Source organism: Oceanipulchritudo coccoides, assembly GCF_010500615.1.
GTDB lineage: Bacteria > Verrucomicrobiota > Verrucomicrobiia > Opitutales > Oceanipulchritudinaceae > Oceanipulchritudo > Oceanipulchritudo coccoides.
In genome coordinates this window covers 57887-109989 of sequence record NZ_JAAGNX010000002.1, presented here as the reverse complement: position 1 = coordinate 109989, position 52103 = coordinate 57887, and the positions used below count along the sequence as shown (strand labels likewise).

41 protein-coding genes and 1 pseudogene (2 of these 42 running past the window's edge) are annotated in these 52103 nt (G+C 54.8%); 17 read left to right on the top strand and 25 right to left on the bottom strand.

The window, feature by feature from the left end; genetic code table 11:
- The 3 genes from G0Q06_RS06135 to G0Q06_RS06125 form a co-directional block, all read left to right on the top strand.
- Window positions 1-365, top strand: the 3' portion of a protein-coding gene (locus G0Q06_RS06135) for a DNA recombination protein RmuC (protein ID WP_163963549.1). The gene continues 907 nt to the left of window position 1, outside the view; only the last 365 of its 1272 coding nucleotides appear in the window; its start codon lies beyond the left edge, outside the window; it ends in the stop codon at window positions 363-365.
- A gap of 137 nt (window positions 366-502) precedes the next feature.
- Window positions 503-1099 (top strand): MarC family protein, encoded by a 597-nt coding sequence (locus G0Q06_RS06130; RefSeq protein WP_163963547.1) that lies wholly within the window; start codon window positions 503-505, stop codon window positions 1097-1099.
- Between the two features lie 3 nt (window positions 1100-1102).
- A complete protein-coding gene (locus G0Q06_RS06125) occupies window positions 1103-1831 on the top strand; it encodes an SOS response-associated peptidase (RefSeq protein WP_163963545.1) in 729 nt (242 codons plus the stop codon).
- Window positions 1832-1845: 14 nt separating this feature from the next.
- Here the strand turns inward: G0Q06_RS06125 and G0Q06_RS06120 are convergent, their stop codons facing one another.
- Window positions 1846-2391 (bottom strand): AraC family transcriptional regulator, encoded by a 546-nt coding sequence (locus G0Q06_RS06120; RefSeq protein WP_338045114.1) that lies wholly within the window; start codon window positions 2389-2391, stop codon window positions 1846-1848.
- Between G0Q06_RS06120 and G0Q06_RS06115 the strand changes: the two genes are divergently transcribed.
- The 3 genes from G0Q06_RS06115 (at window position 2356) to G0Q06_RS06105 (ending at window position 5100) form a co-directional block, all read left to right on the top strand.
- On the top strand, window positions 2356-2889 hold the full coding sequence (locus G0Q06_RS06115) for an MFS transporter (RefSeq protein ID WP_163963541.1): 534 nt from the start codon (window positions 2356-2358) through the stop codon (window positions 2887-2889). The genes G0Q06_RS06120 and G0Q06_RS06115 overlap by 36 nt on opposite strands.
- 87 nt (window positions 2890-2976) lie before the next feature.
- Window positions 2977-4566: a sulfatase family protein gene (locus G0Q06_RS06110; protein ID WP_163963539.1), complete on the top strand. Its 1590-nt coding sequence runs from the start codon at window positions 2977-2979 to the stop codon at window positions 4564-4566.
- A gap of 45 nt (window positions 4567-4611) precedes the next feature.
- The gene (locus G0Q06_RS06105; RefSeq protein ID WP_163963537.1) at window positions 4612-5100 is read left to right on the top strand and encodes a hypothetical protein; all 489 of its coding nucleotides are present in this window, start codon (window positions 4612-4614) and stop codon (window positions 5098-5100) included.
- Between the two features lie 108 nt (window positions 5101-5208).
- On the opposite strand, the gene G0Q06_RS06100 is transcribed toward G0Q06_RS06105, so the two are convergent.
- From G0Q06_RS06100 to G0Q06_RS06090, 3 genes are all read right to left on the bottom strand, one after another.
- Entirely contained in the window at window positions 5209-6876 is a 1668-nt protein-coding gene (locus G0Q06_RS06100) for a DUF5107 domain-containing protein (RefSeq protein ID WP_163963535.1), read from the bottom strand.
- Between the two features lie 74 nt (window positions 6877-6950).
- Window positions 6951-8336: a DUF1501 domain-containing protein gene (locus G0Q06_RS06095; protein WP_163963533.1), complete on the bottom strand. Its 1386-nt coding sequence runs from the start codon at window positions 8334-8336 to the stop codon at window positions 6951-6953.
- Window positions 8337-8351: 15 nt separating this feature from the next.
- Window positions 8352-10475: a DUF1800 domain-containing protein gene (locus G0Q06_RS06090; protein WP_163963532.1), complete on the bottom strand. Its 2124-nt coding sequence runs from the start codon at window positions 10473-10475 to the stop codon at window positions 8352-8354.
- Window positions 10476-10701: 226 nt separating this feature from the next.
- Between G0Q06_RS06090 and G0Q06_RS06085 the strand changes: the two genes are divergently transcribed.
- The gene (locus G0Q06_RS06085) at window positions 10702-13509 is read left to right on the top strand and encodes a DUF7035 domain-containing protein (protein ID WP_163963530.1); all 2808 of its coding nucleotides are present in this window, start codon (window positions 10702-10704) and stop codon (window positions 13507-13509) included.
- On the opposite strand, the gene rsmA is transcribed toward G0Q06_RS06085, so the two are convergent.
- Together rsmA and G0Q06_RS06075 are read right to left on the bottom strand one after the other, a co-directional pair.
- Window positions 13502-14329: a 16S rRNA (adenine(1518)-N(6)/adenine(1519)-N(6))-dimethyltransferase RsmA gene (rsmA, locus tag G0Q06_RS06080; RefSeq protein ID WP_163963528.1), complete on the bottom strand. Its 828-nt coding sequence runs from the start codon at window positions 14327-14329 to the stop codon at window positions 13502-13504. The two genes, G0Q06_RS06085 and rsmA, sit on opposite strands and share 8 nt — an antisense overlap.
- Window positions 14330-14379: 50 nt before the next feature.
- Window positions 14380-15174 (bottom strand): indole-3-glycerol phosphate synthase TrpC, encoded by a 795-nt coding sequence (locus G0Q06_RS06075; protein WP_163963526.1) that lies wholly within the window; start codon window positions 15172-15174, stop codon window positions 14380-14382.
- A 95-nt stretch (window positions 15175-15269) separates the two neighbouring features.
- On the opposite strand from G0Q06_RS06075, the gene mazG reads away from it, so the two are divergent.
- From mazG to G0Q06_RS06060, 3 genes are read left to right on the top strand one after another with little or no spacing between them, the layout of a single operon-like run.
- The gene (gene mazG, locus G0Q06_RS06070; protein ID WP_163963524.1) at window positions 15270-15902 is read left to right on the top strand and encodes a nucleoside triphosphate pyrophosphohydrolase; all 633 of its coding nucleotides are present in this window, start codon (window positions 15270-15272) and stop codon (window positions 15900-15902) included.
- On the top strand, window positions 15871-16629 hold the full coding sequence (locus G0Q06_RS06065; protein WP_163963522.1) for a YgjP-like metallopeptidase domain-containing protein: 759 nt from the start codon (window positions 15871-15873) through the stop codon (window positions 16627-16629). Before mazG ends, G0Q06_RS06065 begins: the two co-directional genes overlap by 32 nt.
- The gene (locus G0Q06_RS06060; protein WP_163963520.1) at window positions 16626-20372 is read left to right on the top strand and encodes a hydantoinase B/oxoprolinase family protein; all 3747 of its coding nucleotides are present in this window, start codon (window positions 16626-16628) and stop codon (window positions 20370-20372) included. Before G0Q06_RS06065 ends, G0Q06_RS06060 begins: the two co-directional genes overlap by 4 nt.
- A 1-nt stretch (window position 20373) precedes the next feature.
- Here G0Q06_RS06060 and proC read toward each other — a convergent pair whose 3' ends face one another.
- From proC to G0Q06_RS06035, 5 genes are all read right to left on the bottom strand, one after another.
- Window positions 20374-21180 carry a pyrroline-5-carboxylate reductase gene (gene proC / locus G0Q06_RS06055; RefSeq protein WP_163963518.1) on the bottom strand — a complete coding sequence of 269 codons (807 nt, stop codon included), beginning with the start codon at window positions 21178-21180 and terminating at the stop codon, window positions 20374-20376.
- Window positions 21170-22312 carry a response regulator gene (locus tag G0Q06_RS06050; RefSeq protein ID WP_163963516.1) on the bottom strand — a complete coding sequence of 381 codons (1143 nt, stop codon included), beginning with the start codon at window positions 22310-22312 and terminating at the stop codon, window positions 21170-21172. Before G0Q06_RS06050 ends, proC begins: the two co-directional genes overlap by 11 nt.
- 5 nt (window positions 22313-22317) lie before the next feature.
- A complete protein-coding gene (gene folD, locus G0Q06_RS06045) occupies window positions 22318-23199 on the bottom strand; it encodes a bifunctional methylenetetrahydrofolate dehydrogenase/methenyltetrahydrofolate cyclohydrolase FolD (RefSeq protein ID WP_163963514.1) in 882 nt (293 codons plus the stop codon).
- 19 nt (window positions 23200-23218) lie between these two features.
- Window positions 23219-24103: an RAD23 family protein gene (locus G0Q06_RS06040; protein ID WP_163963512.1), complete on the bottom strand. Its 885-nt coding sequence runs from the start codon at window positions 24101-24103 to the stop codon at window positions 23219-23221.
- 67 nt (window positions 24104-24170) lie between these two features.
- Window positions 24171-24929: a pseudouridine synthase gene (locus G0Q06_RS06035; protein WP_163963511.1), complete on the bottom strand. Its 759-nt coding sequence runs from the start codon at window positions 24927-24929 to the stop codon at window positions 24171-24173.
- Between the two features lie 106 nt (window positions 24930-25035).
- Between G0Q06_RS06035 and G0Q06_RS06030 the strand changes: the two genes are divergently transcribed.
- Window positions 25036-25794 (top strand): FecR family protein, encoded by a 759-nt coding sequence (locus G0Q06_RS06030; RefSeq protein ID WP_163963509.1) that lies wholly within the window; start codon window positions 25036-25038, stop codon window positions 25792-25794.
- 9 nt (window positions 25795-25803) lie between these two features.
- On the opposite strand, the gene gcvPB is transcribed toward G0Q06_RS06030, so the two are convergent.
- Entirely contained in the window at window positions 25804-28803 is a 3000-nt protein-coding gene (gene gcvPB, locus G0Q06_RS06025; RefSeq protein WP_163963507.1) for an aminomethyl-transferring glycine dehydrogenase subunit GcvPB, read from the bottom strand.
- Window positions 28804-28921: 118 nt separating this feature from the next.
- Between gcvPB and nth the strand changes: the two genes are divergently transcribed.
- The 6 genes and pseudogenes from nth to G0Q06_RS14900 all read left to right on the top strand — a co-directional run.
- On the top strand, window positions 28922-29584 hold the full coding sequence (gene nth, locus G0Q06_RS06020) for an endonuclease III (RefSeq protein WP_163963505.1): 663 nt from the start codon (window positions 28922-28924) through the stop codon (window positions 29582-29584).
- Between the two features lie 68 nt (window positions 29585-29652).
- Window positions 29653-30711, top strand: a complete 1059-nt coding sequence (locus G0Q06_RS06015; protein WP_163963503.1) for a type II secretion system F family protein — start codon at window positions 29653-29655, stop codon at window positions 30709-30711.
- A gap of 62 nt (window positions 30712-30773) precedes the next feature.
- Window positions 30774-31289, top strand: a complete 516-nt coding sequence (locus tag G0Q06_RS06010; protein WP_163963500.1) for an asparaginase domain-containing protein — start codon at window positions 30774-30776, stop codon at window positions 31287-31289.
- Window positions 31290-31324: 35 nt separating this feature from the next.
- The gene (locus G0Q06_RS06005; protein WP_163963498.1) at window positions 31325-31864 is read left to right on the top strand and encodes an FmdB family zinc ribbon protein; all 540 of its coding nucleotides are present in this window, start codon (window positions 31325-31327) and stop codon (window positions 31862-31864) included.
- An 87-nt stretch (window positions 31865-31951) separates the two neighbouring features.
- Window positions 31952-32296 (top strand): hypothetical protein, encoded by a 345-nt coding sequence (locus G0Q06_RS06000; protein ID WP_163963496.1) that lies wholly within the window; start codon window positions 31952-31954, stop codon window positions 32294-32296.
- Window positions 32277-33404: pseudogene (locus G0Q06_RS14900) on the top strand (PA domain-containing protein); the annotation flags it as partial. The gene G0Q06_RS06000 and the pseudogene G0Q06_RS14900, both read left to right, overlap by 20 nt.
- A gap of 681 nt (window positions 33405-34085) precedes the next feature.
- Here G0Q06_RS14900 and G0Q06_RS05990 read toward each other — a convergent pair.
- From G0Q06_RS05990 to G0Q06_RS05930, 13 genes are all read right to left on the bottom strand, one after another.
- Window positions 34086-35321, bottom strand: coding sequence for an ABC transporter permease (locus tag G0Q06_RS05990; RefSeq protein ID WP_163963493.1), 1236 nt, complete (start codon window positions 35319-35321; stop codon window positions 34086-34088).
- A gap of 15 nt (window positions 35322-35336) precedes the next feature.
- On the bottom strand, window positions 35337-36602 hold the full coding sequence (locus G0Q06_RS05985) for an ABC transporter permease (protein WP_238710367.1): 1266 nt from the start codon (window positions 36600-36602) through the stop codon (window positions 35337-35339).
- A gap of 5 nt (window positions 36603-36607) precedes the next feature.
- Window positions 36608-37309 carry an ABC transporter ATP-binding protein gene (locus G0Q06_RS05980; protein ID WP_163963491.1) on the bottom strand — a complete coding sequence of 234 codons (702 nt, stop codon included), beginning with the start codon at window positions 37307-37309 and terminating at the stop codon, window positions 36608-36610.
- Window positions 37310-37332: 23 nt separating this feature from the next.
- On the bottom strand, window positions 37333-38625 hold the full coding sequence (locus tag G0Q06_RS05975) for an efflux RND transporter periplasmic adaptor subunit (RefSeq protein ID WP_163963489.1): 1293 nt from the start codon (window positions 38623-38625) through the stop codon (window positions 37333-37335).
- Between the two features lie 19 nt (window positions 38626-38644).
- On the bottom strand, window positions 38645-40165 hold the full coding sequence (locus tag G0Q06_RS05970) for a TolC family protein (RefSeq protein WP_163963487.1): 1521 nt from the start codon (window positions 40163-40165) through the stop codon (window positions 38645-38647).
- 81 nt (window positions 40166-40246) lie between these two features.
- Window positions 40247-40411 carry a hypothetical protein gene (locus G0Q06_RS05965; protein ID WP_163963485.1) on the bottom strand — a complete coding sequence of 55 codons (165 nt, stop codon included), beginning with the start codon at window positions 40409-40411 and terminating at the stop codon, window positions 40247-40249.
- A gap of 102 nt (window positions 40412-40513) precedes the next feature.
- Window positions 40514-41977: a TolC family protein gene (locus G0Q06_RS05960; RefSeq protein ID WP_163963483.1), complete on the bottom strand. Its 1464-nt coding sequence runs from the start codon at window positions 41975-41977 to the stop codon at window positions 40514-40516.
- The gene (locus G0Q06_RS05955; protein ID WP_163963481.1) at window positions 41970-44438 is read right to left on the bottom strand and encodes an ABC transporter permease; all 2469 of its coding nucleotides are present in this window, start codon (window positions 44436-44438) and stop codon (window positions 41970-41972) included. The genes G0Q06_RS05960 and G0Q06_RS05955 overlap by 8 nt, the downstream gene beginning before the upstream one ends.
- A gap of 19 nt (window positions 44439-44457) precedes the next feature.
- The gene (locus G0Q06_RS05950) at window positions 44458-46932 is read right to left on the bottom strand and encodes an ABC transporter permease (RefSeq protein ID WP_163963479.1); all 2475 of its coding nucleotides are present in this window, start codon (window positions 46930-46932) and stop codon (window positions 44458-44460) included.
- A gap of 34 nt (window positions 46933-46966) precedes the next feature.
- On the bottom strand, window positions 46967-49402 hold the full coding sequence (locus tag G0Q06_RS05945) for an ABC transporter permease (protein ID WP_163963477.1): 2436 nt from the start codon (window positions 49400-49402) through the stop codon (window positions 46967-46969).
- Between the two features lie 18 nt (window positions 49403-49420).
- Complete coding sequence (locus G0Q06_RS05940) at window positions 49421-50143, bottom strand: ABC transporter ATP-binding protein (RefSeq protein ID WP_163963475.1); 723 nt, start codon at window positions 50141-50143, stop codon at window positions 49421-49423.
- Window positions 50144-50170: 27 nt separating this feature from the next.
- On the bottom strand, window positions 50171-51424 hold the full coding sequence (locus G0Q06_RS05935; RefSeq protein WP_163963473.1) for an HlyD family secretion protein: 1254 nt from the start codon (window positions 51422-51424) through the stop codon (window positions 50171-50173).
- Window positions 51425-51615: 191 nt separating this feature from the next.
- Window positions 51616-52103 carry the end of a sensor histidine kinase gene (locus G0Q06_RS05930; protein ID WP_163963471.1) on the bottom strand. The gene runs 850 nt beyond the window's last position, so only the last 488 of its 1338 coding nucleotides appear in the window; the start codon falls outside the window, past its right edge — the gene reads right to left on this strand; it ends in the stop codon at window positions 51616-51618.

Genomic DNA, 52103 nt, shown 5'->3' with positions numbered 1-52103 from the left:
ATCCGGATCTGCTCCAGTACGGAACAAGTGAGAACGTCCTTTTAGCCACGCCGACGACCTTGATCGCCCTTTTGAAGGCGGCGGCCTACGGCTGGCGCCAGGAGGCGATCGCGGATGAGGCCAAGCAAATCAGTGCGCTTGGACGTGAGCTTTACGAGCGCTTGACGACCCAGACTGAGCACTATGTGGATGTCGGGAAGGCCCTGAAGCGGGCTGTCGATTCCTATAATAAAAGTATTCGTTCGATGGAGACGCGGGTACTGGTCACCGCCCGCAAATTTGAGTCACTGGCCGAGGACAGTAAAAAGAAGCTGCCGGAACTGGAACAGCTTGAGGACACGCCCATCGAGCCGGAGGGTGATTGATGCTGCGAACAATTTCGTACGAAGACAAAAATAGACAAAGGCATCAGGATATCTATGAATTTGACTAATCAGAGCTCTCGAAAAAACCTTAGTGTCTTTTTCGCTCTGTGACTTTGTGAGAACCAACCCGTTACACCATGGACCTTATTTCAGCTATCATCCTACTCGTAATCGTTACCGATCCACTTGGTAACCTGCCAATGGTTCTTGCCTGTCTTGAGGGGACGAAGCGGCCCTATCGGTTTATCACGCGGGAAGTCTTTCTGGCCTCGCTGGTCTTATTGATCGCCCTTTTTCTAGGTCCCCAACTTCTCCGTTTACTGGATCTATCGGAGGAGGCCCTCCGCCTGGCCGGAGGGATTGTCCTTTTTCTGATTTCCATCAAATTGATTTTTCCCACGGATACCAGTTGGATGGGGGCCAAGACCGGTGAAGAGCCCATTCTTTTTCCCCTTGCCGTGCCCCTGGTTGCCGGCCCGTCCGCGGTCGCCACCGTGACCCTGTTTTCCGCCCAATTTCCCGAGCGCATGGGAGTATGGGTAGCGGCAATTTTCATTACGATGTCGGTCAGCCTGGTGACCTTTTCCTTTGCGCCGGTCCTTCATCGCATTGTCGGTCCGCGAGGATTGGCCGCCTTCGAGCGCCTCATGGGGATGCTCCTGACGGTTATTGCCATCCAGATGTTGATTACCGCCATCAAGGAGATTTTTCTGGCCCCGGTTTCCGGCGGGTGAGCCATGTGCGGACGCTATACATTAAGTGCGGGGCATGAGGCCTTGGCCAAAGCCTTCCTTGCCGAATTTGGGGAGGAGCTCAAGGCGTCATGGAAATCTCGCTACAACATCACACCGGGAACGGGGATTGTCGCGATCCATGAGGACCGGGACCGGGGAGGTCGACGGGCAGAGGTACTTCACTGGGGGTTGGTTCCTTCCTGGGCCAAGGATCCGAACATTGGCTACAAGTTGATTAACGCGCGGGCCGAAACGATTGCCGACAAGCCGTCCTACCGCGACGCATTCCGGTACCGGCGCTGCCTTGTTCCGGCCAGCGGATTTTATGAATGGGACCGGCGCAAATCTCCGCGCCAGCCGTATTACTTCAGGCCTGTGGAGGAAGACTTCATGGCCATGGCTGGAATCTGGGAGCATTGGATGCATCCGTCGGGGTCGGAGATTCTTTCCGTCTCCCTGATCACCACGGAAGCAAACAAGACAGTCGGCAAGATTCATCACCGGATGCCGGTCATCCTTGGAGTTGATGAGTGGGACCGTTGGTTGGACACTTCCAATGTCAAGGGTGAGGGACTGTCCAATCTTTTGGGACCAGCCTCCGATATCTTTCTGAAATCCTGTCCTGTCAGCAGCCGTGTGAACAAAACGGACGTCGACGAAGCATCTCTCACGAAAGCAATCAGTCTGGAGGAGAAACCAACTGGCCAAATGGATCTGTTTGGCGGTGACTGAACTGCGCCGAAGGCCTACGTTTGGCCATTCGCGGCCACGTTGGGTGTGCTCTGAGCCCGCCTGAATTCCGTTGGCGTCAAGCCTGTTGCATCGCGGAAAACCTTGGTCAAATAGCGGATGTTTTCAAATCCAGCCTTCTGGGCAACTGCTGTGACGCTCAAGTTGGTGGTCGTCAGGAGCTCCCTGACTTGGTCCATCTGAACCCGCTGGATTTCGCTGTGTATGGACCGCCCGATTCCCTTCATGAACTTGCGGTAAGCCGTTGAATTGGACATGCCGGTAACCTTCAGGACATCCGTTGGGGTAATCGGATCGCAGGCATGTTCCTTGATATAGCGCATCGCGAAGGCCACCTCTGGATCCTCGAAGGCCAGATAGTTGCTGGAATCCCGCTCTTCCACCTTTGAGGGGTCAATGTAAGTCAGCCTTGGGATGTCCTTATCTCCTTGCATCAAGCGGTTGAGGAGGTCGGCAGCCTGGTAACCGGCGGTCATGACATTTGCGTCCATACTGCTCAAGCGGGGTTGGGACAACTCACAGAGCCAGCGGTCGTTATCCACCCCGAGCACGGAAATCTCCTGGGGAACCTGAAGCTTCTGTTCGCAGCGATCCTCGTCTGGTTCTATTTCATCCCGGTCAACAATTTCCCGCTGATGATCGTGAACCAGTTGATGATTGCCATGGTAGCGGCCCCGATGATGCCCCTGTTCTGGTCCATGATTGCTGACACGGCCGACTACGGTGCGGCAAAGTTCGGCCACCGCTCAACCGGGATCATCTTCTCCGCCGGAACAGCATCGCAGAAGATCGGCTGGACGGTTGGTCCGGCGCTGGCGATGGTGATCCTTGGAGGGGTGGGTTATGTGGCCAATCAGGAACAGTCGCCACAAACGCAGCATGCCCTTCACCTCATGATGAGTATCATCCCGGCTGGATTTGCCGTGCTGACAGCTTTGGTGACCTGTTTCTACCCGATTAATCACAAGGTGGAACAGGAACTGGAGGAAGCCATGAAGGAGATGAGCCGCGCGGAGGATGCTGAAGCTGATAAAGAATGATCAGTTTAAGCGTCTCCTTGTTTGGGAGTCTGCTTCTTTTTGCGATTCCAATTAGTGGATGAAGTCGATATCAATAGGCCCGATTACATGAAAAATATATTGAGCTTACTCCTCCTTTGCTCGGCCACGCTTCACGGCAAAGCTCCGAACATCGTCTTTGTCTTCAGCGACGACCATGCGACCCAGGCAATTGGTGCGTACGGGCATGTGGTATCAACTTTCGCGCCGACGCCGCATCTCGACCGGTTGGCGCAGAAGGGGATGCGCTTTGATCGTTGTCTGGTGACCAATTCCATTTGCGGGCCGAGTCGGGCGACAATTCTGACCGGCAAATACAGCCACCTCAATGGCTTCTATTTCAACGAGGCGACTGAGTTTGACGGTTCGCAAGTGACCTTCCCCAAGTTACTGCAGGAAGCAGGTTACCAGACTTCCCTCATCGGCAAGTGGCACCTGGCTTCGGAGCCGACGGGCTTTGAACATTGGGAAGTGCTGCCGGGGCAGGGGCTTTACTACAAACCTGAATTTGAGGGGCCCGATGGCGTCGTTACTGAAGATGGCTATGTAACGGATGTCGTCACCGACAAGGCGATCCATTGGCTGGAGCAAGAGCGCGATCCCGAGAAGCCCTTCATGCTCATGGTGCAGCATAAGGCACCGCATCGTGAGTGGTCGCCTCCCGTCAAGTATCTTGATCTCTTTGACGGGGTTGTTTTTCCGGAACCAGAAACACTGTTTGATGATTATCGAGGGCGAACCACTGCGTCCCATGATCAGGATATGACCCTCGCCCGGACTTTTGAGAAGGACAAGGATCTGAAGGTAGATGTCCGGCGTCCTGATTCTATCTTTTATCAGCGTGTCTACTCGCGTTTGTCACCAGAGGAACAAGAGCTCTGGGATCGTAATCTTGATCAGCGTGAGGCGGGATACAATGATCCCGATCTCAAGGGAGTGGCATTTCTGCGATTGAAGTACCAAAGCTATCTCCGTGACTACCTTGCCTGTGTGCGCTCCCTTGATGATAATATCGGCCGCCTGCAGGACTATCTCGAGACCAGTGGACTTGCGGAGAACACGGTCTTCATCTACTCCTCCGACCAGGGCTTTTATCTCGGTGAGCACGGTTGGTTCGACAAGCGATTCATGTACGATGAATCCTATCGTACCCCGCTCCTGATCAGTTGGCCCGGAGTGACCAAGGCCGGCTCGGTAAACAGTGACCTTGTCTCCAACCTGGATTTTGCACAGACCTTCCTTGAAATCGCTGGCGTTCCCGCTCCTGAAGGCATGCAGGGGGCCAGCCTGGTGCCTGCTTTAACAGGCAAGACCCCGGATGATTGGCGAGATTATCACTATTATCACTACTATGAGTACCCGGGGTGGCATATGGTACAACGCCATGAAGGCGTTTATGACGGGCGCTACAAACTGATTCACTTCTATGACTTGGATGAATGGGAACTCATCGACACGGAGTCCGACCCACACGAGCTGACCAGCCAGTACTTTAATCCTGAGTACACACCGGTGAAGGAGCGCATGCACCGTGCTCTTGACCGGATGAAGGAGCGCTATGATGTGCCACCGGGCATTCCCGCTCCGAGGGAAGACGTCGATCCGATGCAGTACTATTCCACCGAGCGGCGGTTAATTGAGCTCAGTAAAAAGAATTGACCGTCTAGCCAACCGGATTGGCCAGCAAGTGATGCAAAGCTCAATTTGAATATTTCAGGGGCGGGCTTCGGGGTCCGCAGGTCAGACGGGGTTATTGCCTGGGCTGCCCTCACCGCCCTCAATGGCGCGACTGCGGAGCACCTGATCACAACTTCCACCGAGTGGATACTTAGTGATGGAACCCCGACCGGCGAATTCCGTGAAGCACCGGGAGCTCCATTCGACGTAGAGACCTCCGCGACCTTGTCCGTCCAGTTTGCTTACGATGGAACCAGTGCGGTTGTCATTGCCTTCGGCGGGTACGATACCGATGCCAAGATTGACAACATTGTCATAAAGTCCCCTACGCCCATCGGCGATACCTGGGCAGGCTTCGAGATCATCAATGGCCAGTTTGTGGACACAGGGTCCTTACTCGGTATCCTTGAAATTTCCTCCGATCCGTGGGTCTACAGCTATACGATTGGAAAATATATTTTTGCTCCACAGTCAGCGGTTGCCCGCTCTGGCGGATGGTTCTACGCCATGCCCTGATTGGGAAAACAATTCCGGGCGACAGGGTTCCGGATCTTTCTTGTCATTCAATTCGTCGCCCCCGATGAACCGGGGGCGGCGTTTGTGTAAATCTCCCCGGCTGATTCTTCAGAAATCCAGATCAAAACGCATGCGTTCCTCACCTGAAAACAGGTCTGTCAGGATTGCCTCAACGCGCAGCGTGCCGGTGGCCGGCAGGGATTCCATGAGGAACGGGAGCATGCCGGATTGTGTGGGTTCAGCTGGTGTAAAGTTCAGGATGCCTGACACGAGCGGGACGGGATCGCCCTGATCAGGAATTGCCCGGACATCCAGTCGCCAGTTGGCCGGTTGCCAGGTGGAAAAGACCGACAGGTCTATATAACCGGTGTAGCTGCCAATTATCACCTCCGCCTCTGCCGCCCCGTTCTGGTTGGCGAATGTGATTTCCGCAAGGTCGACCGTTGGAATAAAGTATTCCTTCCATGTCTTGACCTCCAACGGGGCCAGATAGGCGTCCACGAAAAACTCCTGTGAGTTGCCTGACCAGAGCTCAAACATTCCATAGTCTGCTCCTTCGCCCCAAATCTTCATGCCGGGGGAGTCCGAGGGGTCGTCGATGGTCCGCAAGACGCCCCAATTATAATCATGGTTGATGACACCCCACCAACCGTTGTCCGTATCAGGCCATGCGTAGGCTATTCCGGATCCCTGCCAATTGTAGAGCCAAGCCAGCTTGTCGAATTGGTAGACATCATCTGAAGGCAAGGAGTCATCCGTCTCGACAGTCTTCATCCAGTTCCACCAATCCCGCAGGGCGATTTTTTCCTGTTCCATGACAATCTCGAGATTGGATGAAGTGGCTGTCTGGTCGGGCGGCAGGGGCGCAAGGGCGGCGGCCATCCAGAACTCATAGGGGATTGTTTCGGTTTTGTTGTTGGTGAGCGTGTAGGTGATTTCGACGCATGCCCGGTTGCGATAAATTGTAATGTCCATATCCACCGTCATCCCAGTCAGGCCATTGTCGAACTTGCCGGGTCGGCCCGCCCAATGAATATCATCAGTACGGGACATGCGGACGGTTACCGCTGTATTTGTTTCCTCGATACTCTGGAAAATCCATGGCTCACCCCAGTACTTGCCGTGTTCTCCCTCCGGGAAGGTTGGATTGATTCCGCCGGGCAGGAGAAGCCAGTCGTCGTAGTAGAAAGCACCGGGTGCGTATATGATATCGCTGAACTTGTCACCCTTGGCGTAGCTCAGGAGCTCCATGTTCCGGGGCTTGTAGAAAATGGAAAGAATACGGGCGCCCCAACCGGGCAGAAGGGTCACGCGGATCAAGTCATTTTCAATTATCTGCGTCTCAAACTCTGTCGTGACGACATTACGGGTCCATCCAATGAGCTCATGTTCCGCTGTTTCGGTAAATTCGCGATGTCGCCAACCGTAGGTGTCGGCTACCCGGGTTGGGGCCACTGGATTTTTTCGATGGATCTCAATCTGGTCCGATGTAGCCACCCTGTAGAAAATCCTGAGATCCCGGTTGCCTCCATCGTAGCTCAGCCAGTCTCCTGTGGCCGGTAAATAGTAGTGGGGGAAGATGCTTTTACTGGTCCATGCCCAACCCATTTCAGTATCGTAAAACCAGACGCTTTCCTCTGTTTCCCCAACGGCGTGGAGCCATCCATGTTCTGGATGGTAAACCCAGCCGCTCTCCGACTCATGGATCCAGCCAAACCAGTCAAATTGTTTCCATCCATTATCAATTTCTGTGGGGCTGTCCCAAATCCCAGCCATACCGATCGTTGAAATCAGAATAATGGAAAGACATAAGGAAAGTTGTTTCAATGAATTCAAGGTGTAGGAGTTGTTTAAGTTTGGAACATGCCCATTGGAAACGGATTGCCCAAGGGGTCAAAGAAATTGCCGGCATTAGGGAAGACCGTGCTTAATTCCGCCGGAGCAACACCGAACCACGAGGCCAGCTCGGCCATATAGGCATCGATGGAAGTAGTGGGGAGGAGGCGCCCTCGTCCGACATCGAGCGGGGCATTGCGTGCAACGACTGGATAGTCCCCGTAAATTTTTCCGCCGTTGATTCCCCCACCGATGACAAAGTGGTTTCCGCCCCAGGCGTGATCGGAACCAAGGCCATTGGAGGTCAGGGTGCGGCCAAAGTCTGAAGCAGTGAAAAGAGCGACATCGTCTTGTAAGCCAAGGTGACCCAGCTCGCGCCAGAATGCGCCAATGGCGGCATCGACTTGAGCGAATAACCCCTCTTGCTTCACGAGGACCTCCTTGTGGTGATCCCATCCCCCAAGCCGGAGAAAGAAGACCTGCCGGTTCATGCCGAGAGGGGAGCGGGCAGCAAGAATCCGGGCAATGGAGGCCAGCCGCTTTCCGGTTCCCGTATCCGGAAAGGCTTCCGTCAACTGGACCGCATTGGTCGCCTCTTCAAAGAGCATGGCGGTATCAATCGAGCCGCGCAGGTTGCTCGAGAGGGTCTTTTGATAGAGGTTCCGGTACTCTTGGCTCAAGACGCTGTCGATTGCCATCTGCGAAGCTGGATCAACAGCATATTCAGCCAACTGAACAGCGCCGGCTGGATCGGTGATGTACGGTACGGATTGGTTGCCGCTCTGCATGACATTGGTGCCCGAGAGGGAAACATTCATGGCGATCGAACCACTTGAATTGGCCTGCGAGAGACAATCTGCCATCCGGCCTGCCCAGCCCCTCGGACCGCTTCCAGCTACTTGGGGGACGACGGTCTGCCAGTGCAGTTGTTCATCCGAGTGGGAGAAAAGCCCTGTTGGAAGGGAAGCGACACCGGAAAGGTATTGCTGGATTGTCAGCGGTTCAACCAGTGTGCCGACATTACTGACAAAGGCTGCATGGCCGGCGTTGTATAGCGCCTGTAGCTCAGTCAATGCCGGGTGCAGGCCGAATTCCGTGTAGGCTTGTCCGGTCGTGCTGATGGGCAATAGACTGTTCTGCTCGAGGGCAAGCGTGCTGCGGACGGCCGCATACGCATCGTAGGCCTCCTGCTGTCGTGGAACCAGCATGTTGAAAGAATCATTTCCCCCGCTTAGAAAGAGGCATACCAATGCCTTGTATCCCGGTAGTGGTCCACCCGATACAGCGCCGGCGGTTAACTTGAGGGTGAAGAGCGATGAAAAAAGCGATATGGACCCCACCGCGGCGCAGTTTGCCTCAACAAGAAATTTACGGCGGCTGATTTTTCTGGGGGTTTTCATGATGGGTTGGAGGGCTTAATAAATCACGTTGAATTCAGGCAACAATGAGATCAGCGACAGGGCCAGTTTAACCCGGATTTCCCGGTCGGAGAGGGTTGAAGCCGGCATCGGGTCAATTGTCTCAAACAGTATCTGGCGGTTTTCATCACTCAACCTTCCAGCAGTGAGGACAAGGTCCAGATGGTCGATGAGGACACTGGTGTCTGCCGCCAGTCCTGCTTCATAACTCAAGTCAAGATCGCCCTGGCTGTAGCCGCGAGCACCGATAACATCTGCAATGCCTTCGTAGACGAGCGTGCGGATGGCGTTGGCGAGTCCAAGGGAAGTCACATCCGTGGTAATTTGAAATTCGGGGCTGAACAAGTCACGATCCTGGAGCGAGCCCAGCGGCTGGTGATCCGATTGGTAAAAGTTGAATACGGAAGGGGAGTTAAACGGGGCCTGAGCAATCACTTGGTCCAGCTTCCAGAATGGAAGCAGGCCGAAGGTTTGCGGGGAAGTGATTTCAAAAACGCGAGCGTAATGGAGGAGCCTGACCAAAGGTTCCCGGAGTTTTCCGTGGGCCGTGTCGAGTGACAGGGCTGGTTCACGGGCTTCCGGATGGAGCAGGATCGCCTTGAAGACAACTGCCAGGTCCCCGCGCTGGCCTGTGCCTGAACCGTTGTAAGTTCCCTCATTGAACGCCTGCGCGACAGCTTGAATGTAATTCGGGGAGGGGTTGGAAACGGTCAGGCGTTGGATCAGGCGGCGCGCGATGAAGGGGCCGACATTGGGATGATTGAAGAGGTGATCCAGGAAGGCATTGATCTCGGCAATTGCACCCGCGTTTGTCTCCGGAAAGGGATCCAGGGTGCTTCCATCGAGCAAGGTCTTGGCGCTGAAATCATGCCATGAGCTTTGCATGCGCATCGGGTCAACGTAGTTACCGAATTTTATTTCAATATTTCCCTCATCGCCGATTCCCGAACGCCCGTTGTATTGTTTGCGCAAGCCGGTGAAGATCTTTGCCACTTCGATGATGTCATTGTTGTCGTAAGTGGGTATCCCATTCCCGTTGGCATCCCTCTGCAGCGAGCCATCCTGATTCAGCATCCAGATCCCGATGGTGAACAACTGCATGATCTCACGCGCATAATTTTCATCCGGAAAGGTGCCGACGACTGGATCCTCTTTCCGGTTGTCGAGGTAAGTCAGGTAATCTCCCATGCTCGGGTTGAAAGTGACCTCGCCAAGAATGTCGCGGAAGTTCCCGAAGGCGTGCCTTACAAAGATGTCGTAATATACCAGGAAGCGCTCGGCGGCGTTCGTCTGAGTCGATCCACCTTCCCCGAGGACAAAGATCTGTGACAAGGCCCAGGCGGCTCGCTGCCGCAATGCGTCGGGGGCTGTTGTCGCCACCTGATACCAGACAATTTCCTTTGTTTCCCCCGCGGAGAAGGAAACATCATTCGCGTTTCTGCCAGCAGCAATCGCATCCGCCTGATCAGGATCGATCCGGTCCTGACCATTCAGCCAGTAGGAAAGCTGGGTACCATTGGCAGGATTGTGGCCCACCTCAAAGGGAGAGTTGAGGGAATTGTCTACGAAGGCCGGATTGCTCCGCTCGCGCCAGAACTTCCGCAGGGAAGTCACGTCGAGCGCCATTTGCTCATCAATCCACTGTTCGAAGTATCCGTACGGGTAATCATTGATTCCGGATGGCGTTTCGATTCCCGGGAATGAGTCGATCAGGTCACGGGTTGGACCAAAGCTTGCCTGCTGCAGAAACCTCGAAACAGAGCTCGCGGTATTCAGTCCGCTCGAAGGAGAGGCAAATCCGCGAAAAAACCGCGCACCGGCCTCGAGGGGATGGGTCAGGCTCTTGTTCGTGCCTTCACCCGCAATCGAAAGAAGGTTCGGGAAACTGTTTTCCCAGCCGAATCCGTAGTCCCGGCCAACCATCTGCCAGTCGATCAGGTTCCTCGACCATTCCATCGACTGGAACATGTCAGGGCTCCCTGCCGGGGGAAGCTGGATGTGCATCTGGCCATCCGTCACAGTCAATTCAAGGCTTTCCATGCCTTGGCCGCTCAGCGGGACCAATAGCGATGAGACGGATATGGCCAGTATCCTGGCCCGGTTTTGCGGGGTAGGCGACATTTGCTAATCTGTGAGACAGTAATTGAGTCCAGCGACTCTCAGAAATGTTCAATTTCAGCTCGGTAGTCGAGATTTATAAAAGCCCTGACGACGCGTAAATTAATGAGACTAATAGTGTAAAACAGATTGACTTATCATCGCGGGGTGATAGGGCTTGTCCCCTGCTTGTTCAGGAATTATTACCCAGTCCGGGTTATGGCATATCTCTCTTAACCTGGTTATCATCATGAAAAACTCGTTTAAAATCCTTTGCCCGCTTGTTCTTTCCCTTGTTTTGCAAACGGTGCAAGCCGTTGACACGGCGGCCCCACTTCTGACCTCGATCAGCGTGAGCCCCGCATCCGTTGACGCCTCCGGAGGCGACCAGATCATAACAGCGACGCTGACGATCACCGACGACGAAAGCGGGCTCAACTTTGGCAATATCTTCCTCTATAACCCATCCGGAACCTTTGTTGACGCCATCTTTTTCAATACGACAGCGACGTACTTGACAAGCGGGACGGCCACTAATGGCACCTACGAGGTACAGGCGACTGTTCCCCAATATGCGACCCCCGGGACATGGGAAGTGCGGGTTTTTCTGCGCGATAATTTAAATCAGGATCGCCGCTACGGTGGGACCAACGAAGCTTTCCCTAATCCCGGCGACGAGGACTTTACTGTTGTGAATGGCGGGACTGTCGATTCCACCTCCCCGGGGCTGGTTTCGGTTTCCGTTTCACCGGCTCTTGTCGATACCGGGTCGGGTCCGGCTAATTTGACGGTCTCGCTGAACATCACCGATGACCTGAGCGGGTTTGAAAGCGGCTCTTTGGAATTTTACGATCCAAGTGGAACCTACCGAAGTGACCTGACAGAGTTTTTCTATTTGACTGATGTTCTTTCGGGGGACGCGCTGGATGGGGATTACGAAATTACCCTTAATCTCCCTGCAGCCAGTGCCAGTGGGCTCTGGACAATTGAATTCTTTATCCGCGACCGGCTCGGAAATTCCAGCTACCTGGTCGGGGAGCCAGGTGCGGAGTTTACGGTCACCAACGTGGGAGGCGCGTCCGGTGACCTGTCGGATGCGGTGGACGCAACACAGTACCCCCTAGCCGGTTTTGGCAGCCCGGAATGGTTTTTCCAGACAAATACAACCTATGACGGAATCGACGCCGCCCAAAGCGGGGCGATTGGCGACAATGAAAGTACCACGATGGAGATGGAGTTTAATGGTCCCGGAGGAACCCTGACCTTCTGGTGGAAAGTGGATTCAGAGGACGGGTTTGATTTCCTATCTGTTGATGGGCCATTTGGCTTTTACGATGAAATAAGTGGTGATGTTGACTGGGTACAGGTCACTGTTCCGATTCCTTCTGGAATACAAACCGTGTCCTGGACCTATTTCAAGGATAGCGGTGGCAGCGCCGGAGCGGATGCCGGCTGGGTGGACCGGGTTTATTACTCCAGCCTCTCAGACAACGAGGATCCAGTCCTGCAATATATTAATATCTCCCCGAATCCGGTGGATGTCTCCACAGGAGATCAGACCGTCACCATCACGGTCGAAGTTTCGGATGATTTCAATGGTGTTTCTGAAGGCTACATTTCCCTCTGGGATCCGGATGATTTTGATTATGACTATTTGTTTTTTGATTCTTCAAATCTTGTTTCTGGAGACGCCTATTTTGGAACCTATGAAGTCAGCACAATTTTGTATGAGAGTGATTTTTTCCCCACGCCCTTTGCTGCTCTGGGAACCTGGCGCGCTGAGGTGGAGATCATTGAGGACAACACTTTTAATTCGAGATACTATGGCCCATTTGATGACCCATTCCCGAATCCAGGCGATGAGCTTTTCACTGTCGGGGACGGGCTTGGCGGCGGCGCAGCCCCAATTCTGGAATCCATTGATCCAATTGGACCGGTGAGCGCTGACTTTTCGGCTGGTGGCCAAATTGAGAGCATATCCTTTCGAATCACAGATAGCTCTGATGGTTTCAGCTATGGATATATCTATCTTTATGCCCCGGGTGGGGGATTTGTCAGCTCCACTTATTTTGATGGGGTTTCGCTGACGAGTGGAGATGAGTTTGATGGCACCTACTCCGTCAATGTCAGTATACCACAGTATGCGCCATCTGGCACATGGAGTCTCGCGTTCTCACTTTTTGATTTTGCGAATAATTTCAGCGATATTCCATTTGAAACTGCGTTCCAGAATCCGGGTGAAGAGCTTTTCACGGTTACCAACAGCGGGACCGCCGACACGGCGGATCCGGTCTTGCAATCAATTGTCGTTTCCCCTGCAGCGATTGATACAACAACAAGTGCCCAGTCCATTGACGTGACGTTGACCATCTCGGAAGACCTCAGTGGCCTGAGTGCCGTCAACCTCTATGTCTATGATCCTCTCGATACTTACATCAATTCTCTCTACACATTCTTTCCCGGGGACGACCAGCTTGGTGGTGTCTTTTCGACGACCCTCGAGATCCCGCAGGGCAGTCTGGAAGGAACATGGGAATTCGCGACAATCATTTACGACAACGTGGGCAATTCCGCACGGCACGGCATTTTCTGGGATCCATTTCCTGTCCCGGGAGATGAGGAGTTCACTGTTGGGCCTGTCAGCCCGTCAACCTTTGATAATTTTGTCAGCTTGTATTCGCTGAGTGGACCGGATGCCTTGCTTAATGGCAATCCAGACGGCGACTGGTACATCAACGCGCTCGAGCTCGTTCTGGGAACAGATCCAACAGTCTGGGACGCCATGAATGCATCCCTCCTCGCTGTTGAAACGGTTGGTGGGGAGCTACGGCTAACCTTTACGGTTAATCCTGCTCTCACGATAGGAAGCAGTGGCAATTTTCTCCAGTTCTCGGATGGTGGAGGGGGAGCTCCCCTTAATTTGACCGGACAGACGTCGGCACTTCTCAACAGTGGCTGGGTCAATGTTCTTCCAACCCTTGTTTCCGGAACCACATATCGGGTCAGTTTGACAATATCGCCCGGTGAGGTCGGCTTTATGCGTCTTGATTTTAATTAGAGCCCAAGCCGTCCAAGGCGAGCCAGGCCTCCAACGGAATTGCTTCCGGACGTGTGGTCCGGTCGCGCCCGTATTCCGGCAGCATTTCCAGCCACGGGTGAAGGTCCTCTCGCTTTTGCAGGAGGCTGCCGATCTGTTTTCGCCGCTGGGTGAAGAGCTGGCGGATGAGCTCGCGGGCTGGCTCGGAAAAGAGGACCGGTTTATCCTTTTTCCGCAGATGCAGCAGCAGGGAATCGACACCGGGGACCGGATAGAAGCAGGCGCGTGAAACTTTGTGGACACCCGCCCGCTCGTAGGCGGCCCCGATAAAGATGGAGATGGCTCCGTAGGCCTTGCTGCCGGGTTGCGCCGTGATGCGGTCCGCGGCCTCCTTTTGCATCATAAGGACCATGTCGGAGGGCAGGGGCACCTCCAGCATGCCTTCCAGCCAGGGAGTGGTGATCGCATAAGGGAGATTGGCGACGACCTTGAGATTTGCTGTTGATTCGGGCGTGCCGGCGCGCGGATGCTTGACGGCGTCTCCCTCGAGCAGATGGAAAGTCCCAGGGAATTCCTTTGAAAGCGTATCCGACAGGTGGCCAGACAGGGACGAGTCGAGCTCAATGGAATACACCGTGCAACCCAGTTCCAGCATGGCCCGGCTCAGGGTTCCCAGCCCGGGCCCGATTTCAATGGCGGTTTCCCCGGCCTGCAGCCCCGCCAACTGAAGCGACTTGCGAACGATATTCCCGTCAATGAGGAAATTCTGTCCAAGCGGTTTGCGCGGCCGGTGCCCGAGTGACTCAAGAAGGGCGCGCGTCGCTGAGGGTGTGAGGGGCATTAATTTATGTAGTGAGCAGGTTTACCCCGCGATAAGGTTTCGATCCCGGCTCAAAAGTCATGGATCGCTTGGATAAACGGTTCCGGATCCTCCATTTTCATGAGGGCCTCCCCGACGAGGATGGCATCCGCCCCGGCCTCAAAGGCCCGCTCGGCATCGGCTATGGAATGAATTCCGCTTTCCGAAATCGCGACGCAGTTCTCCGGAAGCTGCGGGATAATTGACTCGGAGATGGCAAGGTCGGTCACAAAGCGGGTGAGGTCGCGGTTGTTCACGCCTACGATACGGGCTCCACAATTGAGGGCCCTTTCCACTTCAGATTCCTCGTGCACCTCGAAAATACTGTCCAGTCCGGCGAGGTTGGCTGCCTCAAAGAGCATGGACATCTCCTCGTTGGAGAGGGCGCGGACAATGATGAGGATGCAGGAGGCACCGGCCTCGGCCGCCTCAAGGATCTGGATCCGGTCGACGAAGAAATCCTTCCGCAGGGTAGGGGGCGAGTCGGAACGGTTTCCCAGGAGGTCATTCACATTCCAGAGGTCGCGGATGGAGCCGCCAAAGTACTTTTCATCCGTGAGAACAGAAATGGCATCGGTCCCGGCGTTGTAGTAAAGCCGCGCCTGCTCCGGAGCGTCCCGTCCCTCGGCGATTGCCCCCGCGGACGGTGACTTCCGCTTGATTTCCGATATCAGGGCGATCCCTGATTCGCGCCGCAAGGCTTTCTCAAAGCGGCTTGGATGGCTTGATGAGGGATTGAAATGCGCCAGCTCCTCATCCCGGACAGGCCGCCGCCGTTTGGCGACTTCCTGGCGTTTCCAAGCCATGATCTCGGTCAGTTTGTCCATATACGGGATAAAGATTATGAAAATATCAATTGAAGGCGAATTGGAAATCGTAGAAAACCCTTCCAGTGAGTGCTATTCAAGATTTAAGAGAAACAATGGCCCGCCTGCGTGGACCGGGTGGTTGCCCGTGGGACCACGAGCAGACACACCAGAGCCTCTGTGAGCCGCTCATTGACGAGACGGCTGAACTGCTCGATACAATCGACCGCGCCGACATGGAACACATGTGCGAGGAGCTGGGGGATGTGCTCCTGCAGGTCGTCTTCCATGCGCAGATCGCCGAGGAAAACGGGCATTTTAATTTCGATGACGTGGCCCGCGGGATCAACGAGAAGCTGATCCGGCGGCATCCGCATGTGTTCGGGGATGTGGACTTGAAGGATTCCGATGAGGTTCTGAAGCAATGGGAGGCGATCAAGGCCGAGGAGAAGAAAAACGGTCCTGCTGAGAATGGCCTGTTCAAGCGCCTGCCGCCGTCTTTGCCGGCCCTGATGTTTGCCGGTAAAGTGGCCAGGCAAATCCATAAGAAGGGATTAAAGCATGACCAGTTGCCGGACCCGGAGGGTGTCGACGCGCTTGCCGAAGGGCTTGAAGAAGAAGAGGCAGGGGAATTCCTTTACCAATATGTGTGTGCCTGCCAGCAGGCCGGGATTGATCCCGAGACGGCATTGAGAAAGCATAGCTCGAAATTAGTCAGTGAAATCGAAGGCAAAGCAGAACACGTTTGATCTAGTGTGTCTCCAGTCCGCTTCCGGTGCGATGCTGGTTCCGTACAGGTTTGAGCGGACCCGGCAGGTGAAGCGGATGAACCTGCATGTCGATTCATCCAGCGTGGTGGTCCTGAAAGCGCCCCTGAGGCAATCACAGGCTAGCGGCGTGCGTTTTATGGAGGAACATGGTGACTGGATTTGCCGGATGCTGGAAACCCGGAAGTCCATTCCGAAATTGCATTCCTACCTGATGAAACATCCGCACCTTTCACTGGCGGGCCGGAGCGTTCCCCTCGTCTTGCGCTTCAAGGCAGGCGTTTGCCAGCATGTGATAGAGGATACCGCAGGCAGGGTCATCCTCACTGTTGATCCAGGCAAAGTCCTGGTTCCCCAGCTCGTGAGTCTTCTCAAGAGTATCGCCCGTGAGTTTCTTCCCACCCGGCTGATGGAACTTGCCCGAAAGCATCAGTTGAAGCCTCACGGGATTACGGTTCGCAACCAGAAAAGCCGGTGGGGATCCTGTAGTGAGACGGGAGCCATTTCCCTCAATTGGCGCCTGGTTCTTCTTTCACCACCGCTTCAGGATCATGTGCTGTTGCATGAATTGGCGCATTTGAAGCACTTCGACCATTCCAAGGGATTCCACCAGTTCCTCAAGGCCCTCGATCCTTCGTCCGAGAAACACGCCCGCCGTCTCGATGCGGATGCTTCCCTGTTGATTGATCTCGGGCAGGCAGAGTTGTGAGTGGCTGGAAGATCAGCGCTGATACTGGTGGTACCTTCACCGATTGCCTCCTGGAGGGCCCGGATGGCCAGATCAAGCGGGGCAAGGTCCTGTCCTCCGGGTGCATCAGGACCCAGGTCAAGCGGGTTGTCGATGCCGGACGGATTGAGATAGTTCCTTTTGCGATCAGTCCCGGACAATGGATCATAAACAAGCCCGTGAGTATTTCGGGAAAACCCTGCGGCCGTATCAATGGAGCGGATGGGGTGATTTTGGAATTATCCGTCCCGGAAGGGATCCGCGGGGGTGATGTCCTTGAAGTCGATAGCGAATGGGAAGCGCCGGTTCTGGCAATGCGTCTCTTGTTCGAGAGCCAACATTCCAACGTCGATGAGGCATTGTCCTTTCGTCTCGGTACGACCAAGGGGACCAACGCCCTGCTGGAGAAAAAAGGCGCTCCAACAGCCCTGTTCCTGAGCAAGGGGTTTGAGGATCTTCTTCTTATCCGCGACCAGAAACGGCCGGAACTGTTTAGCCGTAAAATTGACAAGCCGCTTCCGCTTTACCATCGCGTAGTGGAAATTTCAGGACGTTTGGATACACATGGCAATGAGTTGGAGCCGCTTGATCTTGAAGCGCTTCGCAAGGCTGCAAACCGGGCCTTGCAAGACGGCTGTGAAGTGGCGGCGATTTGTTTTCTCAACAGCTGGAAGAACCCGTGTCATGAGTTGGCAGCGGAAGGCATCCTTTCGGAGTGCGGATTCAAAACCGTGTGTTGCTCTTCCTCTATCCGTCCGCTGATCAAATATCTTGACCGAACGGAGACCACACTCGTCAACGCTACCCTGAGTCCAGTCATGGATTCCTATCTGGATCGCGTGCAGGGTGAGATTGGGGATAACCGGTTATGGGTGATGACGAGTGCCGGAGGATTGGTTTCCCGGGCGCGGTTTCATGCCGTTGACAGCTTGGTCAGCGGGCCCGCAGGGGGCGTCCTCGGCGCGGTTGAAGCCGGTAAAAGAGCCGGCCTTTCACGAATTATCGGACTCGACATGGGCGGCACCTCCACCGATGTCTCGCGATGGAAAAACAATCTTGAGCTACGTCAGCAGATTCAGGTCGGGGAAGCGCGTATTTTAACACCGGCCTTACCCATTGAAACGGTCGCTGCCGGTGGTGGTTCAATTTGTGGTTTCAAGGATAGCACGTTGTTTGTGGGACCGGAAAGTGCAGGAGCAAATCCCGGCCCGGCGTGCTATGGAGCGGGCGGGCCGTTGACCTTGACAGATGTCCATCTCCTCCTTGGTCGAATGGATCCCGATGGCTTTTCAATTCCGATCCGGTTTGATTTGGCGAAGCAGGCAATGCAGGCTGTTGCCGACGAGGCGGGCGAGAAGGACTGGCGAACACTGGCCGAAGGGTTTCTCACCGTCGCCACCGAGCGCACGGCCCAGGCGATTCGCCAGATCAGCCTGCGGGAAGGTGAGGATCCAGCGGCCTACGGCCTGGTTGCCTTCGGTGGGGCCGGAGGGCTGCATGCTTGCCGCGTCGCTGAGTTGCTCGGGATTAAACAAATCATTTTTCCACCCGATGCGGGCATTCTCAGTGCACGGGGGATTCATACAGCTCCCCGTGAATCGGTGATCGAACGGCAGGTCATTCAGGCCTTTGAAGAAGGCGAGCCGTGTCTTGAATCACACTTTTCTGAAATGCAACTGGAGGCTACCGGCCACTTGCAAAAGGATGGGGTTGATCGGGATGATTTAAGCCCTCGATCCTGCAGTGTCTTTATTCGCCTGCAGGGGCAGGAAGCCTCCATTCCGGTCCAATGGGAGTCAGGCTCGGATGTCGGACGGGTTTTCCGTGACAAGTTTATCGCAATCTTCGGGTATTTCCCAAAGGGCGCCCAGCTGGAGATTGTCAAGCTGAGGCTCCGCTTGCTTGAGCGTAGTGAAAAAACCGTTACAGAGAAATTTGAGGAACAACGGGTTCCTTCAAATCCGGAGCGGTCAGTGGAGGGATTTCTGGAAGGGGAAGAAGTCAGAATTCCCGTCCACGAGCGCATTTTGCTTCATCCCGGCAATGTCATCGCGGGCCCGGCTATCATTCGGGATCCTTACGGCACCGCATTTGTTGAGTCTGGCTGGAAAGGAATTGCCGGGACGGAAGGCAGTGTGCAAATCCTTCCGGTTGAGGGAAAACTTGCACAACCGCAGTTTGCGCGCTCGGCGAAAGTCGAGCGGACTCTCGTCCTGAATCGCATTGCCGGGATGCTGGAGGAAATGGGAGATCAGCTGCAGCGAACGGCCCTCTCAACCAACATTCGTGAGCGGTTGGATTTTTCATGCGCCTTGCTCGACGAGAAAGGCCGGCTGCTGGCGAATGCCCCGCACATTCCTGTCCATCTGGGAGCGATGGGATTGTGTGTGCGCGAGTGTCTGAAGCAGTACACCTTCACACCCGGGGATGTGCTTGTAACCAACCACCCCGGTGCAGGGGGTTCACATCTGCCCGACGTGACTTTGATCTGTGGACTCTTTGATGCAGAGGAACGCTTGATGGGTTATCTGGCCAACAGGGCTCACCATGCGGAAATTGGAGGGCGTAGCCCCGGCTCCATGCCGGCTGATGCCCGGACTCTCGAGGAAGAAGGTGTGCTGATTCCTCCACAATGGCTGATTCATAAGGATTCCGACCGATTCGACCTTATCGAGCAACTTCTCAGCACAGCTCGTTATCCGACACGCTCAATCCGGGAGAACCGCATTGATCTGGAAGCCCAGCTCGCTTCACTCCAGAGGGGTCGGGATCTCTTTAATGATATATTGCGCGACTTTTCAGCGGGAAAAGTCTCGGCACATTTCAATGAGCTTTTCGGCTTTGGCGTATCGGCAATGAAGCGATATATCGAGTCCTGTGATTTGAGCTCCAGCCATGTGGTCGAAACCATGGACGACGGTCACGAGATCTCTGTTACCATCGAACACCGTAGCGGGATCATGGAAATCGATTTTGACGGCACATCGACAACCCATCCCGGAAATCTCAATGCAACTCCGGCAATTGTGCGAAGTGCTGTCTTGTATGTCCTTCGCCTGCTCGTCAATGAGCCCATACCCCTGAATGAGGGACTTCTTGAAGGGGTCCGAATCAAGCTGCCCGACTGTTTTCTCAACCCTCTTTTTTCAGATGATGCACGTGCTTGCCCCGCCGTTGTCGGGGGAAATGTTGAGACGAGTCAGCGCATGGTCGACGCTCTTGTCCGCGCCTTTGGCTTGATGGCCTCCGGCCAGGGCACGATGAATAACCTGCTCTTTGGCAATGAGCAATTTGGATATTATGAAACAATTGGCGGCGGTGCGGGTGCAGGGGAATGTTTTGACGGTGCTTCCGGTGTCCATGTCCACATGACGAATACCGCCATCACCGATCCCGAAATTCTTGAAAACCGTTTTCCGGTCTATTGTCGTGAGTTTTCACTACGCAAAGGATCTGGTGGCACGGGAATCTTTTCCGGTGGAGATGGCCTTGTCCGGGAACTGCATTTTCTGGAAAACGTCTCCGTCTCCCTGCTCAGCCAGAACCGGAATCAAGGGCCAAGAGGTCTCCATGGCGGTGCTGACGGCTTACCCGGACAGCAATGGATCGTTTCCAGGGATGGAATCAAAAAGCGGATTGAGGGGCATGCCCAAGTTTCATTGGAGGCGGGTGAGGGCATCCGGGTCGAGACACCCGGTGGCGGTGGTTGGGGACGAAGGGGCTGAGTTATTCCCCTGAGAGTTCCTTGGAACGCTTAGTCGCCGCCGCGACGGTTTCCTTGATAATCCCACGGAAGCCAGCATCCTCCATGACCTTCAGTCCGGCAAGTGTTGTTCCCCCCGGTGAGGAGACCCAATTGCGATGCGTTTCCGGTGTTTCCGGAACTGCCTCCAGCAAAGCCGCCGCCCCTTGAACCGTTTTTAAGGCGAGCTTGTATGCGGTTGCCTCGTCAAGGCCAGCGGCAACACCCCCGTCCCGGAGCGCGGCGATAAACTCGAACACATAGGCTGGTCCGCTTCCGCTGACACCGGTTACGGCATCAAGAAAATGTTCATCCATGGAAACAGCTTCACCGAGTGCGGAAAGAATGGCCCGGACGACCTGTTCATCTTCTTCATTCATTGGATGAAGCGGGCTGTAGGCGCTGATACCAGCCCCAATCATTCCCGGTGTGTTCGGCATTGTACGGACAATATTCGCCGTTCCGGGAAAGACTTTCTTGAGTCGGCCCAGTGTGGTTCCCGCGAGAATCGACAGGACCCGCCTGCCGGAAGAGAGCTCGGACAAGGATTCCGGAAGTTCCTTCAATTGCTGCGGTTTGCAGGCGAGGATGACCCATTGGGCATCTTTAAAAAACACCTTCCAATCATATGTGAAGCGGATACCCGTATCTTCGGAGAGGGCCTCGGCTGTCCCGTCGCGGGCGCCCGTGCAGACTATATCCTCAGCGTTCCACGGACCGGTTTTCAGGAGTCCGCGGACCATTGCGCCAGCCATGCGACCGGCCCCGATGAAGGCTAGCCTAGGCTTCATTTTCACCACCCGGACCGTGTTCAAGAGGGAATAGGGCGACTGCCTGTGTGCCTCCGTCCTCCCGGTCAATGACCTCAATTGTTCCGCCAAGACAGCTCACGCTGTGACGGGCAATGGTCAGTCCCATCCCTTTGCCAATAACCGATGATGAAGAAACAAAGGGATCAAAAATGCTGTCACGGATCTTTTCATCAATTCCCTTGCCCCTGTCCATGACGCGTACCTGTACGTGGGGCGCCCCCTCGAACTCCACCTCTTTTGATTCGAGAATGATCTCTCCAATCTTTGGGTTTGTATCCGCATCATTGGCGAAATAACTCTCGTAAGCATTTTGCAGCAGGCGTTCGATGCAAACTTCCATCAGCTCACGGTTAGTAAAAAATTCCATGTCATCCTCAAAATCTGAACGTACATCCACCTTGGTAGATGTGTTGGAGGAACCATGAAAACGGGCGACGGCCCCCTTCAGGATTCGCGCCAGTTCAGTGGGCTGTTTCTGCAGGGATTTGAATTGGCCAATTACCTGTAGTTGCTGGACAATACGCGTTACGCGCTGAATGGCATGCTCAAGCTTGCCACAGGCGTTAAGCACTCTATCCGGCTTGCCCGAATTCATTTGCAGGAGGTTCACATACCCAAGCATCACTCCCAGAAGGTTGTTGATGTTGTGGGCAATGCCCTCCGTGAGATGCATGATCGCTGATTGCCTGCGGGATTGTTCCAGTTGGCGGGTCAGTTTGATGTTTTCCCGGTGCTCCTCGACAATCCGCAACTGTGTCCGGATTCGTGCCACTGTTTCATCAAGGTCAAAGGGCTTCGTGACATAGTCGGCAGCGCCTGCCTCAAGTCCATGTACCTTTTGTTCCCTTGTACCCAGGGCCGTCAGGAAAATAACCGGAATTTCACGTGTCTCCTCGGCCTTTTTCAAGGCCTGGCAGACCTCAATCCCATTCATGCCCGTCATCATGATATCGAGCAAAATCACATCAGGCCGCTCTTGAGTGGCCAGGCGGATTGCCTCGGGCCCGTTAGTGCAGCTGACAACATCCATATCAATCATCTCAAGCTTACGCTCGATCAGGCGGATGTTCAGGATTTGGTCATCGACGACGAGTATTTTGGAGCGGGACATTTCGATCAGTGGTTCTTTTTCTGGCTGAGCTCCCATGCTTTCATTGTGTTGTGCATGAGCATTGCCACGGTCATGAGCCCGACTCCTCCAGGGACAGGTGAAATAGCGTCGCACTTGGGTGCAACCGCATCAAAATCAACGTCACCCACAATCCGGTAACCCTTCTTGCTGGATGGATCATCGACCCGGTTGATGCCTACATCGACGACAATCGTCCCCGGGCTGACCATGTCTGCCGTGACAAAATTTGCCTGACCGATGGCCGCGATGAGAATGTCTGCTTGCCGTGTGATGTTGGACAGGTTGCGTGTCCTTGAGTGGCAGACCGTGACGGTCGCGTTAGCGAAGGGATCCTTGCGCATGAAGAGCAGGGCTGCGGGTTTGCCGACAATCAGTGAGCGACCGAGGACAACAACGTGGCGACCCTCCGTCTTGATTTTGTAGCGGCGGATCATTTCCGCGATCCCGGCAGGGGTGCAGGCAACAAACGCTTCCGGATCTTCCTGGACCAAGCGTCCCAGATTGTTGGTCGAAAAGCCGTCGACATCTTTTTCCGGAGCCACCGAGTTGAAAACCGTCCGCTCATCCATGTGTGAGGGCAGGGGAGCCTGAACAAGGATCCCGTGAACCGATGAATCCGCATTCAGGGATCCGATTTCCTCCAGCAGTTGCTCTTGGGTTATGGATTCAGGAAAGGTCTTCAACCGGCTCTCAATCCCGACAAGGGCGGCCTTTTTCTGCTTTGAATTCACATAATAGACCGAAGCCGGATCTTCGCCAACCCGGATAAAGGTCACGCACGGCGGCGGCCCCTTCGCATCGGCTAGTTTTTCCTTTAATTCGGAAAGGATTTCCTGTGATAGTTTCTTGCCGTCGAGTAGTTCCATCTGTGCGATTGCCGGAAATTTATTTTAGCCGCATGTTGCGGGCCCGGATAATCCAATCCTTCGAGGACTCCATGAAGTCCCGCTCACCATGTATGATGACCGCCTTGTCTAGGTAGGTCTTCAATGATCCCGGTATGACAATCTTGCTTGTATCCACCCAGGCAATACGATTTCCCTCCGGACTTTCCAGATAAAAGGGCGACTTCGGCTTGAAGAGCCCAAAGGCCTTCTTGGAGAGTTTGAAAGTTCCCTGATAACTTTGGCCAATGACATCAGGCGGAGTGACTGAGGATGGCTGCCTCTCTACCTGTGGGACCATGGAGCTTGCGGGTGCGCGTGTCTGTGTCTCCACAATCGGGCTTTCCTCGATAACCGGAATTGGGGCCATTAGTGGAATCGGTTCAATTGAGGGAGCTGGCGCCGGGGCAACAGCCACGATTGGTGCCTCGGCCTCAGCGGTTACTGGTGGCAGCGGCGGCGGTGAATCGAGGACAAAATAGACGGGATAACGCATCCGGATCTGGAATTTCCACCAGGCTCCCGTATCCTTAATCTCAATATAGGATCCGTCCCGGTAGGTCCCAAGGACGGGGCTGTCAGTGGATGGGCCTCCATAGATAATTGCCCCGTTGACCGGCAGGAGGTCTTTCCCGATTTTTCCATCGGGCGTATATCCATCCACATTGTCTTCAAACTCTGCATAGTGCCAGCCAAGCGCGGCCTTGGCATCGTCCATTACCGGAGCGGGTTGCCCGAGGCGCGGGTCATCAAGGGTGACAGAGTCCACCTTCCCGGCTTGGATATCCGGTTGCATGTAAAGGTCAATCAGCCCTTGTCCGTTCGCCACCCCTGCGGAGACAAACGCACTTAGCAGGACAAGTGTGCGCGTAATTTTCTTTTTCATCGTTATGGGATTAGTTTGGTCACACTGTCCGGCAGGCTCAATCGAATAATTTTACGGGCTGGACAGTTCAAGTGGGTTTGGCGCCTCCCGGCGAGGCAAAGAGCAGTTTGATATCCCGTTTGCCAAGGATCCTGAATCCGCCCCTTGGGATTCCCTTCACGGCATACTGGCCGATCTGGAACCGCCGCAACTTTTTAACATCGTACCCGAAAGCATAGAATAAACGCCGGATTTCACGCTTTTTCCCGTGATGCAGGGTCACTTCAAGCTTCTTCCAGTTCTCTTTGCCCCCCAATCCGGATGGAAAGACTTTATCGATGGCCAGGGGTTCGCCTTCCCACTTGATCCCGCGGATCAACTTTGGCACATCGCTCGGCTGAAGAGGTTTGTCGATTTCCACCGAGTAGAGTTTCACCACATTAAAGGAGGGGTGGGTGAGTTCCTGCTTCAGCTGGCCATCGTTGGTGAGAAGCAGCAGGCCTTCGCTCTCCAGATCCAACCGGCCCACGCAAAATAGCCTCTCAGTCTGGAGCTCCTTTGGCAACAGGTCGAACACGGTCCGTTTGGCGTGGGGATCGCTGTTTGTGCAGGTCACGCCCTTGGGCTTATTCATCGCCAGGACCAGCTTCTGGGGTTCCCTGCGCGGAATCGGGTTTCCATCCACGGCCACCTGATCCTGTGAGGGAAGGCATTTGTCACCCAATGTGATGATTTGGTCGTTTACGGTGACCCGCCCTTCTTCAATCCACTCTTCAGCCTGTCGACGGGATGCCAATCCGCGGTCTGCGATCACTTTCTGCACACGAACCGGTTTTTCCGTTCTCATCCATACACGCATCTGTTCATGCTTAAGACTTGTCAAGGCTCAGGAATCCACCTACATTTCCTTTCTCTACTGTGGAATATTCTGCTTAGTTGTAAAAAAACCTGTCATGAAAACATTTATTAAACCAATTCTCTTCACTTTACTGGCACCTTTTGCCCTCCAAGCGGCTAATGTCGCAGAAGTCGTTTACGAAGAGCCGGATGGAGCGCTCTACACTCGCGGCGGCATTTACAATATCGAGGTCGGCCAGGAACTCATTGAAGGTGATATTTTACAGACCAACGATTCAACGGTTATCCTCTCGCTTTGTGAAGGCTCCCTGTTGACGGCCTACCCGGGAACGGAAGTCCAACTCGCCCTGCTTGGTGATGGGACAGTGGCCGTCAAGTTGGTGCGCGGTGAAGTTCTGGGTGATATTTCGGACGATTGCCGTCTGGATGTGAAGACCAAGGTCGGCACAGCCAGTATCACGGATGGCGTATTTGGCGTTGTACAGAATCTCGCTGGTGACCAGGGATGGACAATGCAGGTTCGCAACCTTGACGGCGAAGTAGACTTTATCGGTGATCCGAAGCTGGACACCAGCAATATGACGGTGTCCCTGATTGAGCCGAACGAGACAATCAATATCCCTGCCGGTGAGGAAATTATTGTCCGCGGTATTTATTACGAAAGCACGGACATTTTCGCCCTCACACAGGGAGGCGCTGCCCTTGCTTCGATGACCTCCGAGGATATCCAGGGTCTGCGTGAAGCCGTTTCGGAAATGAGCTCGGCTGTGTTGCCGGAACCTCCGACCCCGACCCCGCCGCTCATTATCGAGATCCCATACGAGGATATCGAGACGGCGAGTGACAAGGGCTAAGCGTCCCGATCAGCCTTGACGGCTGGCCTCAACAATTCTTTCAAAGACCTCAGAGATCGGGAGTTTCCCGATCTCTGTTGGTGAAAGACGGTTGCGATGGGGCTCTGGAAGTGTTGTCAGCGACTCCTTGAGAGTGACGTGGCGGTTGGCTTCCACCTCATCCACCCGGTCCACAGGCGTGAACAGGGGAACCTTTGCCAGCACCTCGGGATGTTTGCGGATCATTTCCAGCATGGCTAAAACCGCTTCACAGAACCGGTCCAGTTCACTCTTCGAGTAGCTCTCGGTCGGTTCGATCATGAGCCCAAAGGTCTCCGGCCAGGCAACTGTCGGGGCGTGGAAACCAAAGTCCAGGAAGAGCTTTCCAACCCGGGTGATGACAAGTGCGCGCGGGACCCCGACCTGCTCCAGACGGACAAAGTCCTCCTCGGAAAGAGTCAGGATGAATTCATGCATGCGCGGGGTTGCCACTGCATCCGCCGGGAGGGTAGGAAACGCTTCACGAAGCTGTTCAAAGCAGTATCGTGCACTCAAGACGGCGACCGCTGTCATGCGACGGACACCTTCTTTTCCCAGCCGCAGGAGGTAGGTGTAGGCGCGCACCTTGTGCGCGAAATTGCCCCAGTGCCGGTGAAAACTTCCAATGCTCTTCGGGGTACGAACCGGCACATAAGCACCCTCCCGTTTCTCGATTTGAAAACCGGGCAGGAAGGGAACAAGCCGTTCGCTCACACCGACAATGGCATCGCCCGGACCGCCTCCGCCATGTGGAATGGTCCAAGTCTTGTGTAAGTTGTTGTGCACCGCATCGACGCCCATGGCACCGAGGTCGCACCATCCGGCGATGGCGTTCATGTTCGCTCCGTCCATGTAGACAAGTCCCCCGGCGTCATGAACCAGCTTGGAAATCTCGGCAAAACAGGTCTCAAAGATACCGCAAGTGTTCGGGTTGGTGATCATCACGCCCGCCAGACGGTCTTTGTAGATCTCCACCTTCGCGCGAAAATCCTCCATATCAATCGATCCGTCGGGAGCGCTTTCCAGGAGGACAATACCGGTCTGCAGGCCATCCACTTTTTTGGTGCGATAGCCCGCCATGACGGCAGTGGCAAAATTGGTACCGTGGGCGGAGGCGGGAATGAGAATCACATCGCGATGTCCTTCACCGCGGTCCTCGTGGTATGCCTGAAAGAGCTTGATCCCGACCAGTTCCCCTTGCGCGCCGGCCACCGGTTGGGTAGTGATTCCGGCAAGGCCAGTGATTTCCTTGAACCATTCCTGAATCTCGTAAAGGAGATGCAGCGATCCCTGTGCATCCTCGAGTGGAGCCTGCGGGTGAATATCAGTAAATCCCGGAAGGCTGGCTGCCCAGTCATTGATAAAGGGGTTGTACTTCATCGTGCAGGACCCGAGCGGGTAGCAGGCGTCGTCCGGGCTGACGTTCAGTTCACCGAGAGACTGGTAATACTTGATGATCTCTTCGTCTTCCATTTCCGGAAGGCCAAGAGCGCCGCTGCGCAAATCGGAGGTGGCCAAATCGCTTATGAATGCGGATTCCTTTTCGGCGACATACCCACACTGCTCGAAAACGGGTAACAGGCGGTCCAAATCCATTTCCCGGTCACTGAAGGACATTTTCAGCAGTGAACCCTTGCCTTCAATCCTGTCGGAAATGTCCACCCCGAGATGAATTGATGCCTGCCGGGCGGCTTCAATCAGTTCGGGAACTGACCCATCCACGGAGAGCAGGATTTCATTCACAAACGTCGATTCAGGGAAGGCCAACTGGATGCCCTTGAGGCGGCTCAGTTTTTCCACTGCCTCAAGTGCCTGCTCACGGGCCTTTGAAAAAGCTTTTTGCATGCCGGATTCCCCGCGAGAGAGGATGGCGGCACCGGCAATTGTTGCGAGAAAGGCCTGGTTTGAACAGATGTTGGAAGTCGCCTTGTCCTTTCGAATGTGCTGTTCACGGGTGCTCAGCACCATGACAAGGCAATCCCTGCCGGAAATATCCTTGGCCTTGCCAACATAGCGCCCAGGTGTCTGCCGGATTGTGTTCTTGTTCTCCTCGTTGTGGCGGACCCCGAAAAGCCCGAGTCCCGGTCCCCCGAAGTTGGGCCCGATGGCAAGGTGCTGAGCCTCGCCGACAATCATGTCTACCCCCTTCTGCCCGTACTCGGTAGGCGGCTTGAGGCCGCCTGTCCCGAGAAGCGCCGGATCAATCACAGCGATGCTCTTGGTCTTGGATGCGAGCGTCAGGTCAGCCAGCGCATCCACATCCTCAAGGAGTCCCAGACAGTTCACCTGCGGAAAAACAATCCCCGCCACAGCTTCTGCGCCCTCCTCAAGGGCTGCCCGCATCAGGGAAAGGTCTGTCCGGCCCGTCGCACGATCGAGCGGGACCCATTTTACTTGGATGCCGGTTCCGGGAAGAAGGGTTTCAATGACCTCACGGTCTCCCGGGTAGATGCCTTCGGAAATGATGATCTGGTCGGCCTTCCGGCTTACGCGGACTGCCGTTGCCATGGCTTCAAAGGTCGCCGTGGAACGCTCGTACAGGGAGCTGTTGATGGCCTCAAAGCCCGTCAATTGGCTCATCATGCATTGGTAGATCCAGTGGGTGGTCAAAGTGCCTTGGGAGCGTTCCGGCTGGTATGGTGTATAGGCGGTCGTCAGGTTGCGAATGGCGCAGACTGGGTCCACGACAGGCATCACTGCATAGTTCGGAAGCCCGTCCCCAATGTAGGACTCGCAAGGCCGGTTTTCCGCGGCCAGCTCAACCAGTCTGGACTGGAGTTCCTCATAGGAGAGCTCTTCAGGAAGATCAGGGGCTTCGGGAAAAAGGCAGTTGCCGGGTATATGCTGATAAAGCGCCTCGAGTGAATCTGCGCCGACCTTATCAAGCATTGCCTTGATATCGCCCTCCGAGGCGGAGATATAATGGCGGAGAGTTTCGCGCGGAAGGCTTTCCGGGTTAAATGGAAGCGGGTTGGATTGACCTTGTGACATATTGCTCAGACCTTGCTTATCCGTTTTCAAAAAATAAAGATAATTTGGAAAAAGTGATGGTGAATCTTGAGAAAGCAAACACAGCACTGGATTTGTCCGCTGAAAATGGAGGGTTTCAGTGACCAAGGCTGAACGCACGGCCTTTGTTTTGCGTGAACTGGAGCATCTTTTTCCTGATCCGCCCATCCCGCTTAACCACAGCGATCCCTTTTCCCTGCTGGTTGCCGTGCTTCTGAGTGCCCAGTGCACCGATGAACGCGTGAATCAGGTCACTCCGGATCTATTCGCTCTCGCCAAGACACCTGCCGAAATGGCCAATCTGGAAGAGGAGGATATTCTGGCGATTGTCCGACCTTGCGGGCTGGGGCCACAGAAGGCTAAGGCTATCCGCAACTTGTCCAGGATCTTGGTGGAGACGCATGCAGGAGAGGTTCCGTGTGATCTGGAGGAGCTTGAATCCCTTCCTGGCGTTGGTCACAAGACGGCCCAGGTCGTGATGGCACAGGCCTTTGGGGAACCGTCCTTTCCCGTTGATACGCATATCCATCGGTTGGCGCAGCGATGGGGCCTCAGCAATGGGAAATCTGTCCAGCAGACCGAAAAGGATTTAAAGCGGTTGTTTCCCCGGGAGACATGGAATCGTTTGCACCTGCAGATCATTTATTACGGGCGGACTTATTGCATGGCCCGCAGAAAATGCGACGGGTCGGAGAATGGCTGCCCGTTTTGTCCGGTGCTCAACGCCGGTCGCAAACTGCCCCGGAAGACCCGCAAGGCCTGAGGCTGACCGGTCAATTTTGACTAGCCTCATCGCTTGACCGCTGATTGGGGAACCCGACTAATTCATGCATGCGTCAAAACCGGCATTTTTGTCCAAAGTGGTCCTGGTGGATACGGGCTGGCGAGCGCGCTGTGCTCGGGCTGGAACTGGGACATATCATCGGGGCAGCGGGTCCCGGTGTTGGGCCAGCTGAACGCAACGGCTTGAAGTGCATACTCGGGCACTTGAATGCGGGAAGTGGAATGGTTGAAGCCATGCGGGAGGCTTCCCTTTGCTTGCCCGTCGAGGCTTGGAGCCTCTTGCAGGCTGGCGAGCATACCGGCAAGTTTGGTGAAGCGATGTGCGATGTGGGTGAGCTCCTGCGTCAACAGGAGGCCCGGCGCCGGGCGTTCTTCGGGCAGATGTGGTATCCTGCGATGGTGGGGCTGGTCGGCATCGGGGTGATGGCGATTATCCTTTTCTGGGTTGTTCCGCAAATGCGTGAACTGAGCGAGTCCATGGGCCTCGGCGATAATTTGCCATGGCTGACAGAACATATCGGGCAATTGTATGGCGGCATTTTCTCAGGCATAATCACCTTGCTTCTCCTCGGCCTCGCCGGTTTCTCCCTGATTCGGTTAATTGGCAAGCGCTCAGCTAAATGGGGGTACCTCGAGGAAGTAATTGCTGGCCGGTTTCCGGTCGCAGGGAGCGTCTTCAGGCATGTCCGTGAGGCCCGGCTTCTACGACAACTTGGAACCCTCCTCCAAGCGGGCACGCCGATTCCAAGGGCCCTCGAAATGGTTGCTGCAAGCAGTTCAAACCGCTGGGAGCAGGAGGAACTGACGCGTTTTCGCTCCAGCCTTTTGATGGGAATGGGATTCAGCGTTTCCCTCCGTGCCTGCCCGCTCTTCGATGAGGAGGGAATTCCATTGCTCGAGGTGGGCCAGGAATCCGGCAAACTCGAATCCTTTATGCTGCGGATCGCGGCAGGTCGTGAAGAGGAGGTTGCATGGGCAATTGCTCAGATTACCCGGCTGGTCGAACCCCTCTTCCTGTTTGTTCTTTCGGGTGCCATTGGCGGAATGGTCCTTGCCTATCTCCTTCCCATGGTGCGCCTCCTTGAACAGGCCGGAGGCGCATTTTAACAAAGGCATTCGGATGCAGTGGGATTGCTTGCAGGAGCGACCTGCATGAGCATATTCAAATCATGAATGATTCGTGTTTGATCATCACGACAGGTGGCACAATTGATAAGGTGTATTTTGATGCCAAGAGCACTTTCTCCGTCGGCGATCCGCAAATCGGGGAAGTCTTCCGGCAAGCCCATGTCAGTCTCGCGTATGAAATCCTCCCTCTCATGCGCAAAGATAGCTTGGAGATGACGGATGAGGATCGCACCCTCATCCGTGGGGCAATCCTCAAGGCCGACAATCGACAGATACTGGTCACGCACGGAACAGATACCATGACCGATACCGGTAAGTTCCTCGCCGGTATCCCCGACAAGACAATTGTCCTGACAGGCGCTTTGATTCCCGCCCGGTTCCGTGAGAACGACGCAATTTTCAACATCGGGTTTGCCCTTGCCGCTGCCCAGACTCTTTCCGCAGGAGTCTACATCGCCATGAATGGCTGTATTTATGATCCGGAACGGGTTTTGAAAGACAGGGAGGCCAACCGATTCGTCGAGGTCTCTCCGGAGCCCGTCGAGGGACAGGATTGACCAATTCCACAGGGATATTTCAAAGACTTTTCACCATGCCCATTTACGAATTCTTCTGTGAAGACAACAACCGGATCTATTCCTTTTTTGCCCGATCGGTAATCGATGATAAGACAGTGCCGATTTGCCCGGATAATCCGGCCTATTCGATGAAACGGCATGTGTCGGGCTTTGCGGTCATTGGCGAGGCAAAGGAGCCATCAGAAAGTGGGCCCGGAGATGACATGGATGATCCCCGGCTTGAGGCGGCCATGGCTGAAATGGAGCGCGAAATGGCCACCATGGATGAGGAAAATCCTGACCCGCGAAAAATGGGCCAGCTGATGCGCCGCATGTCCGAGCTGACCGGGGAAAAACTGCCAGCCTCGATGGAGGAAATGGTAGGCCGGCTTGAGGCGGGAGAGGATCCTGACAAGCTCGAGGAAGAGTATGGCGACTTGGCTGAGTTGGATGATTTTGGGGACAGCGTTGACGGGGAAACCGGTGGTGAGCAACGCAAGGCACTCATCCGCCGCCTTCGTGGGCCATCGCGAGATCCCGAGTTATACGAATTAAGGGATTACCTCGGGGAATAGCGGTCGCGGCCAGGCCCGGCAAAATTGGCAGGGTGATTGACTCCATTGCCTCATAAGGAGATATTTGTGTATAAATTAATATTTCTTATGAAAAAAGCCTGTACCCTTCTTCTTCTTACTGCGTTTAACCTCGGAGGATTCATTCCATTCCTCTATGCGGAGGCAGAATCTCCCAAAGGGCCGAAGTGGAACGCCGCGCAGGAAAAGATGCGTCGCGACTCGGAGGGATTAAAGGTGATCCGGCATCCTGAAGGGAGACGATCGATCGATCTCGACGGCCGCTTTACACACATGTCCGCCCTGGTCCGGGATGAGAGCGGACAGTTCTGCCAGCATTGCTTTGATAATTTCCAGGCCATGGACAAGGCCATCAGGGGCAATTCCCGGGTTAAACAATCAAAAAAGGTGCAGAATGAAGTGGCTGAAAAGTAGACTGCTTCTGTCGACCCTTGCCTGCCTGCATACCCTGGCCCTTGAGGCGGCAGAGATTATTGTCGTTAACCAGGATTCTGCGGGCTTTGGTTTTAACGACCCGACCCCTGCCACACCAGTAGGCGGAAACCCCGGGACAACACTGGGAGAACAACGCTTCAATCTGCTCCAAAGGGCGGGCGACATCTGGGGCTCATTTCTGCAGAGCAATGTACCAATCCGTGTTCAAGCGGCTTTCTCCGATCTTGGGGGTGATGAAAACGGAACCCCTCTTGCTTCAGCCTCTGCAATCAGTGTGGAAATTAACTTTGCCAACGCACCGCAGTCCGGAGTTATTTATCCGATCGCTTTGGCGAACAGTCTGGCTGGCGTAGACCTCCGGCCAGACGCCAACGATATAAATGTCACGATCAATATTGCTCCCGATACGGATCCGCTCCTCGACCCATGGTATTATGGTTTAGATGGACAAGCCCCGGCCGACCAGACCGATCTGTTGGACGTCCTGCTTCATGAAATTGGCCACGGCCTTGGAATGACGTCGTTCACCAATCTTTCCAACGGCACCTTTTTATCCAACTTGCCGGATATCTACTCATTGAATCTCTTTGATACAGCAGAACAGCTGGGCTGGGGGGAGATGAATAATCCCCAGCGGAAAAACTCCTCCAAAAACGCACCGAACCTTGTCTGGACTGGACCGTACACGACGGCTGCCCAGGCTTCGATTCTTGAGAAAGCCCGTATTCTTGAAGTCGCTACACCGGGCGCCATTGCTGGTGAATATGCTTACGAGCCGGCCCTTTACGGTCCACCGGTTCCCGAGGCTGGAATAAGCGGGATCCTTGTCCCGGTGGATGATGGGATTGCACCCCTTACCGATGCCTGTGAACCAATAACTAACGGGGCCGGGCTTGCCGGAAATATCGCCTACATAGACCGCGGCACCTGCAACTTTGATTCAAAGAGCCTCGCTGCCCAGCTGGCTGGCGCTGTTGCTGTCATTATCGCCAACAATGTCGAGGGTGGTCCGGTTTTCATGACGGGTAATTCAATCGTCGACGGCACAGAACTGACGATCCCCACTATTTCAATTTCCCTCGAGGATGGGCAGGCCCTTGTCAGCCAGTCACCAGGGGTGACCCTGACCATCGGGCTTCCCGCAAGCGACTTTGCCGGCACTAGCGGGGGCTTTGTCCGGATTTATGCACCGGATCCGGTTGAACAAGGATCATCAGTTTCCCATTGGTCAACAGCTGCCTCTCCCGATCTTCTGATGGAGCCGTTTATCAACCCTGTCCTCAGGGAAGATTTGGATCTTTCACTCACGCAGATGAAAGACATCGGCTGGACGGTGCTCGATATCCCGTATCCGTATCTCAACTACACCCTGTGGTCAGAAGAGGCTTTTTCCCAGGGACAGGTCCTGACGGCGCAGGGCGATGATCCGGACAAGGACGGGCTTCTCAACATCGAAGAGTACTTTTTTGGCGGTAGTCCCGAATCGCCTTCTGCCTCGTTGGCGCCGGTCCTCATGCGTTCAGGATCCGGTCTTGAGTTAACTTATTCCCGTTCCAGGTTGCCGGCGGATCTTGGCTTTGTCTACGAGGTGTCCAGTGACTTCGTAAACTGGGATGAGGCACTTGAAGGAGTTGACTATATTTCCGAAACGACCAGCCCTCTGGGGGCCTCAGCGGAGTTGGTCACATTGATCCCGACCACTCCCCCCGGAGGCGAAAAGCTTTTCTTCCGCATCCGGATTATCGTGCAGTAGAAAGCTGGCACCCGCCTACTCGAATCGAAGTGCCTCGACCGGCTTGAGCTGGGCTGCCCTGTACGCGGGAAAAAAGCCGAACCCGACTCCGATAGCGCTGCACACTCCAAGAGCGACACCAATCCAGAGCCATGGAATGATCATGGGAACCTGCATCTGGGCCGCGACGAAATTCCCGAGTAGCCAGCCGAGGAAGATTCCGGCCAATCCGCCAAGCAAGGAAAGGGCCACCGCCTCGAGCAGGAATTGCAACAGGATGTCGCGTTTTCGGGCGCCAATGGATTTTCGCAACCCAATTTCCCTCGTACGCTCGGTCACGCTGACCAGCATGATATTCATAATGCCAACACCCGCGCACAGGAGGGCGATCGCACTGATCAGGAGACCACCTGTGCCAATGACTTTGGCAACTTCAGCAAAGGCTGCCTGCAGGGAATCGTTGGAGTAAATTTCGAAGTTATTCTCCTCCTCGGGCTCAAGGCCCCTGACCTGTCGAAAGTGACCGATTGCCATGTCCTGAGTCGTTGACATTTCGGCCGCGGATGGCGCGAGAATCGAAATATCCATACTGCGGCGCCAGTTCCAGTTGTTGGCGACAAAACGACTGACCGGAATGAGGACAATGTTGTCCATCGAGCTCCCAAACATTTTACCCCTCCGCTTGAGAACGCCCACGACCGTGTACCGGTCGTTATCCGCGACCACGCTCTTTCCGATCGGGTTCTGGTCCGGGAACAGCTCCTCGGATATGTCTGCTCCAAGGACAATGATACTCCGGTTGAATTCCAAGTCGGAGGGCGTCAGGTTTCGGCCAATTTCAATATCGTACTTGTTGGTCAGGAGAAAATTCTCATTCGTCCCGAAGATGGCGTTGGAAGGGGAGGTCTTGCGATCTTCAAAGCGAACGCGCTCGCCCCGGTCCACGCCGTATATGGTGACGGGAATCCCCTCTTCGCGCATGCGCTCGGCGAAGTCCATCGCCTGCCGGGGATCTATATTCGGGCGCTGTCGCCACTTGGATCTTCCGCCTTCAAATTGAATGGCCGGATACTTTGAAATTTCAAATACGTTCGCCGCAAACACGCTCAACCCTGTATCAATACTCTGGCGGATTGCTGACAGGGCGGTCATGACCCCCACGACCGAGAAGACGCCGATTGTTATGCCGAGGATTGTCAGGCCTGAACGCAGCTTGTTGGCACCCAGCGCGCGGGCGGATAAATCCAGCAAATCCTGTAATTGAAGTTTCATGACTCAGTGAGCTGCCTATTCATGGCGAAGCGCGTTGGCCGGATCAAGGCGGGCGGCCTGCCAAGCTGGAGCAAGCCCGGAAAGGACCCCGGTGAGGATCGAGAGCGCACAGGCAAGGATGACCAGGTCGGTTGAGAAAGTGAACGGGAAATTCGGGAAAGCCGATGAGATGCCAACCTTCAGGCCGTAGGCGACTGCCAGTCCGATAATGCCCCCTAGAATACAGATGGAGACTGCTTCAATTAGAAACTGCAGGAGGATTGCCTGCCGTCGCGCCCCGATGGCCCGCCGGGTCCCGATTTCACGGGTTCGTTCCTTAACGCTGACAAAGGTGATGTTCATGATCCCGATTGCCCCCACAAAGAGCGCCAGTCCGGTTATGAAGAATCCCGCGATGGCAATGCCCGACTTGACTGGCCCAAGCGACTCCTCAAGGGCCTCTGAACGGTTTATCTCAAAATCATTTTCGTCCTCTGGAAGGAGGCTGCGAATGCGCCGGTATAGGCCTGTGAGCTCATCATAGGCCACGTCCATGTCTGCACCGGCAGCAACTTGAATACGGATATTGTTGTTCCAGTTGCCTGAATGAAACCGCAACATTGAGGTGAGGGGAATGATCACCTGCTTGTCGAAACTCTGCAATCCGAGGAAGGAGCCCTGTCGTTCAAGGACGCCGATAACCTCAAACTTGAACCCATGGATGTCGACCCTGTCCCCGAGTGCTTGTTCGGTTCCCTCAGGGAAAAGTGTATTGGCCACATCATGACCAAGGATGATCACATTCTGGGCACTGATCTCTTCCGAGTAGGTGAAAAACCGACCCCTCTCGATGTCGGCCGTGTTGATTATCCCGAATTCCGAGGAGGTCCCGTTGATGTAGGTCCCGGATATTGACCGGTCATCCCGCTTGACGTTGCGAAAGGCAATTTTGGATGGAACAGCGATGCGCAGTGAACTGTCTGGATTCGCCCGGATCCAGCGATTGATCTCCTCGGCATCCGAGGTCTCTATATCGGCACGGTTGCGGTATTTGAACCACTCGTCCCCGACATCGGCCCACGGCCACTTTTCAATGTAGAAAATATCCTGTCCAAGCATGTCCAGGCTGTTGCTGAATCCCTTGTCGATTCCCTTGATGGCAGTCCCCATGAGAGTGACAGCGACAATCCCGATAATGACACCCAAAGCAGTGAGCAATGAGCGCACCTTGTGCGCCATTAGCTGCTCCAGGGCAATTCGGAACGACTCGGTCCATTCACTGACTCGTTGGGCAATGTTCATCCGCTTCAGGCAAGCTCCGGTTCGTGGATGATTTCATCTGACTCAACCACCCCATCACGCAGTCGTACGCAGCGCCTGGCATGGTTGGCGATATCGTCCTCATGGGTCACCACGAGAAGTGTATGACCCTGCTGGTAAAGATCCTCGAAGAGGCGCATGATTTCTTCCCCGGTTTTCGAGTCCAGATTACCGGTGGGTTCGTCGGCAAGGAGAATGGACGGCTCGTTGACAAGGGCCCGGGCGATGGCGACTCGCTGGCGCTGGCCGCCGGACAGCTCGTTTGGCTGGTGGTTGATCCGCTCTGCCAGCCCGACTTTCTCAAGAGCTATTCTGGCCCGCTCAACGCGCACTTCCCGAGGCAACCCGGAGTATACGAGTGGTAGCTCCACATTACGCAGGATCGTTGTCCGCGGGAGAAGGTTGAAACTCTGGAAAATAAAGCCGATCTCCCGATTCCTGATCAAGGCGAGCTCGTCGTCATTCATCTCATAAACCGGCTCATTGGCGAGGTGGTACTCACCGCTTGAAGGCGTATCGAGACAACCGATCATATTCATGAGAGTGGATTTTCCGCTACCGGAAGGTCCCATGATGGCAAGGTATTCATTCTTGTGGACATCAATATTCAGCCCAGCGAGTGCCACAACCTGTGTGCTCCCAAGGTCGTAGACTTTCCGCATCTCGCGGATCTTGATTACCGGTTCCATTCTTAGCTTTTCCGTTGAGGAGCTTACTTGTCTTCCTTCTTCTTGATCTTCTTTTCCTTGATCTCGCTTTCATCCTTCAGGTCGCGGGTCAATGCACGGTAGCTGCCGGTGATAATCCGGTCGCCTTCCTCAACACCCGACTTGAGCTCAATGAAATCACGGTCAGCAATGCCTGTCTCCACCTTGGTCAGGATGGCCTTGCCGTCCTTCGCGAGGAACACGACCCGGACACGGTCATCCTTATCATCTTTTTTCCCGTCATCCTCTTCGGATGACTCGTCCGTGTCGTCGTTATCTTCCTTGTCCCCCTTCTGACCTTTTTCCACTTCGCGTTTTGGCCGGACAACAACACTTCCGAGGGGAGCCTTTACGACATCCTCGACCGTATCGGTCTCAATATCCGCAGTGGCTGTCATGCCAGGACGCAAGCGTGCGGCGGGCTCGGTCAACTTGATGCGTACAGCAAAGGTCGTGAGCTGTTCCTGGCTTCGTTGACCGGTGCTTTCAGCTGAATTGGCGATCTCGGTGACAATTCCTTCAAGAGGTTCCTTTGGGAGGGCATCCACCTCAATGGTTGCCTTGTCATCAATCGCCACGTTGACAATGTCCGCTTCACTCACGTCAACCTGGACCTCCATATTGTTCAGGTTTGCAACACGCATGATTTCTGTCCCGGCAAATTGTCCTGTCCCCACAACGCGGTCCCCGAGCTCGGAAGCGAGGCTGACAACGGTGCCTGTAATGGGAGAATAAATACTGGCCTTGGCGAGCTGGTCATTGGCTTCCTTGAGCTGCATTTCCTGTCGCTTTATTTGGAAGAGCGAAGATTCATGAGCCGCTTTGGCGACCTCAAGGCGGGTCCGCGCCTGCTCGAGATCGTCCTGTGTGGAGAATTCCTTTTTAAAGAGGCCTTCAATCCGGTTCAGGTCCAATTGTGCCTGAAGCATCTCGGCCCGGCGCTGTGCCGCTCCGGCTTTGGTGGAGGCGAGTGAGGCCTCCTGCTGCTTGACCTGTGCTTCAAGCGTATCCGGGTTAACGCGGACCAGCAGTTCCCCTTTCTCGACGGGATCCCCGTCCTTGACCGGGAGTTCAATGATCTCACCCGGAACTTCCGAGGAGATGACAACTTCCACTTCCGGCTGTATCTTGCCGGTCGCAGTGACAATGGAGGTAATGTCGCCGCGCTTGACCGACTTGATGGTCACTTCCATGCGGTCATCGCCGCCCTTGAGTCCGGCAACCGAAACGATGGCCGCGATCAGGACAAAGATCGCGATAAAGATCCACTTTTTGCGGGATGATTTTTTGTTTTTCATTTCAATAAAAGAGTTGCTGTTATCTTGGGTCGGGGAGGATGAGTTCCGGATTTAATTCATGGCGTTCAAGAATAAGACCGGACAGTCTTGCGATGGAAATTTCCGATGAGAGGCGGTTGAACTTGGAGTCGAGGAGACGAATCCGAGCCTGATCAAGATCCCGCTGCACTTCCAGCACATCGCGGAAAACGGATATGCCTTCTTCGTACTTGCTCATTTCCCGTTCAAAGGTCGCTTCCTGGAGGCTGACCGTCAGTTTGGCTGCCTCAAGGCTCTGGCTGACCGAGTCGAGGTTTCTCCAAGCCGACCGCACTTGGCGAAAGAGGGATTGTTGAAGTTCGTTCAACCGGATGTTCTCCTGCTCAAGCTCTTTCTCGGCGCTCCGCAAGGTGGCCTTGGCCCCTCGCATCTGCCACGGCATGGAAAACTCGAACCCGACAATCCAGACATGGCCGTCCCGGTCCAAGGCGCTGTCAAACGCATTGCCCGCGTCCTCACTGTCGAGTCCGGTATAGGCACCGGACAAAACCAGGTCCAGATTGGGGCGAGTCTCATTTTTTGCGGCGCGCCGCTGCCATTCCCGTTGGTCAATGACTGCTTCCTGTTGTGCAAGAAGGGGATCCTGCGCCTTGGCTAAATTCCAGACCTCGGCAAAATCCGTATAGGTATCAATGCCTTCGGGCAACCCCGAGACTTTCAGGGAGGATTCCAGCTCCAGCATGCCGGGTGCAAAAGTGCCCATGTAAATAAACAACTGGTCGATCGCATCGCCGAGGATCCGCCTTGTTTCAATGATCTCTTCCCGGCGTTGGGCCCGGGAAGCTTCCGCCTGCAGGACATCGATGCGGGTTGCCACACCGACACGCTCGCGTTCCTGGGCTTCCTTCAGGAGTGTTTCCGCAACTTTCAGGGAGGATTCATTGAGGGCGAGTTGCTCCTGAAGCCTGGCGACGGCCCAGTAGGCCCGCTCGGTTTCCGCAAGGAGTTCGAAGAGAGCTTCCCGGACGGATTCAGATGCTGCGGAGTATCCGGCGATGGCGCTTTGGATGCCAGCCGTGTTGACGTCCTTTCCAAATCCATTGAGCAGGGGTTGGCGGATTGACAGGGACAAGTCGGCAGACTGGCTCAGGTTGCTGAAATTGACCACCGCGTCTGTGTTCCTGCGGTCCAGATTGGTCCGGGCAGTCACTGTTGTGCCATAGCTGAAGCGCTTTCTCGCCCCAACTTCCCATGAGCGGTTGTCGGATGAGGTGCCAGTAGTTTCCTCGAAAGTCGTATCCTGCTCGGACTGGGAGACCTGTCCGCTGGCAAATAGTTCCGTGTCAAAAAATGATTCGCTCTGCGTGATCGAGAGGGAGGCAATTTCGGGATTAATAGCGGCCGCGCGGAAGGCAAAGTTGTTTTCAAGCGCAGCCTTGATTGCCTGACGCAGGTCCAGCTCGAAGGTTTCCGGGCTCGATTCTGCATTGAGTAAATTGACCCCCAGTAGCGGGATAATGAAAAGGCTGGCTTGTCGTAGTTGGCGAAGTGAAAAATTCATTACATTCTAAAAATCGATAGGATCGGACTGCTGACAATGATGGATTCTGACTGGATACTTTGATGCGTGAGGGAGACTGATTCAGCGGGGCATATCTTGATGGCTGACCCAAAATAAATTCCCAATACCAATAATAGCAAGGGAAGGATAAGCGATAGCAGGGTCTTTCCCTGTTGCAGACTGAAGCCGGTCGTTTTTCTTGAATGCATGCATCTTCTTAACCACCTCTTGTGCCAGCTTTTTCACACCTTTATAACCTGTTGATGACGAGTTAGATAAAGGTTTAAGAATTTAACTCTGCATGGATCTTCGGCGAGGGAAGACAAAATTTGGGCAAAACCCCCAAAGCTATTTTTCCTCATCCAACTGGATACTGTAGACATCGAGGATGCTACCCCGGACACGGTTGTATCGCGCTGCCGAGATGGCGTAATCCGTCAGGGCGTTGATTTCGCGGATTTCAGCAACCGCAAGGTCTCCCTGGAGTCGCAACACAACGAAAGTGGAGGAGGTTCCGGCGCGGAGCTTTTTTTCCTCCGCCTCGAGTGACTTCTCGGATAATTCCCGCGCTTTGCGAGCCGCCCCGATACGCGCCCAGTCCGCTTCCAGTTGGGTGGCGGCGTCATCCAGTTGGATACGGATGGATTGCTCCAGTTGGACCAATTGCAGATCCGCCTGGTTTCGTTTCAGGTAGGCCTGGACCTTTTCGGCCGACCGGGACCTGTTTGGGAAAGGAAAACTGAAGACCGCCCCGATGGTGTAACGCGTTTCGCCGTCGTTCAGGCTCTGGTCAAGGCTGTCACTCAGCGTCTGGTCGATACCCAGACGTCCGATGGAACCGACAATGTCCAGTTGCGGAAGAGCATTCCTGCGAAATTGGCGCAGTTCCAACTCGCGAATGTTGAGGCCCGATTCGGCAGCCAGGTATTCGGGAAGGTTTTGCAGCGCGAGCTGGAAATCCCTTCCAAGCTCGGGCTTGAAGAAATCGGGTTCCTTCGGCGGGGCAATTTCCAGATCGAGTTCTAGGATGGTGGCGGGGTTGTCCCAGACGAGACCTTTGAGGGCATTCTCCGCCTGCTGAAGGAAAGCTTCCGAGCTGATTACAGAAACTTCCCGCAAGGCGGCCTCCGACTCGGCTTGTACAATGTCCAGTGGTGCCATAACACCGGTTTCAACCCGCCGCCGGTTATCTTCAAGCAGTTGAAGGGCGAGGTCCCGGTTCCTTTCCGCGATGCGAAGATTCTGCTGGGCAAAATACATGGTCTGGTAGGCCGAAATCGTTGATTCGACAGTGTCCATGACCCGTGCCCTGAAACCCTCCCACGAGCCGTTTGCCGCTTCCCTGGCAATCCGCAGTGTGGAATATGTCCCGTCCAATCCGAAATTCCGTAAGATCGGCTGTGTGACGGTGATTCCAGCAAAGGAGCTGACGGAATCACTGACCGTCCCGGTGAATGGATCAAAGGGAGTTGAGCGATCACTCGCCTCGATGGCCGCCTCCCATTCCATTCCCCATGGAAGTAGCGAGCCCACGCCGAAGCGGGCCGAGGCGGACTCATCGGATGCGTCAAAGCCGGCAAGTGATTCCTCTTGATAAAAGTACTCCGACTCAATTACCGGGTCGAAGATGCCACTCGCGGCCCGGCTTTGCTGTCGGGCAATAGCGGGCTCAAAGCGCTCGACGCGGATCGCGAAATTGCGCTCAAGGGCTTGGGCGATCGCCTCCTCCATTGTTAACTGGAGGGTCTCTGCACTGAGCAACGGTGCCGTGGCAAGGAATGCCGTAATTATCGAAATATTATATCTATTCATATCGCAAAGCTTGAGCCGGTTCAATTCTGGCCGCCCGGAAGGCGGGCGGGGCCGCCGAAAGAACGGCGACAAGGGTCACAAACCCGAAGGAAAGCGCGTAGGGCAGGACGGAATCGGGATCTATCTCATAGAAAAACAAATTCATGGATTCCTTGATGCCCGGTGAAAGAATAACCGGGGAGAGCAGAATGACCGCGATAATGAACCCGAAGAGGAGCTGTTTGAAGGCGTGGGCATAGACAAGCTTGAATACCCCAGTCCGGGTTGCTCCCAATGCCTGACGGATTCCAAACTCCATGATCCGTTGATTTACCGAAAAGGAGATGACGCCATAAATGCCAACTCCGGCAAGGATGGTGGCCAGTACACCGAATCCGGTGAAGATAGAGCCGAAAAACTGGAATTGGGCGGTTGCTCGATTGTTCACTTCGCGCGGTGTTCCCACTTCGTAGACGGGGAGATTGCTGTCCAGGGAGGCGATTTCCTCGCGGAGAATGCTGGCCAGTTTTTGGGGATCTCCTGAACCGCGCAAAAGGATTGTAATGAATTGCGAGAAATCGCTTTGCGTTTGCGGAACAAAAAAGGCGGCACCGTCATCGTCCTCGTTGAAAAGCCCGCTTTCCTGCATGGATCCGGAGACCCCGACAATTTCGAGCCAGGAACCTTCCTCTTCATTTTCCTGCTGGGAGATCTCCGCCTTGAATCTCTGGCCAATGGGATTGGTGTGGCTCCACTCCCGTTCTGCAAAGGCCCTGTTGACGATTGCATAGCGTGGGACAGTGGCTGTGAAGTCCTCTGGATAAAAGTTCCGGCCAGAATAAATGGGAAGTTGTACAGAATCGAAGAAATCAGGCGAGACCCGCTGGATTAGGGCGATCTTCAAGTTCTCAGTATCCTCCCCCGGAATTCCCTTGCTATACCTCACTCCGTTTGACCACAGGAATTGGTAGCGATCTGTCGTTGCCGCGTAATCAACTTCCGGACGGTTTTGAAGGTTTGTGATAAGGGCCTCTATGAAATTTGCACGATCCAGGTCTTCCGGGTAGAGCTCCTCGAAAAGGCCGATGCGAGCTGTCAATACTTCGTCTGGATTGTATTCGTAGGGAATCGACAAGGCGTTGTTCATACTTTGCACGAAGAGAACAACCAGGGTCAGGATTATCGCGGCCACGCTGATCTGGAGAACAACAAGGGCACGGCTGAATTTCCCCATATTCAGGGAGGTGCCGGTGCGGTTGCTGTCTTTCAGGACTTCATTCTCATTGACTCCTGATGCCCTGAGGGCGGGGACAATACCGGAGATGATTCCCGTGGCGATTGTCACGAACAGGGCTGCCACAAAAACTTTCCAGTCAAGGGAGAACTCCATCCATGAGGGCGTGTTGAACTCAACGCTGGCTTCGCGTATTCTTCCGAGGTTCCAGACGGAATAGGTGATTCCGAGAATCGCCCCAAGGATGGCGAGGAGGATACTCTCTGTCAGGAACTGTGATATGATACGGTGGCGGCTGGCTCCGAGGGCGGAACGGATGGCGATTTCCCGTTGCCTGCGCATCGATCGCGCCAGAAGAAGATTTGCCACATTGGCACAGGCGATGACAAGGATGAGGACTGTGATCAGCAGCATGACGCCGGTCATGGTCACGGTCTGGTCACCGAGGAATTCGTCAATGAACGGCTTTACCTCCATTGCCCGGAAGCCCTCATTCGTGTCGGGGTACTTCTCTTCGAGCATGCCGGCCAGCACACTCATTGAGGCATTTGCCTGATCAAAGTTCACACCGGGAAGAAGGCGACCGAACACTTCAAGTGTCATCATCGGGTCTCCCCATGAAAGAGCTGACGGGTCCTGCTGCTTGAAGAGGGGAACCCAGAGGTCCTCATTAATCGGGAACCCAAATCCTTCAGGCATGACCCCGACAATCGTTGTTGGCCTTCCATTCAGGACAGCTGGTTTTCCGATGATATCCGGATCCTCGCCGAGGTCGTTTTTCCAGACCTTGTGCGAGAGCACCGTGACGTGCGGTGCTCCGGGGAAGTCATCCGAAGGAACCAAGGTTCTCCCAAGGGCAGCCTTTGCCCTGAGCATTTCAAAGGTATTGGCAGAGATGAAAGCGCCGTTGTATCGCTCAACAAGGTTACCAAAGGTGAAATTGGCCGTGCCGATATAAAATCCGGCGAGTCCCTCGAAGGCCTTCTGGTTGTCCCTCCATTCGATAAACTCGAGAATTGTCGGTTCCGCGTTGAAGTTTTCACGCTCGACATTGATCCGCTCAACATGGGCAATTTTTTCCGGTTCAGGAAACGGTAGTCCCTCGAGCAGGATTCCGTTGGTCACGGAGAGCTGGGTCGTCACGGAAGCAATCCCGAGGCCCAGGGCCACCGCGGAAACTATCGTGAATCCGGGGTTCCGCACAAGCTGGCGGAATCCGAATTTGATATCCCTGAGAATTGCTTCCATGTTGAAGGGGCCTTCCGGACTATTCGTAGCGCAGGGCTTGTCCCGGGTCAACGCGTGCCGCCCGCCGTGCTGGCATCAAGCAGGCAGAAACAGCAACAACAGTGAAGACAACCGCGACCAGAAGGTAATTGACCGGATCCTGCGGTGAAACTCCGAAAAGGAAGTTCTGCATCAACTTCGAGAAGAAGAAGGCTCCCGTGAGTCCAAGAACCAATCCGACCGTGAACTGAATCAGGCCGGAGCGCATGACGAGGACAAGCAGGCTGTTTCCGGTCGCTCCAAGTGCTGAACGGATTCCGAATTCCATCGTCCGTTGGTTCACGGAGAACGACATGATCCCGTAAATACCGACCGAGGCGAGGAAGACGGCGACCAGACCGAAAATCTTGAAGATGTTCGCAATGATGCGTTGGGTGACCGTATCCTCCTCGACGATTTTTGCCGGTGTTGCATCAGCGTAAATCGGAAGGGTTGGGTCCAACTTAATAACTTCGTTCCGGACAATCTCACGCAGCAGCATCGGATTACCGGGGCCCCGTGCGGCGATGGTCATGAACGTCGCGGTGTATTCCGGAGCCATTGGCCGCCAGAAGTGGCGACCCTCCGCACCTGTTGTGTTACCAACGCCCTGAGCGGCCATGTTCGGGGCAACCCCGACCACGGTCAGCCATGGGATGGAATCAATCTCCTCGGGGGTCATGTTTGCCCGTTCACCCGGCCATGGTTCGCGGGTGATACGTTTGCCAATCGGGTTTTCGCCCGGGAAAAGGTGTTCCGCGAGGGCCTGATTGATCACCGCAACCGGCATGTTGTCGGGCGTGTCCAACTCCGTGAATTCCCGCCCTTCGATCAATTCGACTCCAAGCGTTTCAAAATATTCCGGACTGATATATTCCGTGGTCACAACGGGCATATCTTCCGGTTGTTCGTACTCGGCGCCATCTGCCTTGATGCGGGTCCAGTCGACGCCGATCAGGGTCCAGCGGTAGCGTCCGTAAAGGGCCGTATGCTGGATTTCCGGGCGGGCCTCAAGGTTGCGTTTGAGTGTCGTGAAAAACTGATACCGGTCTTCCGGGTCAGGATATGCACTGTCGAAAAGTCCCATTCGTGCGGTAAAGACCTTTTCCGTATCAAAGTGCAGGTCGGTGTTACTGATATTCTGCACACTTCTCACCATGAGTACAGTGAGGATGAGGAGGACGCTTGAAATCGCCACCTGCACGACCACCAGCCCCTTGCTGAAAAGTCCCATGCGAAGGGAGGACCCGGTACGGGTGTCGTCCTTCAGGATGTCCGTCACGCTCACCCTCGAAGCCTTCAGTGCCGGAACAATTCCCGAGATGAGGCCGGATAGAAGTGTGACAATCGTGACAATCGTCAGCACGCGCCAGTCCAGGTTAAAGGTGATCCAGAAAGGTAGCTGCATCACCTCCCCATATGACTGGAGTGTATTGGTGGCCCAGAGGGCAAGAAGCATCCCGGCGAACGCCCCAAGAGCGGAAAGGAGAATACTTTCCACCAGCAGTTGGCCAATGATAGAGATCCGGGTTGCCCCGAGGGAGCTTCGGATCGCCAGTTCCTTACTGCGTAGCGTGGAACGGGCAAGAAGCAGGTTGGCAACGTTTGCGCAGGCAATCAGCAGGACAAAGCCTCCCATGGCGAGCATGATCCACATCATGCGAATGGGTTGCTCGCCCAGCAGCTCCGTCGCCACAGGATCGACCGAGGCCGCGACAAATTCTCCGTGAGTTTCCGGGTATTCCTTGGCAAAGCGGTTGATAAAGGAAGTGAGTTCCGCCGTGGCCTGCTCACGCGAGACGCCGTCCTTCAAGCGGCCCATGACACTCATGGAAAGGTCACCACGGTCGACATCGGCCCAGTCAATCTGCGGATTGAGGGCAATCCAGACCTCGTCCCTTCCGGGAAATTGGAATTTCTTCGGCATAACCCCGATGATTGTGCCAAGGGCACCATTCACGCTGGCGCTCTTACCGACAATGGAAGGATCTCCACTGTAGTGAGTTTGCCACACGGCATAGCTGAGGAGTATGACCGGGGCCGCTCCGGGCTTATCCTCTTCCGCGGTGAACCCGCGACCGATCAATGGCTCCACACCAAGGATTTCGAGCCAATTATGGGAAATGCGGGATCCCGTAAAACGGATCGGATTATTGTCCAAACTGACATTGACGGTGCCGCCAAACCAGGCCGCCAATGATTCAAAGCTCTTCTGTTCACGCTGGATGTCCTGAATGTCCAGTATCGGGATACCGGTGTTCCATGGTTGGCGTTCCTGGTCCCAGCGCTTCACGAACATTAATTCCTCTTGTTCCTCAAATGGAAGCCCGCGGATGATCGCCCCGTTGATCACGCTGAACATTGTCGTGACTGAACCGATACCAAGGGCAAGCGCAACAACGGCAATGAGGGTGAAAGCAGGGCTCTTTACAAGAATGCGAAGGCCAAATTTAAAGCTGCGGATTAGATAGTCCATTTAGTGGTTCCTTGGTTGGGTTGAGAGAAAAAAATTATTCGTAGCGGAGCGCTTCCATTGGTGAGAGACGGGAGGCCTTCCGCGCCGGGAGGAAGAAGGCAAGGGTTGCCACGCCGATCAGCGTGAAGAGAACCCCGATGTAGACGGATGGATCCAGCGGATTGACTCCAAAAAGGAAGTTCCGGATAAACTGGCCGATCAAATAGGCAAAGCCAGTCCCCACGATGATTCCGACCACCATCTGGTAAAGCCCTTGCTGGAGGACTTTTGATATGATGTTCCGCGTGTTGGCACCGAGTGCCATACGGATGCCGATTTCCCTTCTGCGGCGACTCACATTGAAGGCCAGCATGCCGTAGACGCCGATCGCCGCGAGGAAAAGGGCCATCAAACCGATCGAGAGAAAGTAGTTGGCCATTAATTTGTATGGATAGATCTGCTCATCAATATAGGAAGCCATGGTCTGCGAAAAGTAGACCGGCAGATGGGGATCAAGTGTGAGAATAGCTTGCTGGATTGAGTTTTGCAGTTCCGGATTACCGGCCTCATCGGCGTTGACAATGAGGGACATGAAGGAGGAAGCCGTTTGCCGGTAGGGTGCATAAATGATGGCTTCTGTCTTGGCGGGCTTTGTGAAGTTGGAAACCCGCACATCCGAGACAACCCCGACAACCCGGAAGTTGTCGTTCTGCCAATCCGAGGAGCCTTCCAGTTTGCTGGTGACAAGGCTGAGGCTTTTGCCAACGGGATTTTGGCCGCCCATGAAACGCCGGACAAATTCCTGGTTCACGACGACAACATTTGCTGAGCCTGTATCATCGCTATCAAGGAAAGTCCTGCCAGTTGCGGTCTGCATCTGCATCGTGTTGAAGTAACCCGGAGAAACAGATTCGATGAAGGCGTAGTTTACCTTCGGTTGTTCATCTTCGAGACCGGCCATGATGAACGGTACCTCGAAATTTCCGAACATCCCGATCCAGCTGGTGACCGCGCAACCGGAGACACCGGGCACTTCCTCAACAACCTTTGTCAGTTCCGCATAAAATTCGTCCCGGTCGGCTTCTTCCGGATAATCCCTCGGGAAGAGGCCCATCCGCATGGTCAGAATGTCCTCGGCCTGGAATTGCGGGTCGATCCGCGACATGTCAAGGGTGTTGCGGGCAACCAGACCTGCCCCGAAGAGCAAGGCGCAGGAAAAGGCGATTTGCACCACAGCGAGAAGGCGCGTCAGTTTACCAAGACGAAAACTGGTGGAGGTGTGGGACGTATCCTTGAGCATCTCATTGAGATCCGTCTTGGATGCCTGCCACGCGGGAATAAACCCCGAAATCATGGCGGTCCCCAGCATGACGAGAACGACAAACCCGAAGACACGCCAATCGAGCTCGAAGTTCATCCAGTAAGGAAATTCAAAAAGTGCTGACTCTGTCGATACATCGACCGACCAAGCCGCGAACAAAAGCCCGCCGACCGCCCCGATCAGGGAAAGCACAAGGCTTTCCGTAAGGAGTTGCTGTATGATCCGGCGACGGGTTGCCCCGATTGCCGCACGGATGGCCATTTCACGACCACGGCTAAGGGCTCTCCCGACCAGAAGGTTGGCCACGTTGGCACAGGAGACCAGAAGAATGAAAATAACCGAACTGATGGTCACCACGAGAATCGATTGCGAGGCGCTGTTCATTTCCAACCGCCCGAAGGGTTGGCAGGTCAATTGAAGCTGATCCTTCTGTTCGATCTGTGAGCCATCCCATGAAGCGTACAGTGCCTCGAGTTCATCACGCGCTTGTCGGGCGGTAGAGTCCCCATTGAGCCGGCCAACGGCAATGACGTGCATCGACTCGTTTTCATCCCCGGGAAAGAGGGTGCGATTAAGTGGAACCCAGGCATGGGCGTTACTCGGGAAGTGGAATCCCTCCGGAAGGACACCGACAACCGCGTGCTCGGAACCGTTTGCCCGGATAGTCTTTTTGAGGATTTCCGGATCGCTGCGAAAGCGGCTCTCCCACATTTCGTGACTGATGAGAATTTCCCTTGGTCCATCGGGTAGGATTGCTTCATCGGAGAAAGACCGGCCCATCTCGGGTTCATGCCCGAGCAAGCTCAGGAAATTCGGTGACACAAAAGCTCCAGTGTAGCGTTCGGGTGTCCCTTCACCACTAATATTAATGGTCCCGGAATAATAAGCCATTATCTCGTCAAAGCACTCAACCCCGTCCAGACTGCCAAGCTCATCAAAGGGAAGCGGCATCATTTTTGCCTCATAGCTTTCCCCCTTCAGGTAGATATGATGCAGTTCCTCGGGATTCTCAAACGGAAGCGGCTTGAACAGGAGCCCATTGAGCACACTGAAGGTCGTCGTGGTCATTCCCAGGCTTACCGAGAGTGCCACGATGGCCAGCAGTGTCAGTCCGGGTCGCTTGAAGAGAATCCGGAATGCATACAGGAAATCTGAGACAAAAGCATTCATTCAGCGGCTTCAGTCCTATCAGGCTTCAGCGCGAAGAGGCACATGCTCAACATCACGTTCCTCATCCACGATCTTGCCGTCGAAGAGATGAACAATCCGGTTTGCCACGTGGGCATAGCGGTCATCGTGGGTCACCATGCAGATGGTCGTGCCTTCCTTGTTGAGGTCGGACAGCATTTCCATGACGACAGAGCCGTTCTTGGAATCAAGGTTACCGGTCGGTTCGTCAGCGAGCAGGATCTTGGGATTGCCGGCAAGCGCGCGGGCCACCGCAACACGCTGTTGCTGACCGCCTGAAAGCTGGCTTGGAAGGTGCTTTTGACGATGGATCATTTCGACCTTTTCAAGGGCTGCTGTTGCCATCTTCCGCCGTTCTGCGGGCTTCAAGCCCCGGTAGGCAAGGGGAAGCTCGACATTTTCAATGACGGAAAGGTCACCGATCAGGTTGAAGCTCTGGAAGATAAATCCAATTTCCCGGTTCCGGATGCGCGCCCGTTCCTCGAGTGAAAGGTTGGATACGTTATTCTTGTTGAGAATATAATCACCTCCTGAAGGCGCCTCAAGCAGGCCGAGGATCGAGAGCAGGGTTGACTTGCCACATCCGGAAGGACCGGAAATGGAAATAAACTCACCTTTATTGATTGTCAGGTGGATGCCGGAAAGGGCATGTGTTTCAATATCGTCGGTGAGGAAGACCTTGGTTATTCCGTCAAGGGTGATTAGTTCGTTATTTTCGCTCATGATGTTTAGCTGTTGGGTGATTGTGTTCTAGTTGAGGCGCAGTCGGTCATTATCGTCGTACTGGCTGGTGTCTGATAAAATGATTTCGTCCCCTTCGATGAGGCCGCTCATGACTTGGATTTCACTGACCGAGCTCTTCCCGAATGTCACGGTGGTCCGCTCCGCGACATTGCCGCCGTTGGTCAGTTTAAAGACGCCCACGGTGCCGTTTTCACGGGCAAAGGAGGGCCGGCCGATGTAAAGAATGTCGCTCAGGTTGGCCAGTTGGACACTGCCCTCGACGGTCAGGTCAGCCCGGGCTCCGCGCGGAAGCTCACCCGTGATGCGCACATCGACATCAACGGTGCCGCCGACAACAGTCGGATTGACGCGGGCCACTTCCCCTTTGACGACTCCGTTGCGGGTGTCGATGGAGGCGGTTTGCCCGATTTGAATGTCCTTGGCCTGTGTTTCCGGAATACGAATGACGGCCTTGAGTCGTGACGGGTCAGCTACTTGGGCCAGCTGGGTACCGGTTGACACCTGCTGTCCTTCCTCGAGGGGAAGCCGTTGCAGGACTCCGCGGATTCCAGCCTTTACAGACAGGTCGGCCACTTGCTGGCGCAGTAAAGTAACCCGTTCTTCCTCCTGCGAGACGCTGGCCAGTGCCGGGGCAAGATTTTGCTCCATTTGCTGGCGCCGCGTGGCAAGCCGGCGGCCCAGAATATCAGTCTGCCGCTCCAGTTGTTCCTTGGATACCTGTGACCGGAGAAGGTCCCGTTCGGCGACAAGGCCCTCCGCGAAGAGTTCCTCGTTCACCCGTACATCCAGTTTGGCATTCTCGTAACTCGCCTCCAGCTGGGCCAGTTGGTATTCCATTTCGAGAAGGCTGTCCTCCTCGCGGACGCGCTGATTCGCGAGCTCGGCCTGGGCTGAGGCAAGCTGAAGCTCGGCGTTGCGGAAAATCTGTTCCAACTCGGGATTGCCCAATAGCAGAATAACCGTTTCCGGTTCCACTGCCGCCCCGGGCAGAATGTAGATATGCTCCACGCTGCCGTTGGTCTGGGCTGTTATCCAGCGCAGGTCTTCCGGGACAAGGGTGCCGATCCCGCGCACGTTTACCTCCATGGGGCCGCGGGCAACTTTACCAATCCATACACTCGAACGCTCGACGGACGGTGCCGCCGGGTCCATGGAAAAAAGGAAGAAACCGACAACCAGCAGAAGGGCCAGCGAACTGGCTCCAATGATGATCTGGCGCTTCTTCTTTTTCTTTTTTAAGTCATCTCTGATAATATCCATTGAAACTGAATCTAGTTTAGAACGAACCTGGAATAGTGGTTTAAGCAAAGGTGGTGCCACCTTTGCTTATAATTGCCTTAAGCTGTTGAATGGCAATTACTTAGAATTTGATATAATTATATTGGACTTCCCGCCACGGATAAGTGTCCCGCAAATGGGACGACTGTCGTCCCATTTGCGGGACTGCTGGCTCAGCGCCTTGGCAGGATGATTTCGGCGCAACAGCCGATTGCATCCTCTCGATTGGCTAGAGCGAGTGAGCCTTCGTGCGCCTCAATAATTTGCCTCGAGAGGGTGAGGCCAATTCCTGATCCGCCCTCCTTGGTGGAGAAAAAGGGAATAAAGAGGTTGTCCGGATTGGCAATCCCCGGCCCGGAATCCTCGACATGCAGGACGAGGGCATCCCCTTGCTCGCGCCAGCAGATCTTGACCCAGCCATCGGTCTGGGTGGCTGCCTCAACGCCGTTTTTGACCAGATTCAGGAGGGCCTGTTCAAGCTGGTCAGGATCAGCTTGAAGCGTGACATCGGGGCTGTTTGCCGGGTCTATTTTCACCTCGGGATCTTCATACAGGGAAGCAATTCGTCTCACGAGTGGCTTCAGGGGGACTGGCTTCAGTTTGGGATGCGGCAGTTTCGCCAGCCGGGCATATTCGTTGATAAACCGGCTCAGTCCGTCTG

Bases quoted from the DNA above. Each gene is read 5' to 3' on its own strand.
- G0Q06_RS06130 (WP_163963547.1), top strand. From the start codon at position 503: ATGGACCTTATTTCAGCTATCATCCTACTCGTAATCGTTACCGATCCA.
- G0Q06_RS06125 (WP_163963545.1), top strand. From the start codon at position 1,103: ATGTGCGGACGCTATACATTAAGTGCGGGGCATGAGGCCTTGGCCAAA.
- G0Q06_RS06110 (WP_163963539.1), top strand. From the start codon at position 2,977: ATGAAAAATATATTGAGCTTACTCCTCCTTTGCTCGGCCACGCTTCAC.
- G0Q06_RS06100 (WP_163963535.1), bottom strand. From the start codon at position 6,876: ATGGCTGGGATTTGGGACAGCCCCACAGAAATTGATAATGGATGGAAA.
- G0Q06_RS06095 (WP_163963533.1), bottom strand. From the start codon at position 8,336: ATGAAAACCCCCAGAAAAATCAGCCGCCGTAAATTTCTTGTTGAGGCA.
- G0Q06_RS06090 (WP_163963532.1), bottom strand. From the start codon at position 10,475: ATGTCGCCTACCCCGCAAAACCGGGCCAGGATACTGGCCATATCCGTC.
- G0Q06_RS06085 (WP_163963530.1), top strand. From the start codon at position 10,702: ATGAAAAACTCGTTTAAAATCCTTTGCCCGCTTGTTCTTTCCCTTGTT.
- rsmA (WP_163963528.1), bottom strand. From the start codon at position 14,329: ATGCCCCTCACACCCTCAGCGACGCGCGCCCTTCTTGAGTCACTCGGG.
- G0Q06_RS06075 (WP_163963526.1), bottom strand. From the start codon at position 15,174: ATGGACAAACTGACCGAGATCATGGCTTGGAAACGCCAGGAAGTCGCC.
- mazG (WP_163963524.1), top strand. From the start codon at position 15,270: ATGGCCCGCCTGCGTGGACCGGGTGGTTGCCCGTGGGACCACGAGCAG.
- proC (WP_163963518.1), bottom strand. From the start codon at position 21,180: ATGAAGCCTAGGCTAGCCTTCATCGGGGCCGGTCGCATGGCTGGCGCA.
- G0Q06_RS06050 (WP_163963516.1), bottom strand. From the start codon at position 22,312: ATGTCCCGCTCCAAAATACTCGTCGTCGATGACCAAATCCTGAACATC.
- folD (WP_163963514.1), bottom strand. From the start codon at position 23,199: ATGGAACTACTCGACGGCAAGAAACTATCACAGGAAATCCTTTCCGAA.
- G0Q06_RS06040 (WP_163963512.1), bottom strand. From the start codon at position 24,103: ATGAAAAAGAAAATTACGCGCACACTTGTCCTGCTAAGTGCGTTTGTC.
- G0Q06_RS06035 (WP_163963511.1), bottom strand. From the start codon at position 24,929: ATGAGAACGGAAAAACCGGTTCGTGTGCAGAAAGTGATCGCAGACCGC.
- G0Q06_RS06030 (WP_163963509.1), top strand. From the start codon at position 25,036: ATGAAAACATTTATTAAACCAATTCTCTTCACTTTACTGGCACCTTTT.
- gcvPB (WP_163963507.1), bottom strand. From the start codon at position 28,803: ATGTCACAAGGTCAATCCAACCCGCTTCCATTTAACCCGGAAAGCCTT.
- G0Q06_RS06015 (WP_163963503.1), top strand. From the start codon at position 29,653: ATGCGTCAAAACCGGCATTTTTGTCCAAAGTGGTCCTGGTGGATACGG.
- G0Q06_RS06010 (WP_163963500.1), top strand. From the start codon at position 30,774: ATGAATGATTCGTGTTTGATCATCACGACAGGTGGCACAATTGATAAG.
- G0Q06_RS06005 (WP_163963498.1), top strand. From the start codon at position 31,325: ATGCCCATTTACGAATTCTTCTGTGAAGACAACAACCGGATCTATTCC.
- G0Q06_RS06000 (WP_163963496.1), top strand. From the start codon at position 31,952: ATGAAAAAAGCCTGTACCCTTCTTCTTCTTACTGCGTTTAACCTCGGA.
- G0Q06_RS05990 (WP_163963493.1), bottom strand. From the start codon at position 35,321: ATGAAACTTCAATTACAGGATTTGCTGGATTTATCCGCCCGCGCGCTG.
- G0Q06_RS05985 (WP_238710367.1), bottom strand. From the start codon at position 36,602: ATGAACATTGCCCAACGAGTCAGTGAATGGACCGAGTCGTTCCGAATT.
- G0Q06_RS05980 (WP_163963491.1), bottom strand. From the start codon at position 37,309: ATGGAACCGGTAATCAAGATCCGCGAGATGCGGAAAGTCTACGACCTT.
- G0Q06_RS05975 (WP_163963489.1), bottom strand. From the start codon at position 38,625: ATGAAAAACAAAAAATCATCCCGCAAAAAGTGGATCTTTATCGCGATC.
- G0Q06_RS05970 (WP_163963487.1), bottom strand. From the start codon at position 40,165: ATGAATTTTTCACTTCGCCAACTACGACAAGCCAGCCTTTTCATTATC.
- G0Q06_RS05960 (WP_163963483.1), bottom strand. From the start codon at position 41,977: ATGAATAGATATAATATTTCGATAATTACGGCATTCCTTGCCACGGCA.
- G0Q06_RS05955 (WP_163963481.1), bottom strand. From the start codon at position 44,438: ATGGAAGCAATTCTCAGGGATATCAAATTCGGATTCCGCCAGCTTGTG.
- G0Q06_RS05950 (WP_163963479.1), bottom strand. From the start codon at position 46,932: ATGGACTATCTAATCCGCAGCTTTAAATTTGGCCTTCGCATTCTTGTA.
- G0Q06_RS05945 (WP_163963477.1), bottom strand. From the start codon at position 49,402: ATGAATGCTTTTGTCTCAGATTTCCTGTATGCATTCCGGATTCTCTTC.
- G0Q06_RS05940 (WP_163963475.1), bottom strand. From the start codon at position 50,143: ATGAGCGAAAATAACGAACTAATCACCCTTGACGGAATAACCAAGGTC.
- G0Q06_RS05935 (WP_163963473.1), bottom strand. From the start codon at position 51,424: ATGGATATTATCAGAGATGACTTAAAAAAGAAAAAGAAGAAGCGCCAG.